45 protein-coding genes, 1 tRNA gene and 1 riboswitch are annotated in these 47,983 nt (G+C 64.9%); of the genes, 26 read left to right on the top strand and 20 right to left on the bottom strand.

Features of this window, described 5'->3' with window-relative positions; genetic code table 11:
- Positions 1–385 precede the first annotated feature (385 nt).
- From ABFE16_05560 to rsmI, 10 genes are all read left to right on the top strand, one after another.
- A complete protein-coding gene (locus tag ABFE16_05560; protein ID MEN6344752.1) occupies positions 386–1,291 on the top strand; it encodes a DNA methyltransferase in 906 nt (301 codons plus the stop codon).
- Between the two features lie 35 nt (positions 1,292–1,326).
- Positions 1,327–1,956 carry a methyltransferase domain-containing protein gene (locus ABFE16_05555; protein MEN6344751.1) on the top strand — a complete coding sequence of 210 codons (630 nt, stop codon included), beginning with the start codon at positions 1,327–1,329 and terminating at the stop codon, positions 1,954–1,956.
- A gap of 72 nt (positions 1,957–2,028) precedes the next feature.
- A complete protein-coding gene (gene rimO, locus ABFE16_05550; GenBank protein MEN6344750.1) occupies positions 2,029–3,396 on the top strand; it encodes a 30S ribosomal protein S12 methylthiotransferase RimO in 1,368 nt (455 codons plus the stop codon).
- A gap of 36 nt (positions 3,397–3,432) precedes the next feature.
- Positions 3,433–4,500: a hypothetical protein gene (locus tag ABFE16_05545; GenBank protein MEN6344749.1), complete on the top strand. Its 1,068-nt coding sequence runs from the start codon at positions 3,433–3,435 to the stop codon at positions 4,498–4,500.
- Positions 4,501–4,616: 116 nt separating this feature from the next.
- Positions 4,617–6,116: a glutamate--tRNA ligase gene (gene gltX, locus ABFE16_05540; GenBank protein MEN6344748.1), complete on the top strand. Its 1,500-nt coding sequence runs from the start codon at positions 4,617–4,619 to the stop codon at positions 6,114–6,116.
- A gap of 188 nt (positions 6,117–6,304) precedes the next feature.
- A riboswitch (TPP riboswitch) is annotated at positions 6,305–6,442 on the top strand.
- Between the two features lie 79 nt (positions 6,443–6,521).
- On the top strand, positions 6,522–7,862 hold the full coding sequence (gene thiC / locus ABFE16_05535; protein ID MEN6344747.1) for a phosphomethylpyrimidine synthase ThiC: 1,341 nt from the start codon (positions 6,522–6,524) through the stop codon (positions 7,860–7,862).
- Between the two features lie 102 nt (positions 7,863–7,964).
- Positions 7,965–9,632: a peptidylprolyl isomerase gene (locus tag ABFE16_05530; protein MEN6344746.1), complete on the top strand. Its 1,668-nt coding sequence runs from the start codon at positions 7,965–7,967 to the stop codon at positions 9,630–9,632.
- Positions 9,633–9,766: 134 nt separating this feature from the next.
- Positions 9,767–10,624, top strand: a complete 858-nt coding sequence (locus tag ABFE16_05525) for a nitrilase-related carbon-nitrogen hydrolase (GenBank protein MEN6344745.1) — start codon at positions 9,767–9,769, stop codon at positions 10,622–10,624.
- Complete coding sequence (locus ABFE16_05520; GenBank protein ID MEN6344744.1) at positions 10,611–11,432, top strand: NAD+ synthase; 822 nt, start codon at positions 10,611–10,613, stop codon at positions 11,430–11,432. The genes ABFE16_05525 and ABFE16_05520 overlap by 14 nt, the downstream gene beginning before the upstream one ends.
- Positions 11,433–11,491: 59 nt before the next feature.
- Positions 11,492–12,397: a 16S rRNA (cytidine(1402)-2'-O)-methyltransferase gene (rsmI, locus tag ABFE16_05515; protein MEN6344743.1), complete on the top strand. Its 906-nt coding sequence runs from the start codon at positions 11,492–11,494 to the stop codon at positions 12,395–12,397.
- A gap of 7 nt (positions 12,398–12,404) precedes the next feature.
- On the opposite strand, the gene ABFE16_05510 is transcribed toward rsmI, so the two are convergent.
- Both ABFE16_05510 and ABFE16_05505 read right to left on the bottom strand, forming a co-directional pair.
- Positions 12,405–12,956: an EamA family transporter gene (locus tag ABFE16_05510; protein MEN6344742.1), complete on the bottom strand. Its 552-nt coding sequence runs from the start codon at positions 12,954–12,956 to the stop codon at positions 12,405–12,407.
- Between the two features lie 28 nt (positions 12,957–12,984).
- Positions 12,985–13,461 carry a GNAT family N-acetyltransferase gene (locus ABFE16_05505; protein ID MEN6344741.1) on the bottom strand — a complete coding sequence of 159 codons (477 nt, stop codon included), beginning with the start codon at positions 13,459–13,461 and terminating at the stop codon, positions 12,985–12,987.
- 238 nt (positions 13,462–13,699) lie between these two features.
- On the opposite strand from ABFE16_05505, the gene ABFE16_05500 reads away from it, so the two are divergent.
- Together ABFE16_05500 and ABFE16_05495 are read left to right on the top strand one after the other, a co-directional pair.
- Positions 13,700–14,374: a DUF1559 domain-containing protein gene (locus ABFE16_05500; protein MEN6344740.1), complete on the top strand. Its 675-nt coding sequence runs from the start codon at positions 13,700–13,702 to the stop codon at positions 14,372–14,374.
- A 198-nt stretch (positions 14,375–14,572) separates the two neighbouring features.
- Positions 14,573–17,374, top strand: a complete 2,802-nt coding sequence (locus tag ABFE16_05495) for a discoidin domain-containing protein (GenBank protein ID MEN6344739.1) — start codon at positions 14,573–14,575, stop codon at positions 17,372–17,374.
- A 59-nt stretch (positions 17,375–17,433) separates the two neighbouring features.
- On the opposite strand, the gene ABFE16_05490 is transcribed toward ABFE16_05495, so the two are convergent.
- Together ABFE16_05490 and ABFE16_05485 are read right to left on the bottom strand one after the other, a co-directional pair.
- Positions 17,434–18,258 (bottom strand): universal stress protein, encoded by an 825-nt coding sequence (locus ABFE16_05490; protein ID MEN6344738.1) that lies wholly within the window; start codon positions 18,256–18,258, stop codon positions 17,434–17,436.
- A 55-nt stretch (positions 18,259–18,313) separates the two neighbouring features.
- Positions 18,314–19,081 (bottom strand): GntR family transcriptional regulator, encoded by a 768-nt coding sequence (locus ABFE16_05485; GenBank protein MEN6344737.1) that lies wholly within the window; start codon positions 19,079–19,081, stop codon positions 18,314–18,316.
- 176 nt (positions 19,082–19,257) lie between these two features.
- On the opposite strand from ABFE16_05485, the gene ABFE16_05480 reads away from it, so the two are divergent.
- From ABFE16_05480 to ABFE16_05425, 12 genes are all read left to right on the top strand, one after another.
- Complete coding sequence (locus ABFE16_05480) at positions 19,258–19,464, top strand: AtpZ/AtpI family protein (GenBank protein MEN6344736.1); 207 nt, start codon at positions 19,258–19,260, stop codon at positions 19,462–19,464.
- A gap of 8 nt (positions 19,465–19,472) precedes the next feature.
- Positions 19,473–19,865, top strand: a complete 393-nt coding sequence (locus ABFE16_05475; protein MEN6344735.1) for an ATP synthase subunit I — start codon at positions 19,473–19,475, stop codon at positions 19,863–19,865.
- 93 nt (positions 19,866–19,958) lie between these two features.
- Positions 19,959–20,723, top strand: coding sequence for a F0F1 ATP synthase subunit A (gene atpB / locus ABFE16_05470; GenBank protein MEN6344734.1), 765 nt, complete (start codon positions 19,959–19,961; stop codon positions 20,721–20,723).
- Between the two features lie 60 nt (positions 20,724–20,783).
- Positions 20,784–21,053 carry an ATP synthase F0 subunit C gene (gene atpE, locus ABFE16_05465; protein ID MEN6344733.1) on the top strand — a complete coding sequence of 90 codons (270 nt, stop codon included), beginning with the start codon at positions 20,784–20,786 and terminating at the stop codon, positions 21,051–21,053.
- A 102-nt stretch (positions 21,054–21,155) separates the two neighbouring features.
- Complete coding sequence (gene atpF / locus ABFE16_05460) at positions 21,156–21,686, top strand: F0F1 ATP synthase subunit B (protein ID MEN6344732.1); 531 nt, start codon at positions 21,156–21,158, stop codon at positions 21,684–21,686.
- Between the two features lie 51 nt (positions 21,687–21,737).
- Positions 21,738–22,286, top strand: a complete 549-nt coding sequence (atpH, locus tag ABFE16_05455; GenBank protein MEN6344731.1) for an ATP synthase F1 subunit delta — start codon at positions 21,738–21,740, stop codon at positions 22,284–22,286.
- Positions 22,287–22,403: 117 nt separating this feature from the next.
- Positions 22,404–23,909 (top strand): F0F1 ATP synthase subunit alpha, encoded by a 1,506-nt coding sequence (gene atpA, locus ABFE16_05450; protein ID MEN6344730.1) that lies wholly within the window; start codon positions 22,404–22,406, stop codon positions 23,907–23,909.
- Between the two features lie 75 nt (positions 23,910–23,984).
- Positions 23,985–24,848, top strand: coding sequence for an ATP synthase F1 subunit gamma (gene atpG / locus ABFE16_05445; protein ID MEN6344729.1), 864 nt, complete (start codon positions 23,985–23,987; stop codon positions 24,846–24,848).
- Between the two features lie 100 nt (positions 24,849–24,948).
- Complete coding sequence (atpD, locus tag ABFE16_05440) at positions 24,949–26,349, top strand: F0F1 ATP synthase subunit beta (protein MEN6344728.1); 1,401 nt, start codon at positions 24,949–24,951, stop codon at positions 26,347–26,349.
- 74 nt (positions 26,350–26,423) lie between these two features.
- A complete protein-coding gene (gene atpC / locus ABFE16_05435; protein ID MEN6344727.1) occupies positions 26,424–26,840 on the top strand; it encodes an ATP synthase F1 subunit epsilon in 417 nt (138 codons plus the stop codon).
- A 376-nt stretch (positions 26,841–27,216) separates the two neighbouring features.
- Positions 27,217–28,509, top strand: a complete 1,293-nt coding sequence (gene murA, locus ABFE16_05430) for a UDP-N-acetylglucosamine 1-carboxyvinyltransferase (GenBank protein ID MEN6344726.1) — start codon at positions 27,217–27,219, stop codon at positions 28,507–28,509.
- A complete protein-coding gene (locus ABFE16_05425) occupies positions 28,497–29,519 on the top strand; it encodes a rod shape-determining protein (protein ID MEN6344725.1) in 1,023 nt (340 codons plus the stop codon). Before murA ends, ABFE16_05425 begins: the two co-directional genes overlap by 13 nt.
- Positions 29,520–29,651: 132 nt before the next feature.
- On the opposite strand, the gene ABFE16_05420 is transcribed toward ABFE16_05425, so the two are convergent.
- The 16 genes from ABFE16_05420 to ABFE16_05345 all read right to left on the bottom strand — a co-directional run bounded on the left by ABFE16_05420 (position 29,652) and on the right by ABFE16_05345 (position 45,171).
- Complete coding sequence (locus tag ABFE16_05420) at positions 29,652–30,095, bottom strand: Hsp20/alpha crystallin family protein (protein MEN6344724.1); 444 nt, start codon at positions 30,093–30,095, stop codon at positions 29,652–29,654.
- Positions 30,096–30,262: 167 nt separating this feature from the next.
- Positions 30,263–30,338: transfer RNA gene (locus ABFE16_05415), tRNA-Ala, on the bottom strand.
- 161 nt (positions 30,339–30,499) lie between these two features.
- Positions 30,500–30,682 carry a hypothetical protein gene (locus tag ABFE16_05410; protein MEN6344723.1) on the bottom strand — a complete coding sequence of 61 codons (183 nt, stop codon included), beginning with the start codon at positions 30,680–30,682 and terminating at the stop codon, positions 30,500–30,502.
- 115 nt (positions 30,683–30,797) lie between these two features.
- Positions 30,798–31,349, bottom strand: a complete 552-nt coding sequence (locus ABFE16_05405) for a ubiquitin-conjugating enzyme E2 (GenBank protein ID MEN6344722.1) — start codon at positions 31,347–31,349, stop codon at positions 30,798–30,800.
- 76 nt (positions 31,350–31,425) lie between these two features.
- Positions 31,426–32,142, bottom strand: a complete 717-nt coding sequence (locus tag ABFE16_05400; GenBank protein ID MEN6344721.1) for a Mov34/MPN/PAD-1 family protein — start codon at positions 32,140–32,142, stop codon at positions 31,426–31,428.
- Positions 32,132–33,145, bottom strand: coding sequence for a LysM peptidoglycan-binding domain-containing protein (locus ABFE16_05395; GenBank protein MEN6344720.1), 1,014 nt, complete (start codon positions 33,143–33,145; stop codon positions 32,132–32,134). The genes ABFE16_05400 and ABFE16_05395 overlap by 11 nt, the downstream gene beginning before the upstream one ends.
- A 12-nt stretch (positions 33,146–33,157) precedes the next feature.
- Positions 33,158–34,360: a ThiF family adenylyltransferase gene (locus ABFE16_05390; protein MEN6344719.1), complete on the bottom strand. Its 1,203-nt coding sequence runs from the start codon at positions 34,358–34,360 to the stop codon at positions 33,158–33,160.
- 58 nt (positions 34,361–34,418) lie between these two features.
- Positions 34,419–34,688: an EsaB/YukD family protein gene (locus ABFE16_05385; protein ID MEN6344718.1), complete on the bottom strand. Its 270-nt coding sequence runs from the start codon at positions 34,686–34,688 to the stop codon at positions 34,419–34,421.
- A 20-nt stretch (positions 34,689–34,708) separates the two neighbouring features.
- Positions 34,709–35,644 (bottom strand): trypsin-like peptidase domain-containing protein, encoded by a 936-nt coding sequence (locus tag ABFE16_05380; protein ID MEN6344717.1) that lies wholly within the window; start codon positions 35,642–35,644, stop codon positions 34,709–34,711.
- Positions 35,645–35,839: 195 nt separating this feature from the next.
- Positions 35,840–36,595, bottom strand: a complete 756-nt coding sequence (locus tag ABFE16_05375) for an amidohydrolase family protein (GenBank protein MEN6344716.1) — start codon at positions 36,593–36,595, stop codon at positions 35,840–35,842.
- Positions 36,596–36,756: 161 nt separating this feature from the next.
- Complete coding sequence (locus ABFE16_05370; GenBank protein ID MEN6344715.1) at positions 36,757–39,810, bottom strand: glycoside hydrolase domain-containing protein; 3,054 nt, start codon at positions 39,808–39,810, stop codon at positions 36,757–36,759.
- A gap of 120 nt (positions 39,811–39,930) precedes the next feature.
- Positions 39,931–40,824, bottom strand: coding sequence for a hypothetical protein (locus tag ABFE16_05365; GenBank protein ID MEN6344714.1), 894 nt, complete (start codon positions 40,822–40,824; stop codon positions 39,931–39,933).
- Positions 40,770–42,224, bottom strand: coding sequence for a hypothetical protein (locus ABFE16_05360; GenBank protein MEN6344713.1), 1,455 nt, complete (start codon positions 42,222–42,224; stop codon positions 40,770–40,772). The genes ABFE16_05365 and ABFE16_05360 overlap by 55 nt, the downstream gene beginning before the upstream one ends.
- 119 nt (positions 42,225–42,343) lie before the next feature.
- Complete coding sequence (gene proB / locus ABFE16_05355; GenBank protein MEN6344712.1) at positions 42,344–43,471, bottom strand: glutamate 5-kinase; 1,128 nt, start codon at positions 43,469–43,471, stop codon at positions 42,344–42,346.
- Positions 43,472–43,519: 48 nt separating this feature from the next.
- Complete coding sequence (locus tag ABFE16_05350; GenBank protein MEN6344711.1) at positions 43,520–44,812, bottom strand: glutamate-5-semialdehyde dehydrogenase; 1,293 nt, start codon at positions 44,810–44,812, stop codon at positions 43,520–43,522.
- 29 nt (positions 44,813–44,841) lie between these two features.
- Positions 44,842–45,171: a hypothetical protein gene (locus ABFE16_05345; GenBank protein ID MEN6344710.1), complete on the bottom strand. Its 330-nt coding sequence runs from the start codon at positions 45,169–45,171 to the stop codon at positions 44,842–44,844.
- 259 nt (positions 45,172–45,430) lie between these two features.
- Here ABFE16_05345 and ABFE16_05340 point away from each other — a divergent pair, with 259 nt between their 5' ends.
- Positions 45,431–46,336, top strand: a complete 906-nt coding sequence (locus ABFE16_05340) for a diacylglycerol kinase family protein (protein ID MEN6344709.1) — start codon at positions 45,431–45,433, stop codon at positions 46,334–46,336.
- Positions 46,336–47,706 carry a sulfatase gene (locus ABFE16_05335; protein ID MEN6344708.1) on the top strand — a complete coding sequence of 457 codons (1,371 nt, stop codon included), beginning with the start codon at positions 46,336–46,338 and terminating at the stop codon, positions 47,704–47,706. Before ABFE16_05340 ends, ABFE16_05335 begins: the two co-directional genes overlap by 1 nt.
- Positions 47,707–47,983: the final 277 nt, after the last annotated feature.

Below are 47,983 nucleotides of genomic sequence, written 5' to 3'. Positions count from 1 at the left end.
GCCGCCAAAGGCGTAACCGCAAATCCGTGGCCATGTATACACATGGCCAACGGCGATGGACGCACGTCTCACGGCTAGGGACACACCCGCTCGCCCCGCCCTCTTGACAGGCCATTTCATTGAGGGGAGGCCGAAGGCCGGGGTGAGGTGCCGTTGCCCTTGCCGTTTCGCCTCTCTGCCGTGAGGAGCGCAGGCAAGGGTGAGGTGACGTTGGGCCGCCCCTTGCCACAACTGCCTGCTGCGTCTACAATCCCGAGAGCCGAGGTGTACTCACCGTCTCCAGTCGCTCGCCGAGGTCCTGACGCTCCCGATGCCCAAACCGACCACTCCAAAACCACAACCTGCAGAGTTAGTCCCGTCGCCGCCCGGCGCCCTGGCTCTTCCCATGTTTGAGCCGACCACCCCAAAACCACAGCCCGCAGAGTCGGCCCCGTCGCCGCCGAATCGTGGCGACCTCAACGACCTCACCGGCAGAGAGTGGATCAAAGCCACCAAGTCCTGGTTCGTATGTGACTCGCGACGCTACCGCCGCAACCGGGACACCGAGTTCCATCCCGCGCGTTTCCCGGAAGAGATGGTCGCGCAGTTCCTGGAGTTCTTCACCCAGCATGACGGCTGGGTGCTCGACCCCTTCTGCGGGAGCGGTGCGACGCTCGTCAGTTGCCTGGAGACGGGTCGCCGCGGTGTCGGCGTCGAGTTGTCGCCCAAGTATGCCCGGGTCACTGCTGCACGCCTCCAGGCCCTGAGCCCTGATCACCGAGTGCGCGTCATCGAGGGCGACTCCCGGCAGATCGCGACCCCGGACTTCTGGCATCAGGGCTCCGGTCCCGAGAACCACTCGCACGGCCTGCCGCGATTTGACTTCGTTATCACCTCGCCGCCCTACTGGAACATGCTGCACACCAGTCGCGGCGGAGTCTTGTCAGCCCAGAAGCGGCGAGCCCGACGCGGACTCGACACGCACTATAGCAACGCCGAGGAGGACCTGGGGAACGTGGAGTCCTACGAGGACTTCATCGAGTCTCTGGGCCGCGTCTTCGACTCCTGCGCCCGACTTCTGAAGCCCCGCAAGTACCTCGTCTGCGTGGTTCAGAACTGCCGCGCGCCCGAGGGCGAAGTGAAGCCCCTGGCCTGGGACCTGGCCCGGCGCATCAGCCAGACCCTCAGCTTCCAGGGCGAGCGCATCTGGTGTCAGGACAGCAAGCCGCTCGGAATCTGGGGTTTCCCGAAGGTCTTCGTGCCCAACTACCACCACCACTACTGCCTGATCTTCCAGAACACCAGGCCCTGACCGACCGAGGCTGCGCTGAGGAGGCCGACCACTGGATGGGCGAGTCAAAACGCTGGGATTTCGACACCTACGACTGGGTCGACGAGTACGACACTCGGATTCGGCACAAGGCACGGCTGTGCTATGACGCGGCGATAGGGAGCCTCGCCAGGCTGTCCCAAGCGCGTCCCGGCGAGACGGTTGTCGACATCGGCACGGGAACCGGCAACTCCGCCCTCCCGTTTCTGGAAGTGGGCTGTCGTGTCCTCGGTTTTGATCCTTCGCGCCGGATGCTCGCCCAGGCGAAGGAGAAGGTTGTGCGCTGGCCGGGCAAGTACACCGTGAGCCTGGTCGACGATCCCTTCCTCTCGCTGCCGGTCGCGAGCGAGTCTGCGGATATCGTCGTCGCCGCCTACGCCATCCACCATCTGGATGACGAGGCCAAGCAGGCGGCCGTCCGTGAGATGACTCGCGTCCTGGCCCCCGGCGGTCGCATCCTGGTCGCGGACACGATGTTTCAGGATGCCGCCCACAGACAGCAGGTCATCCAGCGTATCCCTGAGGTGGAGGAGGAGTACCACCCGCTGCTCTCCTCCTTCCCGCGCATGTTCGGTCAACAAGGTCTTGCCGTAACGCTCTACCAGATCGGTGAACTGGTGTGGACCCTGGTTGCTTCCCGCCCCTGAGGCCTCACCACGATCACCCGCAGTCCCATCAATCAGTCGGCCCATTCCTGCCCCAACCTGGATACCCCACTCATGCCCGCCAAGGCCACTGTCGCTCTCGTCTCTCTCGGATGCCCCAAGAACCTCGTCGATTCCCAGGCCATGCTCGGACTGCTGCAGCAGGCAGGCTATGAGATCGTCGAAGAGGTAGAGCAGGCCGAGGTCATCATCGTCAACACCTGCGCCTTCATCGAGCCCGCGCAGGAGGAGGCCATCGATGCTCTCCTCGACCTCGCGGAGTTGAAGAGGGACAAGTGCCGTGCCCTGATCTGCGCCGGATGTCTTGCCGAGCGCCACAAGGAGACGCTCCTTGACGAGCTGCCCGAGGTCGACGCCTTTGTCGGAGTTGGGGCGGTGCCGTCGATCGTGGAGGCCGTCGAGGGCGCCCTGGCCGGACGCCGCGCCTTTGTTGACGCGCCCCTCAGTTACGTCTATGATGGTTCGTCCCCGCGAGTCCTGACAGGGCCCTCCTGGCTGGCCTATCTGAAGATAGCAGATGGCTGCAATCACCGCTGCGCCTTCTGCACGATCCCTCAGCTTCGAGGCCGCTATCGCAGCGTTGCTGTCCCGGCCCTGCGTAGCCAGTTTGAGCACCTCGTCGACTCCGGGGCGCGTGAGGTCTGCCTGATCGCCCAGGATACCAGCGCCTACGGCAAGGACCTGGAGCCGCGCCTCAGGCTGGCCTACCTGCTATCAGACCTGCAGCAAGTGCCCTACGACGGCTGGCTGCGAATGCTCTACCTGCACCCTGACAGTCTGGATGAGGATACGATCGCCGCGATGTGTGGAGCCGGGCCGGTCCTCCCCTACTTCGACATCCCCTTGCAGCACGCTTCACAGTCCGTGCTGCGAGCCATGGGCCGCAAGGGCGATGCCGAGACCTACCTGAAGCTGGTGGAGAGCCTGCGTCGCCACAACCCCCAGGCGACTGTACGCACCACCTTCATCGTTGGCTTCCCCGGTGAGACCGACCGCGACTTCGAGTTGCTCCTGGACTTCATCACCCAGGCGCGACTGGACCGGCTCTCCGTGTTCCGCTACTGGCCGGAAACCGGCACCCGTGCGGCGACGCTGCCCGACCAGGTTCCGCTGGAGGTTGCCGACGAGCGCCTTGATGAGCTGATGCGAGTGCAGGAAACTCTCTCGCTGGAGATCAACCAGCGCTTTGTCGGCCGCACTATGAAGGTGCTGCTTGAGGAGCCCCTGGAGAGAACCATCTGGCGTGGCCGCACCTACCGTGACGCACCAGAGATTGACGGGGAAGTCAAGGTGACTCTGCCGGCGGCAGACCTCGTTCTCGAACCCGGTGAGTTCGCCGACGTCCAGATCACTGCGGCGGAGGTCCATGATCTCCGAGGGAGAATAGACCTTCCCCGCAATGACCTGCGGCGGGACCCCTGACCGCCCGAGATCCTTATGAGCCGCGAGGAAACACCCGTGACCTTGACACCAGCTGACTACGCACGTCGCACCCTTGGCGACGCTTTGTTCGAAGTGATGCTGCGCAGGCCGGGACCGACACCCGGCTGCATTGTGCTCCGGGCTCTTCCCGAATCCTTGCACGTCGCTCCGCAGGCCGCTCGTGGTGTGCTGGAACAGGACCCACGCTTCTCAGTGCAGCAGGGCAAGTTCGACCTCCTGGCCCGGGGCATCCTCACCGGCAGCAACTTCAACCGCTCCGTGGAAACGCTCATCGCCGACCTGGGACGCCCGATCCCGATCCCTGAGGTCGCCGACTTCATGGCTAGCCTTGGCGGCCGTGACAGCGCCTACTACACCGAGCTCCTCAGCCGCCTCGTCCGCAAGGCCGAGGTGTTTTGCGAGGTCGACGGCAGGCTGGTTCCGCGCTCCTGGCTGCTGTTCCCTGAGGGCGATAACGAGGACGACGTGCTCTTCTACTGCGACCTCGACGGCAACGAGGAGATCGCTGCCTTGCGGTCCGGCTGCACCGCCGAAGGTCTGCGTGGAGCCGACTGCCTCGAGACCGCGGTCAACCTGGTCCGGGCCGCCCGCCGGCCCATCAGCAACAAGATCCTGGGCTTCTTCGTCTACCGCCTGCATCCGGCCGACTTCGACCCGCTGGAACTGCTGCGAGAGATGCTCGCCGAGGAGCGCCTCTACGCCGAGCCGGGGCTGTACTGGATCCCCGGCGATGTCCGGGCCGGCATCAAGGCCGCGCTGGAGTTGCTGAACAAGCAGGCCACAACTACGGAGAAGGCAGCGGGACCCAATCTTGACGAGTTACTCGCCGAGGAGCTGCCGCCGGATCACCCGGGGTACTTCATCGACGACGACAACCTGGCCCTCGTCTACGAGATCATGAACGTCAGTACGCAGCCGGTGACCGTCCTTGAGCTGGTCACCGAGGTCCTTGGCCTCGCACCCGACAGCCCGCGCTTCCTTCCCGCAGCCCATTCGGTACGGGCGTTGCTGCGCGACGATCCCAACATCCTGGAGGTGGGACCGACGACCTTCGCCGGGGCAGGGGCGACCGGCGGCGAATAGCCGCTTTGCCCTGATTCCGCCGCTCCTTGCGGTCTGCGAGTCGCCTTTCCCATCCTTTACGTCCGTCCATACCAGCCTCACTACTTCCACCCGTTCCTACACTCGGAGCCTCCCTCATGTCTGACATCATTCGCACTCGCTTCGCCCCGTCCCCGACGGGTTTCATGCACGTGGGCAACGTCCACACTGCGCTTTTCTCCTGGCTGACTGCTCGCCACTTCGGCGGCCAGTTCCTCCTGCGCATCGAGGATACCGACGAGGTACGCTCGACGCCCGAGGCCCTCGACGTCATCTACGGCGGCCTGCGCTGGTTGGGCCTCAACTGGGATGAAGGTCCGGATATCGGCGGCCCGCATGCACCCTACGTGCAGTCCGAGCGCCTCGACATCTACCACAGCTACCTCGACAAGCTGCTGGAGGAGGGCCGTGCGTACAAGTGCTACTGCACGCCCGAAGAGCTGGAGCAGGAGCGGCAGATCATGCGGGCTCGGGGCCAGGCTCCGCGCTACAGCGGCCGGTGTGCGAAACTCACCGATGCCCAGCGTCGCGCCTACGAGGAGGAGGGACGACCGGCTTGCCTCCGGTTCCGGGTCAAGGAGACCGGCGCCACCGTCATCCCCGACCTCATTCAGGGCGACGTGACCTACGAGAACGCGCTCATCGCCGACACGGTCATCTTCAAGACCTCCGGCTATCCCACTTTCCACTTCGCGGTGGTCGTCGATGATTACCTGATGCAGGTCAGCCACATCATCCGTGGCGTCGAACACCTGCCGAACACGCAGATCCACCTGCAGCTTCAGGAGGCGCTGGGCTTCACCACGCCCAAGTACGCGCACCTGCCGATCATCCTCGGCGAGGACCGCACGAAGCTGTCCAAGCGCCATGGCTCCGTGGCCGTCACCGACTACGAGGCCCAGGGCTACCTGCCCGAGGCCATGTTCAACTTCCTGACGCTCCTCGGCTGGGCACCGGGCGATGAGAACGAGGTCCTCAGCCGCGAGGACATCATCTCCCGCTTCAGCCTCGAGGCCTGCAACAAGGCCCCGGCCGTCTTCGACCTCAAGAAGGCAGAGTGGCTCAACGGCGAGTACGTCAAGCGGGGCGACCTGCACACTCTCACCGCAAAGGTCCTCCCGCGCCTGCAGACAGCGGGGCTCTTCGAGCAGGACCCCTCTGCCGAGCGCGTCGAGTGGCTTAGCAAGGTCATCGACCTGATGCGTGAGCGCGCCAGGCTCCTCAGCGTCTTTGAGGGCTGGGCACGCTACTTCTTCACCGACGAGTACGACTACGACGCCCGGGCACGCGAGCAGTGGCTGTCCAAGCCCGAGACGGCGCCGGTCCTCGCCAAGCTCGCTGACCGCTTGGAGGCCCTGGACCCCTGGACCTGCGAGACCATCGAGGCCGCGGTCCGCGGCCTGGCAACCGAGTTGGGCCTCAAGGCCGCCGGTGTCATCCACCCGTGCCGCGCCGCCGTGACGGGAACCACCATCGGCCCGAGCCTGTTCCACCTGCTGGAGCTCCTGCCCAAGGAGACCGTCCTGCGTCGCCTGCGTGCGACGGAGGCCAGGGTCGCTGCCGGGGAGCTGCAGGCCCTGCCGGAGCCGACTGAGTAGCCGTCGTCCGTCCTGTCTGGCTCCGGCGGCGAGACAGACCCGAAGATCCGTCTCCCTGGCGGCCGTCTGAGGCTCCTGCGCCGGCGGTCCTTGACGCAACTGAGGGCCCCGCGCCGTCTCCCTTGCCTTGGCGAGCCTTCCGGGCCTATAATGCCAACGGTTGGTAACCAAAGAAGCTGGTGCCACACCCTTGTCGCTGGGGGAGCTAGCCCTCTGCTGAGAGTGCGGCCCCGGTGCGTGATCGGACGTCGACCGTCCGCACCGGGCTGCTGACCCCAGGACCTGAACCGGATAATACCGGCGCAGGGAAGCGACCGACGGTTCCGTGTCCCTCACGGCCGCCGACCGCCTTCTTGCCCGGGTCGGCGGTTTGCGCTTGCCGCCGACCGCGGAGGCGCATTGCACATGACACAGCCGTCACCATCCAGTACGAACCTGCCAGGGGGGCAGCAGGCACCAACCGGCACCGTCGAACTCAAGGACTGGGACAAGGTCCTCGAGTCGCTGGTCGCCGCTGTCGCCCGTGACGAGAACGTATCCGAAGACACACTGCGCGACGGTCTCCGCCGCGGCACCATCGTCCTGATGGGAAGCCCCGAGGGGCCCGCAAAGCCCTTCGGACTCGGCACCGGACTGCGCACCAAAGTCAACGCGAACCTTGGCACCTCGGAAGACTACCCTGAGCTCGATGTGGAGCTCAAGAAGCTCGAAGTCGCGGTCGCGGCCGGCGCCGATGCCGTAATGGACCTGAGCACCGGCGGCGATCTCGATCACATCCGCCAGACGATCCGCCGCGAGTGTCCCGTGGCTCTGGGCACCGTGCCGATCTACCAGGCTTTCGGTGAGGCCGAGAAGCGCTTCGGCTCCTTCATGGCCTTGACGCCTGAGCTGCTTTTTGAGACCCTTGAACGCCATGCGGCAGATGGGGTAGACTTCCAGACCCTGCATTGCGGCGTTACCCGCGCCTCCGTGGCAGCTTTGGAGACGCAGCCGCGAGTCTGTGGAATCGTGAGCCGTGGCGGAAGTCTCCTCGCCCGCTGGATGAAGGTCAATGGGCAGGAGAACCCGCTGTACGAGCGCTACGACGAGCTTCTGGCCCTGCTGAAGCGCTACAACGTCGCCATCAGTCTGGGCGACGGTCTGCGCCCCGGAGCCCTCGCCGACGCCTCAGATCGCGGCCAGATCGCCGAGACGGTCATCCTTGGCGAGCTTGTGGCGCGTGCCCGCGAAGCGGGTGTGCAGGCCTTTGTCGAGGGGCCCGGTCACATGCCCCTGGACCAGATCGCCGGCACCGTCATGACCCAGAAGCGCCTCTGCCAGGGCGCTCCCTTCTACGTCCTGGGGCCGCTGGTCACCGATGTCGCTGCCGGTTACGACCATATCACCGGCGCGATCGGCGGGACGCTGTGCGCTGCTGCGGGGGCCGACTTCCTGTGCTATGTCACACCGGCCGAGCACCTCGGCCTGCCGACGGCGCAGGATGTCTGGGACGGGGTGATGGCCTCGCGAATCGCCGCTCATGCCGCGGACATCGTCAAAGGTGTCCCCGGTGCCCGTGAGTGGGACGACCGGCTCTCGCGAGCCCGACATGAGTTCGACTGGGAGAAGGTCACGGAGCTCGCTCTCGATCCGGGACGCGTCCGCAAGGTCCGCGGCGATCGGGCCTCGAGAGACCCGCAGGCGTGCTCCATGTGCGGCAAGTTCTGCTCGATGAAGGTAGAAGCGACCCTCGCCAAGGAGTCCTGACGGGGTCCGCTTGGCCGTCCCTTGCTCTACCCGTCGCAAGCCGGAGGGCGTCGCGGTCCACCGGCCGCCTACCCATCACATCTCATCGTCTGCGAGAACACCATGTCTATTGTAAGGCTGCGCAAGGTATTCCGCAAAAAGCTCCAGGTCGGAGTCGGAAAGAAGAAGTTCAGCGTCGGTAGCCCGATGGAGATCCTCTTCTGGCTCATCATTGTCATCTTTGTCGTCGGCGCTTTCTACACCTTCGGAGGACCAAGCTCCGGCGGCCGGGGCCAGGCAGGCAAGGAAGGCCAGCGGAAGGTTAGCACTGTGGTCGCCGTCGTCGATGACCAGAAGATTGAGCGCGCCGAGTACGAGGCCGCCCTTGAGATGTCGCGTCGCTCAATGCCGCCGGGGCAGGCCCTCACCAGCGACCGCTACCTCAAGGTGAACGTCCTTGATGGCATGGTCGACCGCATCCTCAAGACCGCGGCCGCCAAGAAGGAAGACATCAAGGTCAGCGGTGCCGACGTCAACAAGAAGCTCGATGAGATGGTCCAGCAGACCATCGAGCGCTCCTATCCGAGCCGCCGGGCTCTGGCCAAGTACCTCGCCAAGAGCCGCATGACCCAGGACCAGTACAAGGCCAAGATCCGCTCCGACTACACACAGAACCGCGAGCAGGTCCTTGAGACTGTGATGTTCGATAAGCTCGAGCAGAAGGTCAAGGACGCTGTCAAGGTGTCCGACAAGGACCTCGAAGACAGCTACGCCAAGGCCAAGGCCCGCCATATCCTCATCATGCCCGACAAGCTGCGCGAGGCCGACCAGCAGGCCCAGGGCAACAAGAACCAGGCCCAGCCGGCTAAGGACTACAAGGCCCTCGCGAAGAAGAAGGCCGAAGACCTCCTCGCGCGCATCCAGAAGGGTGAGGACTTCGCCAAGCTCGCCCAGGAGAACAGCGACGACCCGGGCAGCGCCAAGGACGGCGGCCTCCTGGTCACCCAGAAGCCGCCTACACCCGGCCAGACCGAACCGGAGAAGTCCGAATACTTCGGTCGCGGCGAAATGGTCCCCGAGTTCGACAAGGCCTGTTTCGCCCTCAATCCCGGCCAGGTCAGCAACGTCATCGAGACCAGCTACGGCTTCCACATCCTCCAGCTCCTCGACAAGAAGGTCGAGTTGCCGGCTGACTTCGCCCAGAAGAAGGAAGACTACCGCAAGCAGCTCACCGAGCAGCGCAAGACCGAGGCCTGGACCGAGTACACCCAGAACCTCAAGAAGGCCGCCAAGATCCAGATCCAGGACCCGGAGCTGGCCGCCTACAAGGCCCTCGACGAGAACGACAAGGCCAACGCGGTTCAGCTACTCAACAAGGCCAAGAACGACGACCCGACCAACATGGGCGCCCGCTACCAGCTCGCCGTCCTCCTCCGCGAGAGTGGCGACAAGGACGGGGCCTTGGCCCTGTTCAAGGAGCTCACCGAGGACCAGAGCGCTGTCTCTACGCCGGACGTACACATGTCCCTGGCATCGCTCTACGAGGAAAAGAACATGAAGCAGCAGGCCATCGACTCCTACAAGGCCGCCTCCGACTGGGCCCTGGCCTACGAGTGGCAGAACTTCATGATCCACCAGCAGGTCAAGTCCAAGCTCGAAGCTCTCGGTGCCAAGGACCTCGCCGCCGAAGAGCAGAAGTGGATCGACGAGTTCCAGAAGGAGTCCCAGAACAACCCGATGGGCGGTGGCATGCCGATGATGCCCAACATGCCCATCCAGGGCGGCCAATAGCATAACAGGCCGGCACCGCCGGCTCTTGAGGTGAACCGAGGAACAAGCCGCCCGGCGGCGTGGCGACGAACGCTAACGCAGACCGGGCGGCACCACCTTCGCCCGTCGGTGCGAAGGAATCGGAACCTATCACTATGCGACCCACAACGCCCTTCCGCGTGCGTCTCGCTCAGATCGGGCCCCGTCTCGGCGACCTGGACACCAACCTCGCCCTTCACCTGCAGATCGCCGAGCAGGCTGTCGCCGACGGGATCGACCTCCTGATCTTCCCGGAGCTCTCCCTCACCGGCTACTACCTGCGCGACCTCACCTCCGACATCGCGCTCAACCTCGAGGCCGAGCGGCTGGCTCCGCTCTTCGAGGCGAGTCAGAAGCTCGATATCGTGTGCGGTCTGGTCGAGGAGACCGACGCCTGCAGCGTCTTCGCCTCCGCTGTGTATTTGTCCGGCGGCGAAGTCGTGCACTGCCACCGCAAGGTCTACCTGCCCACCTACGGGATGTTCGACGAGGGTCGCTACCTGTCACCCGGCCGCTCGGTCCGCGCCTTCGACACCCGCTTCGGGCGCATGGGTCTGCTGGTGTGCGAGGACCTCTGGCATCCGGTCCTGCCCTACCTGATGGCGCAGGACGGGATGCAGTACCTCCTCGTGGTCTCGAACTCCCCGAGCCGCGGTGCCGATCCCGAGGGCCTCGCCATCGCCCACACCTACGAGGCCATGCTGAGCACCTACGCGAACCTGTTCCAATCCTACGTTCTCTTCTGCAACCGGATCGGCTACGAGGATGGCGTCAACTTCTGGGGTCAGAGCCGTGCGGTCGGCCCGAACGGCAAGACGGTCGCCTGCGGTCCTCTGCTTGAGCCCGCGCTAGTGGATGCCCGGATCGACCCGGCCGAGATTCGCCGCGCGAGAGTTGCCGCCCCACTCGTTGAAGAGGAAAACGTGGACCTGGCTCTGCGTGAACTGCGGAGGATCGCCGATGAGCGTGCTTGATATCGACTGCGCCCTGGTCACCGATATCCTGACCGGATTCCTGCGCGATGAGATCACCAAGTTCGGTTTCCACCGAGGCGTTCTGGGGATGTCCGGCGGGATCGACTCGACGCTCTCCGCCTTCCTGGCTGCTCGTGCCCTGGGCCCGGAGAACACTCTGGGCATCATCATGCCCTATGCCTCCAGCAGCCCCGAGAGCGAAGGCCATGCCCGTCTGGCCGCCGAGCAGTTGGGCATCGAGACCCGCGTGATCGAGATCACGCCGCAGATCGACGCCTACTTCGAGCGCTATCCCGATGCTACCCGCCTGCGTCGTGCGAACAAGATGGCCCGCGAGCGCATGACGATTCTCTATGACCACTCAGTCCTTGAGACCGCCATGGTGATTGGCACCAGCAACAAGACCGAGGCGCTGCTGGGCTACACTACCCTCTGGGGTGACATGGCCTCGGCCGTGAACCCGATCGGCGACCTGTACAAAACACAGGTCCGGGCGCTGTCCACTTACCTGGGGGTCCCGCAGGAGATCATCGCCAAGGCCCCGACCGCCGACCTGTGGACCGGGCAGACCGACGAGGGCGAGCTCGGCTTCACCTACGAGGAGGCCGACCGGCTCCTGTACCACATGGTCGATCTCCGCTGGTCGCGCGAGGAACTGGCGAACCTGGGCTTCACGCTCGACCTGATCGACCGCGTCCTGCGGATGGTGCGCAACTCGCAGTACAAGCGCCGCATCCCGCTCATCGCCAAGATCTCGCCGCGCTCCATTGACCGCGACTTCCGTTACTCCCGCGACTGGGGCCGCTAGCTTCGCCTCGCGTCGCCGGACACGCCGTCCCACACCAGCGCCTCAGGGGGTGAGACACTATGCAGGATACGCCCGGGCCTGGGACTGAGCCCGCTGCCGATTCGGTCTCCTCCTCGCGGGGCTGCCTGTACATCGTCGCTACCCCCATCGGCAATCTGTCCGACCTCTCCGATCGCGCCCGGCAGACCCTGGCCGACGTCGACCTCATCGCTGCCGAGGACACCCGTCGCACCCAGACCCTTCTGTCGCACCTTGGCCTGCATCGCCCCTTGCAGAGCTGCCACGAGCACAACGAGCGCGAGAAGTCCAATCAGCTTGTCGAGGCTCTCTCAAGCGGCAAGTCCATCGCGCTGGTGACCGACGCCGGGGTGCCCGTCATCTCCGATCCCGGTTCCCACCTGGTCGCGACCGCCTGGGAACGCGGCTTTCGCGTGATCCCCATCCCCGGTCCCAGTGCCGTGCTCAGCGCCCTGTCAGTGTCGGGCTTCAACTCCGACCGTTTCCTCTTCGCCGGGTATGCTCCGCGCAAGTCGAGCGAGCGCCGTCGCTTCTATCGCGAGAACGCCACAGCGCCCTTCCCCGTGGTGGTCTACGAAGTGCCGCACCGCCTGCGCCAATCCCTGGAGGATGCTGCCGCCGAACTGGGGGACGACCGTCTCGTGTGTATGGCCCGCGAGATGACCAAGCAGTTCGAGGAAGTCCGTCGTGAGCCTCTGGGGGAGTTGCGGCAGCACTGCGCGAGCGTTGAGCCCCTGGGAGAGTACACCCTCGTCTTTGGCCCCACGCAGACCTCTGCCGAGGAAGCTGTGCCCGCTGTGGGAGATCTGCAGCAGGCAGCGCGCCTGGCCCTCGAAGCCGGCCTGCGCACTGGGCAAGCGGCCGACCTACTCGCCGCCGCCAGTGGTGTCTCACGCAAGCAGGCCTACAGTCTACTTCTCCGCCTCCGCGACAGCCTGGAGCGCTGAGGCCCCGCTAACCTTCTCCAGAGTCCTCGGCGCCGTCGCTGTCTGCCGCCGGCAGTTCCTCGGTAGCATACTCCACCGCTGCTGTGCGCCCGGCCAGCTTCGCAGCCTGAGCAGCCTGCGCCTTGTCGGGTCCCGGATTCGCAACCAGCATCAGCCCCACAACCACCAGCAGCACTCCCACGAACCGACCGGGCGTGCAGCTCTCCCGCAGGAAGAAGGCCGCCAGCAGAAACGCGACGACCGGATAGGTGGCCGTGATCGGCACGACCTGACTCACCGGCGCCGTCTTCATCGCGAAGTAGTAGGCAGTCTGTGCGAGCACGCTTCCCAGCAGCCCACTGAGCGCGAGGAAGAAGTACGCCCTTGGCTCAAGGTGAGTCACTTCCTTCAGTCGGCCTGTCGCCGCGCAGAGGCCGGCGATCACCGCTGTCGAGAAGGCATTGCGTATCAGGACGGCATGCAGGGGGTCGATCCCCTTCACGCCAAGTTTGTCGAATAGCCCGTTGGCTCCCCACGCGAGGACCGCAACCAGGCACGCCAAAAGCGCCGTCGGACTCATCTTTTGCTCCTTGTGGGGCGAAGGGGCCTTAGCCCTCCTCGGTGCCCAGTTCCATTTCATACACCAGGTACCCGGAGTTCTTCATCCCGAACCGCTCATAGAAGGCTCGGGCCGACTCATTGCTCTCCAGCACATCCAATGACAGCGACCAGTAGCCGCGACGTCGGGCCTCACCGTGCAGAAACTCGAACAGTGCCGTAGCTGCCCCTGAACGCCGCGCCTCCTCCACCACATACACATCCTCGATGGTCCCGCGAAGACGGCCGTGCCAGGAGGTGTAGCTGCGGTGCAGCGCCGCCATGCCGATGATCTGGCGGTCTCGCTCCGCAAAGGCGAATCGGTACTCCTCCGGATTGCGCAGGGCGAACTCGAAGGCCTCGCGCAGTGTGTCGAGGTCGGTGCTGACTTCGTGCTGGTCTGCCAGGGCTGCCATCAGTTGAATGGCCGGCTCCCGATCCCAGCGTGTCGCCCACCGAACCAGCAGTGCTGTGCCTTGTGCAGTCATGTCTCGGGCCTCGCTAGTCGTTGATGAAGAGCCTACCTTCGCTGGTCTCGCGACTCTGACCTTCGCAGACGCTCGCGACCGGCGAAGGGCACCTGTCAAGCAATGTAAAGCCGTTACACTACTCCTTGCACTATTTGTCAACACCAGCTATGATCTTCGTGCAAAAGCCGCTGTGGGGGGGGTAACCGTGAAGTCCCCCTGGCGGCCTTGACAACCAGCATCAGGAGGTCGATCCCACATGCGCCGTGGCTTCACGCTGATTGAACTGCTGGTCGTGATCGCCATCATCGCCATCCTTGCAGCCATCCTCTTCCCGGTCTTTGCGCGCGCACGAGAAAAGGCGCGGCAGTCTTCCTGTTCTTCCAACGTCAAGCAGCTCGCCCTCGCTCACATGATGTACCTGCAGGACTACGACGAGAAGTTCGCCAGTTGCTACGACGATGGCAACACCTACCCGGCCGGACGCATCATCTGGGCTGACAAGATCCTCCCCTACGTGAAGAACCGCCAGATCTTCGCGTGTCCCTCACAGAACATCGACATCACGTCCCAGCTTGCCGGCAAGTGGCCGGGAAGCCTGCAGAACACCCGCTATCAGATGCCGATGACGCACGTCTTCCAGGAAGGCTGGAGCGGCGGCACGATGTTGGCCAGCTTCACGGCACCGGCAGAGACCGTGATCTTGGCGGAGTCCAACAACGCCTGGTACCAGCACTACTGTGCTCGCCATGCCGTCGGCTCGGTCATGACCAACGCCAATGGTATCACCTACATCAACGGTAGTGCCAACGAGACCACGTGGCCCTGGCACAACGGCGGGTTGAACTGCGCGTATGCCGACGGGCACGTCAAGTGGGAGACCGTCACAGCCCTCTCCGACGTCAACCGCACTTACCTGTGGGACCGGCAGTAAGCGCGACGAGGCCGCCGCTCTCGGTGGCCCTTCGCCAAGTGCCATCCTAGCTTGCCCGAACACGCCCGCCCTCACCGGCGGGCGTGTTGCTGTCTGCCTGCAGCGCTTCCCCCGCGAGAAGGAATGTCACCTCTCGGGAAGAAGGTCTCTCCAGCACCCTTCCGCGGAGTCCAGGCGTCTCGGGCTGGAGGACTGACGATGTGGCGCCACCTGTGGGTCCCGTGTCTGCTCGCCTTGTGCTGCACTGTCCGTGCCAACCCCGCGGTGCCGATCGCCGAGTCACTCCGCGCCGAGTTGCATGCCGAGTGGGACCGCGACGCCGGCCTCAGTCTGCTCCCTCCCAATCCTTCCGGCGAGATCCAGGGCGCGGCGACCTACGACGACGCAGCCGGAGCCGTGGACGGCAAGAAGACGGGCTCCTACGGCTTCCACACCACCAACTCGGAGAAGCCCTGGTGGCAGGTCGACCTTGGCCAGGCCTTCGTCCTCGACCATCTCCTCCTCTACAACCGCAACGAATCCCAGGGGCTGATGGACCGCTCCAAGGGCATGCTGGTCCTCGTCTCCACCGACAGCATCACCTGGAAGCCGATCTTCGAGCACACCGGGCCCGCCTTCGGAGGTGCCAGGGATGGCAAGCCCCTGCTCCTTGACCTGCGCGGTAAGCAGGTCGAGGCCCGTTGGGTGCGCTGCCAACTCCCCGGCAAGAACTCCTTCCACCTGGACGAAGTCGAAGTCTACCCGACCAACGATCCCGCACGCAACATCGCCCTGAAACGACCTGCCGACCAGAGCAGCGCGGGTCGATCCTCCGTCTCCCACGGCATCGGCAAGGCCGACAGCGGAGCCCGGTATACCATCGACCTCAGCCGCCAGGTTCTCACCCGTGCGCAGAAGCTACTGGCCCTCTTCCGCGAGCGGGATCCCAACCCTCGCACGGCCCTGACAGCGCGGCTGCAGGAGTTGGAGACCGCCGCACAGTCCCTCGATCGCCAGGGCAAGGCCTCCAGCGAGTCGCAGCGTGACCTGTACTACTCGGCCCGCGAAGTCCTGCGGCAGGTCGCCTTCTCCAATCCGCTGCTGACCTTCCGCGACCTTCTCTTCGTCAAGCGCGAGCCAGGCGTGCTGGCCCACATGTGCGACCAGTACTTCGGCAGTCTCCAGCGACCCGGCGGTGGGCTGTTCGCGTTGGAGGACGCCTTCGGTGAGCCACGCCTGCGAGACGTGATCGGCGACGCGCTGCCTCCCGGCAACTTCCTCACGCCGTCGCTGTCTCCGGAGGGTCGCACTGTGCTCTTTGCCTACGCCCAGGGCGAGGCCAACCGCAAACTCAGCTTCACCCGCGAAGCCAGGTTCCGCTTCCACCTGTTCCGCGTGAACCTCGACGGCACCGACCTGCGGCAGCTCACCGAGGGCCCCTACGACGACCTCCACCCTTGCTGGCTGCCCGACGGTGACCTCGTCTTCATGTCCACGCGGCGTGGGGGAGAGACCCGCTGCAGCGGGCGACCGGTGCCCACCTACACCCTGCATCGCATGCGCGCCGACGGCTCAGGACTCCAGCGACTCTCCGATCACGAGACCCACGAGTGGCTCCCGGCCGTCGGCCACGACGGCTCGATTCTCTACACCCGCTGGGACTACGTCGACCGCCACACAAACCTCTCGCACAGCCTCTGGCAATGCCGCCCGGACGGTTCCGGCGCGATGGCAATCTACGGGCAGTACAACCACGAGCGCAAGCCCTGGGGCCTGTGGCATGTACGGCCGGTGCCGGATTCCCCGCGATTGATGGCCGTCGCCGGAGCGCACCATGGCTATGCCTACGGTTCGCTGGCTCTCCTCAATCCGCTTCTGGGCTTCGATGGTTCTGCACCCCTGGAGCGCCTGACTCCTGAGGTCGCCTTTCCCGAGGCCGAGGGCTATCCCTCGTCGGCCTACACAACTCCCTGGCCTCTGAGCGACGACTTCTGGCTGACCTCCTACAGTCCACGGTGGTCGACGCAGTCCGCAGCACACTCGGTGACCCTGGGCGTCTACCTCCAGGACCGCTTCGGCAACCGCGAGCTGATCTACCGTGATCCCACGATCAGCATCGAGAGCGCGGCTCCCGTGCAGACTTCGCCGACGGGCTTCCGCTACCCGGCGCCACGCGACGACCAGCCCTCCTGGGGCCGGATGATGCTGCTGAATGTCTACGACAGCGTGGCCGCACTGCCTGCCGTCCGGGTGAAGTGGCTGCGCCTGGTGCAGATCCTGCCGAAGACAACCTACGCCGCGGACGACCCGAAGATGAGTGTGGCCCGGCAGATCAGCGCCCGTGCGGTGATCGGAACGGTGCCCGTCGAGGAGGATGGCTCTGCCAACTTCGTCGCGCCGGCTCGTGTGCCGCTCTACTTCCAGGCCCTAGACGAGAAGGGCATGGCGGTCCAGACGATGCGCAGTCTTGCCTACCTGCAACCCGGCGAAGTGCGCTCCTGCATCGGCTGCCATGAGCCGCGTCAGACCGCGCCTGCGAACCGCCGTGCCCAGGCCACTTTGCGCGAACCGTCCCAGCCTGTCGCCGGTCCTGAGGGCACCCGTCCCTTCTCCTACCAGCGCCTGGTGCAGCCGGTCCTCGACCGCCACTGCGTGACCTGTCACCAGCCGGGAGGCAGCGGGCAGAAGCTCCCGCTCACCGGGGACTTCGCAAGCGACAAGGATCCCTTCACACGCTCCTACCGGAGCCTCGCGCAGAAGAAGTACGTTCCGTGGTTCGACAGCGTAAATGGGGGAGAGTGGATTCCGGAGACGACGCCCGGGCAATTCGGTGCACGCAGCAGCGGCCTTGTGCGCATGCTCCTAACGGGCCACCATGACGTGAAGCTGCCGCCCGAGGACCTGCAGCGCCTGTGCCTGTGGATCGACCTCAACGTCCCCTTCTATGGCTGCTACGAGCCTGCCCACGTGGCGATGCAACGCAAAGGCGAAGTCGTGCCCTTCGAGCAGTTGCTGCAGTAGCGCCGCAGCGCAACCTCACGGCGCTTCCCACCAGCCCTCTAGTCGGGGCGATTCCTGCCTCAAGGGACCACCAGTGCCAGCGCAGTGGGGAACTCGATGGCGGCGCGAACCGCTTCAGCGCGTGACCAGGGCCACGGGCAGGTCCGGCCCTGCGGAACGATAACGACGGAGCTTTGCAGTTGCAGCGCGGCGCTCTGGAGAGCCTCCACGATGCGACCTTCGTGGTGGATGAACTCCCCCTCAACGTGGTAGGCACGCAGCGCCATCTTTGCCTGCTCTCCGACCCGTCTGCCGCGCTCGCGGTCGCTGTCGGCAATCACCACGTCCAGCCCCAGGTTAAGCTCGGAGGCCAAGGTCCCGGCGACCTTGACGGCCCGGCCACCCGTCACCGAGTTCTCGAACACTAACAGCAGGCGGCGCCAGGCCACCTGTTCATCGCGACAAAGCAAGGTCGGGACGATGGGCCTGGAGATCACGCTCGAGGCTGTGCTTCCCACAAGTCTCCGGCCGACTGTGCCGCGTCGACCCAGCACCACCAGGTCCATTGCCGGCGAGTACTCGCGCAGCACTCGCACTGCCAGCCCGCTCTGCCGGTGCTGGACACAGTGGACACCGGCCTCCTCACACATCCGGGCCGCAGCCGACAGGTCCTCATCGTGCAGCGAAGGCGTATCGTCCTCCGTCATCATCGCGTCCATGCGGTCCATGTAGCTCAGCGGGTCCTCGCTGGGAGCCACGTCGGCCACTTCGGCCGCAGGTCCTGCCGGCTCCACCGCCTGCAGAAGATGCAGGCGTGCATGTAGCCCGCTGGCAAGGCCAATAGCCTGCTCCAGCGCAACCAGCGCCCACCGGGAATTGTCGTAACCAACCAGGATGTTCTTCATAGTAAAGTCCGGGACTCCACCTTGTGGTCGGGAGCCTGACCCTTGTCTGCCTACCCTACTGTCGGCGCAGCCAAACGACAAAGTTGAACTTCGGCAGCCGCCGGTCGATCACGAACTCAACCGGCTGGTTGTTGCTAAGATAGGAGGTACGTTCGACAAGCAGCAAGGGCTCACCTACCTTGACCGGAAGCCACTTCGTGTCATGTGCGGTCGCCGCGGTTGCCGAGATCTTCTGCCGCGACACCGCCACGGTGATTCCATACTCGGCCCGCAGCACCTCTGTGAGGGATTCCTGCTCGCCGAGTCCGCGCTCGATCAGACCCGGCACCATGTGCTCGGCGAAGTAGCCGGTCTGGAGGCACAGGGCCTCCTCATCCGCCAGTCGCACGCGCTCGATGCGAAGTAGCTTGGCTCCGGCGCCTTCGTGCAATTCCGCGGCCACCTCGGGGCAGGCCTCAGCATCGACCAGCTCCATGCTCAGCAGGTTCGAGCTCGGAACCCCGCCGCGCTCCCGGATGTCGCGGCTGAAATGCGGAATCCGGTTGGCGTCGATGACTTCCTCACTCAAGGGCGTGGCGTCAAGAACATAGGTCCCGCGTCCCTGACGAGTTGCGATGATGCCACGGTCCTCCAGTTCCCGCAGCGCCTGCTTGATCGGTGCGAGGCTCACACCGAAGTGCTCTGCCAGCGCCTCCTGAGTCGGCAACTGGTCACCAGGCTCTAGACGACCCGAACGTATCCCGCGTTCAAGCACGCTCATGATCTGCGTGTACAGCGGTCGGCTGTCCTGTGGTGAGAGCTTCGGCATACGGTACTGTGTCATCTGTGCCCACAACTCCAATGGCTGTACGGGCCTCCGGCACCCGGGATTCTCGACGAGGCCGGAGCGTCTTGAGGTTCTACTCAGACCACTCCGCATATTCAGTATAGTCAATCTACTCTTCTCTTGACAACCCTCCCTTGCCTGAGTAAACTTACCGGGACCAGTGGGTGGTTACCTTGCCGGATCCATCGAGCTCCTATCGCGACGCCCTGAGGCTCAGCACGGTCGGGATTACCCTGGCCCTCTGTGTCGGCATCGGCGCAGGGGCCGGCGCATGGTTGGACAAGCATCTGAACACCGAGCCGGCCTTCACCATCGTCGGCTTTATCCTCGGCACGGTTGCGGGCTTTGTTGAGCTGTTCCGCGCCATGAAGGGGCATTGAGGACAAGCGTGCCGGGCGGGAGCATCGGCTTCTTTCGGAGAACCTGCGCAACGACGTCGGTCACGGCCCTCCTTATAGCCTGTGGCCTGTGGGTAGATAGAGGGGCGGACGTCGCCCTCGGTTTCCTGGGGGGCGTTGTTGCAGGGTTGTTGACGCTGTCGGTTACGGTGTTGGTCGTTGAGCGCCTGGCACGCGTCCCCGAAGAGATCCCACCGCTGCGCTGGCCCTACGGCTTGGCCTTCGTCGCCAAGTTTGTCCTCGCCGGGATCGCCATCTATCTCGTGGTCACATGGACGCCGAACCTGATCATACCTGCTGCCGCCGGGTACTTGCTGCCGATCGCAGTGATCGTGCTCAAGACCCTCGGTGCGCGTGTCAATAACAGAACTGCAGTAAGCTAACCGACGTCGTATCCCTTGCGACGCACTGCACCGGCGAGTTCTCTCCCGGAAGTCAGAGCGCCGAAGCCTCTTTATCGCAGACGCGGGATTGCCATGGAAGAGCATCTGGCCACTTGGGTCAACTTTCTCGTGAACCTGGAGCCGGCCCAGCTACGGCCCTACCTCACCGTCAATGTGCTGTCGGCCTGGATCGTCATCGGTCTGATCCTGCTGATGGTCCGTGCCGGCACGCGGCGCATGGACCTTCGGGCAACCAATGGCTGGCAGGTCGTCTGGGAGTGGGCCTTTGAGAGCTTCGAGAACTTCTGCAGGTCCACCATGGGACCGGGGGGAGAGAGGTTCGCACCCTTCCTGGGTACGATCTTCATCTACGTCGCGGGGCTGAACCTGTTCGGCGTGGTCCCTGGCTTCATCTCGCCCACAGCTTCGCTCACGATGACCTTCGCCCTGTCAATCCCGACGATCCTCTACGTGCAGTACCTTGGCTTCCGCACCCAGGGCCTGCACTACCTGATGCACTTCGTGGGAGAGCCCTGGTGGCTGTTCCCGCTGAACATCCCCATCCACGTGATCGGGGAATTTGCACGCGTCCTCTCCCTGGCCATCCGTTTGTTCGGCAACATCTTCGGTGAGGACACGGTCATTGCCCAGCTCGTGGTGCTGGCGAGCGGGATCTTCGCAGCCATTCACGTCCCGATCCCGATCCAGTTCCCGATGGTCCTGTTCCACATCTTTGTGAGCTTCGTCCAGGCCCTGGTCTTCATGATGCTGGCAGCCTCCTACATCTCGGGCGCTCTGCCCGAGGAGCACGGCTCAGCCCATGGACACGAGCCCGAGACGCAGTCCGCAGACGCCTGACCTGTACAACTCGACACTTGAATACGACGGGTTACTCGTTTCACCAGAAGGAGGCCGCAAATGCTCTACGGAGCTGCACTCGCTCTTGCTGTGGGACTTGGTCTGCCGATCGCTGTTGTCGGCGCCGCTCTTGGCCAGGGCCGCGCGGCAGCCGCGGCAATGGAGGGCATCGCCCGCCAACCGGATGCTGCCGGTGACATTCGTTTCGCTCTGATCCTGTCTCTGGCTCTGATCGAATCGCTGGTCATCTACGCGCTGCTGATCTTCTTCATGCTCTACAGCAAGCTCCCGGCTGTCGTCGATGTGCTGAGCAAAGCCGCCGGCGGCTAGAACCCAGTCACGCGTGACCGGTGGCTGCATGCCTCTTCTGCAGCCACAAAGCGCGCCGCGACTTCATCGGCGCCATCGAGCAGCGATAGGTAGAATGTGACCATGCAAGAGTTTCAGAACATCATCAAGGAACTCGGGATCCAACCGTCGGCGCTGCTGATCAACACCATCAGCTTCGTGCTGCTGGTGTGGCTGATGAAGCGCTTCATGTTCAAGCCCGTCGGCTTGTTCATCGAGCAGCGCCGCCAGCGCATCCACGAGCAGTTGGATGCCGCAGAGTCCGACCGTGCCGGTGCCGCCGCCGAACGGGCCGAGATCGCTGCGCGTCGCGAGGAACTCCTCGCCGCCGCCCAGGATGAGGCCCAGGACGTCAAGCACACTGCGACACAGGATGCCGAACAGACGCGCAAGACGGCCCGTGACCATGCCCGGGACATCGAGAAGCTGGCCCGTGCGCAGACCGTGAAAGAGGCCGAGGAGGCTTCCCAGCAGTTGCGTGAGGAAGCCAACGATACGGCCGCAGCCATGGCCCGCAGGCTGCTCCAGGCAACTCTCACCGACGAGCGCCACCGGGCACTCATGGACCAGTTCATCGCCGACGTAGAGAAACTGGCTGGGCAGCAGGGGTCCTAGCTCCGCCTTGCACCCGGGACCGTTACCAGTCCGCCACTGTGAGATAGACTCATGATCGACCGCACTCTCATCCGAAGATACGTCGCTGCCGTCTACCGCCTGGCCGCTGACGCTGGACAGGTGGAGCCGGTGCGTGAAGAGTTGGCCCGGCTGCAGGAGGCCGTCACTCGCGACCCGAGGACCCTTGAAGTCCTTCAGCACCCGGGGATCACAGTGGCCGAGAAGCGCGATCTCCTGCGGAAGGTCGCCGGTGAGGCGCCTTCAACAACCGTGGCCGGCCTTCTCGACGTGCTCCTGGAGAAGCACCGAGCCGAGGTTCTCCTCGGTGCCTCGGACGTCTTCACGGACTTCGCGGATGAGGATGCGGGACGGGTCCGAGCCTTCGTCGAGGTCGCCTGGGAGCCGGATGCCGAGCAGCAGCAGCGCCTACAAAGCGCACTTGCCAGGCTCGTCGGCAGGCCCGTGGTGGCTGAGTTCAAGCTCGTACCCGAGATCCTGGGTGGCGCGCGGGTCCATCTCCTCGGCCGGGTGATGGACGGGTCGTTGCAGGGCTGGCTGCAGGAAATGGTCGGCCGGATAGCCACCGCGCCATCTAGTTAGTGTTGCGGTCCAACCCCTGGGGTTGTTGGAGCGGTCTGTGGGTAACCGCGACGGGGGAGAAGGACCCAGGTCTGTCCCACTCCCTTACACATATGGTTTCTAACGAGGTGACATGCCTTGCCTCTGCGAGCTGAGGAAGTCTCCAAGGTCTTGCGCCAGGAGATTGAGCGTTTCGAGTCAAAGCTGAAGATGGAGGATGTGGGCGTCGTCCTGCAGGTCGGCGACGGTATCGCCCATGTCTACGGCCTTGAGAACGTCATGTCCTCCGAGTTGGTCGAGTTCCCCGGCGGCGTTCAGGGCATCGCGCTGAACCTCGAGGAAGACAACGTCGGCTGCATTCTCATGGGCCCCGACACCGGCATCGAGGAGGGCGACACGGTCCGCGCAACCGGCCGCATCGCCGAGACCAAGGTCGGTGACGCCCTGTTTGGCCGCGTCGTCTCTCCCCTGGGTGAGCCACTGGACGGCAAGGGCCCGGTGGACAGTGACGAGACGCGCCTCATCGAGGTCAAGGCTCCCGGCGTCGTCGAGCGCCAGCCGGTGAGTGAGCCCCTGGAGACCGGCCTCAAGGCCGTCGACTCCATGACCCCGATCGGCCGTGGCCAGCGCGAGCTCATCATTGGCGACCGCCAGATCGGCAAGAGCGCAATCGCCATCGACACCATCATCAACCAGCGCAACAGCGGCGTGAAGTGCATCTACGTCGCCATCGGTCAGAAGTTGTCCACCGTTCGACGTGTGGCCGCGACCCTCGCCGAATACGGCGCGCTGGAGTACACCTGCATCGTTGCCGCTACCGCCAGTGACCCCGCAGCGCTGCAGTACATCGCCCCTTACGCCGGGTGCACCATCGGCGAGCAGGTCCGCGACAACGGCGGCCATGCCCTTATCGTCTATGATGACCTGTCCAAGCACGCCGTTGCATACCGCCAGGTCTCTCTGCTGCTCCGTCGTCCGCCGGGCCGCGAAGCCTATCCCGGCGACATCTTCAACCTGCACTCGCGGCTTCTGGAGCGCGCCTGCAAGCTCAACGACGAGCTGGGTGGCGGATCGCTCACCGCTCTGCCGATCGTTGAGACCCAGGAAGGCGACTTCTCTGCCTACATCCCGACCAACGTGATCTCGATCACCGATGGCCAGATCTACCTGGAGCCCGACCTGTTCTACCAGGGCATCCGACCCGCCATCGACGTTGGCCGCTCGGTGTCCCGTGTCGGTTCCGCCGCTCAGACCAAGATGATGAAGAGCGTGGCCGGCCGCCTGAAGCTGGATCTGGCTTCCTTCCGCGAGTACGAGGCCTTCGCTCAGTTCTCCTCTGACCTCGACGAGCAGACGCGCGCCATCCTCGCTCGCGGTCAGCGCATGGTCGAGGTGCTCAAGCAGGACCAGTACAGCCCGCTCGCCACCGAGGATCAGACCATCGCCATCTTCGCCGGCACCCGCGGCTTCTATGAAGACGTCGAGACCAACCAGATCCGCGAGCTGGAGCCCAAGATCATCAAGCACGTGCACGACAAGTACCCGCAACTGATCGCCGAGATGCGCGCCAGTAAAGCCCTCTCCGACGAGAACGTAGAGCTGCTGGGCAAGGCGATTGCAGAGGCCAAGAAGGCCGCCGGCTAACTGTCCGTTCTGGTACCACGATCCCGGGCCGACTTCTGAGGAAGCGTTAGGGACCGAGAGTCCCGCGAGCAACACATGCCACAGAACCTACGCGCGATACGACGCAAAACCCATACCGTCCAGAGCATCTGGAAGATCACGCGAGCCATGAAGATGGTCGCGGCTGCCAAGCTGCGCCGCGTGCAGGGCGCCGTGGAGAACGGCCGCGTCTACTGGGACCGCCTCGACCAAATCTTGCGTGATGTCGCCGGCCGCGTTGGCGAGATCAGCCACCCCTTCCTGGAGCCGCGCGACGTTGAGCCCGTAGGGGTCGTGGTCATCGCCGGATCTCGCGGCCTATGCGGCAGCTTCAACGTTACCCTCTTGCGCGAAGCGGCCGGCTTCCTTAGTGGCCTGGATCGTCCCGTCAAGCTCATCACCATCGGCCCGAAGGCCGCCCAATCCTTCGCGAAGGGCCCCTGGGATGTGGTGCAGTCCTATCCCTCTCCCGATGACGCCGGGCGAGCCACCATGGCCAGGCAGCTATCCCGTCAGCTCCAGACCATGCTCCTGACCAACCAGGTCGGCGAGGTCCACGTCCTGTACAGCCGCTTCTACTCCGCCATGCGGCATGTGCCGACGGCAAGGCAACTGCTCCCCATCGCGCCTCCTGAGGCTGCCAAGAACGGCGACGCGGCCCGCTCGATCCTCTTCGAGCCCCCGGCGGAGCAACTGCTGGCTTCGCTTCTCCCTCGTGCAACGGACGCCGCGGTCTACGAAATGTTGCTCAATGCTGCCGCCTCCGAAGAGGGCGCGCGGATGACCGCCATGACCACCGCGACGGACAACGCCGAGGAAATGATCGTCACCCTGACGCGTGACTTCAACCGTGCTCGACAGACGCAGATCACCAACGAACTCCTGGAGGTCATCGCGGGCGCCGACGCCTTGGCGGAGTAGCTCTCCTGCATAGCCGGAGCTCCGCTTCAAGCCAGGTCCGGTCGCAAGACCGCAGGCCGCCCAAGACACCCACCAGCTCGTTTCAGCTAGGATGACTAACATGGCACAGGGCAAGGTAACTGCCGTACGGGGTCCTGTCGTTGATATCCGCTTCCCTGCAGATTCGCTTCCTCCCTTGCTGCAGGCCCTGCGAATCAAAGACGAGGCCAAGAACACCGAGCTGATTGTGGAGGTCGCCCAGCACCTCGGCGACGACGTTGTCCGCTGCGTTGCGATGGACACCACGGACGGCCTCGTCCGCGGTATGCCGGTCGAGGATACTGGCGGCCAGATCACCGTCCCCGTGGGCAAAGCAACCCTGGGACGCCTCTTCGACCTGCTCGGCAACCCCATCGACAACCTCGGGCCGGTCGAGGCAGAGCAGCGATGGCCCATCCACCGACCTGCACCGACCTTCGACCAGCAGAGCGTGGCCGAAGAGCAGTTCGAGACCGGTATCAAGGTCATTGACCTCCTGTGCCCCTTCCCCCGAGGCGGCAAGATCGGCCTCTTCGGTGGTGCCGGCGTCGGCAAGACCGTTCTGATCATGGAGCTCATCCACAACGTCGCCACCAAGCACGAGGGTGTCTCGGTCTTCGCTGGCGTTGGGGAGCGCACCCGTGAGGGCAACAGCACCTGGCTCGAAATGCAGGAGGCCGGCGTCCTTGGCCAGACCATCCTGGTCTTTGGCCAGATGAACGAGCCACCGGGAGCCCGCCTGCGAGTCGCTCTCTCCGCCCTCACCATGGCCGAGTACTTCCGCGACGAAGAGGGCCAGGACGTACTGCTCTTCGTGGACAACATCTTCCGCTTCACCCAGGCCGGGTCGGAAGTCTCGGCTCTTCTGGGCCGAATGCCTTCCGCAGTCGGTTACCAGCCCACGCTGTCGACGGAGATGGGCGACCTCCAGGAGCGCATCACCTCCACGGTCAAGGGCTCCATCACTTCCGTGCAGGCCATCTACGTTCCCGCCGACGACTACACCGACCCTGCGCCGGCAACGACCTTCAGCCACTTGGACGCCAACGTTTCCCTGTCCCGTGAGCTCTTCGCCCAGGCAGTCTACCCGGCCGTCGACCCGCTGGACTCCGCCTCACGACTTCTCGATCCGCGTGTGGTTGGCGAGCGCCATTACCGGGTCGCCCGTGGTGTCCAGCAGATACTGCAGCGCTACAAGGACCTGCGCGACATCATCGCCATCCTGGGCATCGATGAGCTCTCCGACGAGGACAAACTGACCGTAGCCCGGGCACGACGTATCCAGCAGTTCCTGACCCAGCCCATGTTCGTCGCCGAGGTCTTCACCGGCATTCCTGGCGCCTACGTCCCGGTCGAAGAGACAGTCCGCGCCTTCGAGGAGATCCTCGAGGGACGCCACGATGACCTGCCCGAAGACGCCTTCCGCATGGTTGCGACGATTGACGATGCCGTCGCCGCAGCCCACAAGACCGCCAAGGCGTAACCCTGGCCCAGATCGACAGGCCGGTACGGCGCTGCCTTCTCGGGCTGCGGAAGCCGGTCGGTGAGTGAGTCGCTATGGCAGCAGCCACCTTTCAACTGCAGATTGTGACCCAGGAGGGCGTGGTCCTTCAGTGCCCCGTGGAGTCCTTGCGAGCGCCGGGCGCCGATGGCTACTTCGGCGTCAAGCGGGGCCATGCACCCCTGGTTGCTGAGCTTACCGTCGGCACGCTCCTCGTCCGGGAGCCCAGCAAGAAGGTCGCGCGTTGCTTCGCCTGCTCCGGCGGAATCTGCGAAGTCATGCCCTCCCAGGTCGTGATCCTCGCCGACGCCGTCGAGGAGAACCACAAGATCGACGTGTCCCGAGCCCAGGCGGCCGAGACGCGTGCCCGCGACCGACTGAACAGCCGGACGCCCGACACGGACCTGCGCCGGGCAGAGATCGCGCTCCGCCGGGCCCTCAACCGCCTCAAGGTAGCAGGGCGCTCGGCCTGACCTAGCAGTCCCTCCACCCGAGAGTTCAGCCTTCCGATGGCCTGTGTGCGAGCACGCGGGCCATCTTCCTTTTCCGGCACCGGCTGCGCGAACAGCCCCGGGCGCAACGTACCACCCAACTCTGAGGGTACCTCACCTCCGCCTTGCTGCGCTTGCCTGTACGCAGAGGCGATACCGAAGGAAGGGCTGAGGCGCCGAGCAGATGCCGGCGAGGCCCTGGCTGGAAGGTCATTCTCAACGTGACGAAGAAGTGGTATAGTGGGGAACGTGGCGGCCCATTGCAGATCAGGTCAGCGTGGAGGGAACCGCCCCGGTGGGCGGGCGACGCTGACGAACTTCGCTCTCACGCCACAAGCCGCTAAGGGGGCCTTTATCCGTGGATGAGATTCTAGTGACCGGTGGGAAGCCGCTGGCAGGCCGTGTTCGAGCCAGTGGCTCCAAGAACGGTGCCTTACCCCTTCTGGCCGCGTCGCTCTTGGTCGAAGGCGAGACCGTCGTCGACAACATCCCCGATATCGAGGATGTTGGTACGATGATCGAGATGCTTCGCGCCCTCGGTGCCAAGTGCGAGTTCGTGGCCCCGAGGAAGCTCAGGATCGATGCACGCAACATCACCGCCCTCGCGGCGCCCTACGAACTGGTCCGCAAGATGCGGGCCTCCTTCTACGTGGCGGGACCACTGCTGGCCCGTTTCGGCTCCTGTGAGGTGCCTCTCCCGGGTGGATGCGTCATCGGTCATCGCCCCGTCGACTTCCACGTTCAGGGCTTCAAGGCCCTTGGTGCGCGCGTCGAGGAGCGCAACGGCGTCGTACGGGCCAAAGCTTCCCGTCTCCGCGGCACCCGAATCTTCATGGACCCCCGGATGCGAAGTGTCGGCGCAACCGTCAACATCATGCTCGCCTCCGCCCTGGCCGAGGGCACCACGATCATCGAGAATGCCTCGCGTGAGCCTGAAGTGGTCAGTTGCCAGGAGTTCCTCATCAAGTGCGGGGCCGACATCACCGGCGTAGGCTCTGCCACCGTCATCATCCGTGGCGTCGACAGACTCCACGAGGCCGAGACCCGCGCCATTCCCGACCGCATGGAGGCTGGCACCTTCATGTACGCGGTGGCTGCCGCAACCGGCGACGTCACCATCGAAGACTGTGCTCCGGACCACATGGAGATCGTCCTCGATGTCCTGCGCCGTGCCGGTGCCTCCGTCACGACCGGGCCGAACTGGGTCCGCGTCCGCGCTTCCGGCCGGCCGCTTCCCGTCGACATCGTGACGGCGCCCTATCCCGGCTATCCCACCGACCTGCAGCCCTGCCACGGTGTCCTCGCCGCCATTGCCAAGGGCACCTCGATCATCGAAGAGACCATCTTCGATGCCCGCTACAACTACACCGATGAGCTCGCACGCATGGGGGCACACGTACGCATCGTTGACAGCGCAGCCATCATCAAGGGCCAGCCGCGTCTCTATGCGGCACCTGTTGAGGCCACCGACATCCGGGCGGGCGCCGCTCTGGTGATCGCGGGCCTCGTGGCAGAGGGACAGACCGGAATCAGCGGCGCCGGATTCCTGGATCGCGGTTACGACAACCTCGAGGGCAAGCTGCGCTCGATTGGTGCCGACATCGTGCGCTGCAGTGACCTGCAAAGCAGGAAGGCACTATGTTTGGCCTAGGCGACCGCCTGGGCATTGACCTGGGTACCGCAAACATCGTCGTCTTTGCCCGGAAACGCGGCATTGTCATCCGCGAACCCTCCGTGGTCGCCGTCGAGCGACGGCTTCGACGTGTCTTGGCGGTTGGCGAGGCAGCCCGTGAGATGCTCGGCCGCACCCCCGGCAACATCGTGGCCATTCGGCCACTCCGCGACGGCGTCATCGCCGACTACACCATCACCCGCGACATGCTCGCCCACCTGATCCGCAGGGCCTGTGGCAAGCGTGCCCGATTCTCCAAGCCGCTCGTTGTGATCTGCATTCCCTCCGCCGCCACCAGCGTCGAACGTCGTGCCGCACTCGATGCTGCCCGGTCCGCCGGTGCACGCGAAGCCATTCCCATCGAGGAACCCATGGCCGCCGCCATCGGCGCGGGCCTGCCCATCGCCACGCCTGGCGGCAACATGGTCGTCGATGTAGGCGGCGGTACCACCGACATCGCGGTCATCTCCCTGGGTGGAATCGTCGTCAGCGACTCCCTGCGCATTGGCGGGAACCACCTCGACGAGTCCATCGTCCGGCACATCAAGCGCGTCTACAGTCTGGATATCGGTGAGCCCACGGCGGAACGCATCAAGATGGACATCGGCTCCGCCTTCGAGATGGCCGAGGAGCTCGACACCGAGGTCCGCGGTCGCGATATCATCTCCGGCCTCCCCAAGACCGTGAGCGTCAGCTCGGTGGAGGTGCGCTACTCCATCTCCGAGGGCGTCTCACAGATCGTCGGCCGGGTCAAGGCCATCCTCGAGCATACGCCCCCGGAGCTCGCCGCCGATATCATCGAGCGCGGCATCACCCTGACCGGTGGCGGCGCGCTGCTCCGCGGTATCGACCAACTGCTTGAGATCGAGACCGGCATCCCGGTTCGCATCGCCGACGACCCCATCAGTTGCGTCGCCATCGGGACCGGCAAGGTCCTCGACGAGATCGATACCTTGCCCCTCGGCGTACGGTCGCTGGCAGCCCACTGAGAGGCGCCTTCGCCCTCTCCTTCCCTGATCCGCCCCTGCGAAACTATCCCCACACGAAAAAGGCCGGGCCACGATTCCTCGCGACCCGGCCTCCGTTGACGCTTCCCAGGCGCCCTCGGGCGCCGGTGCAGACTACTTCACTTCGATCTTCTTGCCCTTGTCCTCGGAAGCCTTCGGCCCCCGGACGGTCAGGACCCCGTTGTCGAAGGTCGCGGTCATCTCCTCGGCCTTGACGGGTGCCGGCAGCGAGATGAAGCGCCGGAACTGCCCCCGGCGGATCTCCTTGCGGTAGTACCCCTCTTCGGTCGTTTCCTCCTCATGCGAGGTAGACCCGGCGAGCACCAGGCCACCCTCTTCCAGCGTCAGGGTGATGTCCTCGCGCTTGGCTCCCGGCAGCTCCGCCTTCACTACGACCTCGTCCTCTGTCTGGTACACATCCACGGCCGGGCCGAACTCCACAGCATCGTGGTATACGGCGCGGCGCAGAGGGTACCGCAGGAAATCGTCAACGGCCCTGTCGATCTCATCGAAGACAGTGGGCAAGCTTTCTGGACGACGCCATCGGATAATCGACATAGTAAGCACCTCCCCGTGCTCGGTTCAATAGTTCCTGCTTGCGACGGTATACCCTTAGTGTAATGCTATCACACATGCTTAGGGTTCCCGAGATAACCTGCCGCCGCCCCTGACCCCAGATACACAAAAGCCGCCAACCATTTTCGGTCGGCGGCTGAGTGGCCACATGGTGGACGAGAAGAGATTCGAACTCTCGACCTCCTCCGTGCGAGGGAGGCGCTCTCCCAGCTGAGCTACTCGCCCAAGGGTGTGAGTTGCCATTATGCCGCGATCCGCCCCGCCTGTCAACCCTCTCGCAAGCGAACCGTCACGCCGGCACGAGCCCGAGCTCACCCCGTGCCGGCTCCCCGGATCCCTGACACGTCGGTTACCGCAGGTGAACTGCAACCGGCTGCAACTCGCCCCTAGCGGGTCGCCGCACAACGGTCGATACAATCCCCTGTGTTCGTGACTGTCCTCATAGTGCTCTTGGCCAGGCTCGGGAAGCCGAAGATGCACGTGACTGCGAAGAAAAACAGCATCAGCGCGTACTCAACCGTTGTGAGGCCCTTCCGCCGCTTGCGCCTTATGCGCAGTCTACCAAGCATGGCGGCCATCTCCTGGCCTTGCTGCCCCGGCAGGGCAGTAGCGTTACGGTATACTGTAGCAAATAAGCAAGAAAAAGTCAAGATGGGCGCAAGAAAAGGCGACGCGGCGGTAAACCTACTTCAACTGAATGTCCACCTGATCACCCTCACTGTGACCTCGCGGTCCCTGCTTGTCAGTCGGCGTGCCCAGCAGATCAATCTCTATCTCCGGCTGGTACAGGTCCACGTCCCCTACCGGGAGCAGGTGGCGGTTCTGCTCAGCCCATCGTGCGGCCACGGCGTTCAGGGGACTCTTGGTGTTGTAGTTCCGGTACTGGATCATCTCACCGATCTGAATGATCACATCCGCAATGCTCTCGCCCGCAGCCCAGTAGTCGTCGATGCAGATGTAGGGACCAATGTTCGGATGGAAGATGTCCGTGTCCATCACGCACTTCGGCTTCTCGCGCGGGTAGTTCTGGTGCAGGTGGATCCGTGCCCGATGCTCACGAATCCGCACGGGCCGGTTGGTTGCCCGGTCCAGCCGCAGCCCCGTGACATGGTACGTGATTTGGTAGGCTTCCGGCGGGTCTCCCAGAAGCGGCACCACCTCGATGTGCGGGTGGCCTGTGAACTCATCCTGGATCTTCTGGGAGTCGGCGTAAAGCCGGCGTAGTCGAGCGTTCATGGTGGGGGTCTACCTACTAGTCTTTGGTTGTGATTGGCACCCGAAAGAGCCGCGAGGCCCCGCCTTGGGTGCATCTTCAGCGGCGTCGAAACCGACCCAGCATCCGCTGCAGGAATCCGGGCGTGGCGTTGCGACTCGTACGGTACGAGAGCATCTTGGCGAGCCGTCGCGCCTTCTCCTCCTTGCCTTCCTCTTCGCTGATCCAAAACCCCGGGGCGGGGCAGACCCGCCCTTCCTCCCACCTGAAGACTCCGGCCTGATGCCGGAGCGGGTCGATCACCAGCGCGATGTGTCCCTGGCTGTCGAAGAAGTTCTCCTGGATGAAGACATCCTGGCGGCTCAGGAAGATGCCGAAGTTCGGATGGCTATGGTACCACCCGACGATCGATCGGCCCGGCTCCGGGTCGACCGACTGGAAGATTGCGGCCCAGGTATCATGCGAGAAGGTCACATGCGCCTGCCCGGCCCGAGTCAGGGGAGCCCGAACGGCGCCACGCACATCGGTTACACGCCGGTCGTGGCTCAGGTAGAAGCTGCCCAGCAATACCCCGCCAACTTCGCGCGAGGTCTCTCCACGGGTATGCTCGAGAATCCGGCTCAGCACCTCGGCGTGCAGGTAGACCCGTGGCTCACCTTGCGGGTGGCCACAGGCGGCGACGACCATCCCCGGGTCTTCTGAGGGCGTGAGCGCCTCCGTCAGGCGCTCTTCCCACACCCCCGGCGTCTCGATCTCCACATCCGAGAGGTCGTCCGGCTCCTCTGCCTCTTCCTTGCCCGGTTCCTCATCCGGCATCCGGGGCTTCACCCTTTGGCACCTGTGGCTTCGGGATCTTCAGCACCATGCCGGGCTCGAGGTCGTTCCCCTTGAGACCGTTCGCCAGCGCGATGGCTCCCCACAGGTTCCCATCCCCGTAGACACGCCGCGCAATCCGCCACAGACTATCCCCACGCTGCACCGTGTACTTCTGCTCCGCTTCGCCGGCAGGTGCGGGCTTCCCACGGGTCACCTCAGTCTGCAGCGAGGCGACCTGCTCCTTGAGTGCCCTGACCTCCGCCGCTAGCTCAGGTGACTCGGTGTGCACTGGTGCCGGCGCACTGGCTACCACCGCCGTAGGCTCCGGCGGCTTGATCCGCGACGAGTACAACTGGAAGCCTTGCAGCCCCAGCACCACCACGAGCAGCGCCGACACACACCATTGCCACACTCGCGAAGCACCGCGCGGGGTCGGCGTCGGTGCGGCGGCTATCTGGGGCATGGTAGGCATAGGCATCTCCGCACCCGTCTGGGCCACAAGCCGCGGATCGAGCGGACCGGCCAGTTGCCCGTTGCGCCAGACGAAGACCCCGGACTCCTCTGCCCGCGGGTCGACAACCAGCGCCACCTGCCAGGGCAGACTGAAGAAGTTGGTGTGGATGAACTTGTCGTAGTCAGACAGAAACAGCCCGAACCCCGGGTGCGTGTGGTACCAGCCGACGATGCGCAGGTCCGGGTAGTCGCGGTCCTTGCAGGCGTTGATCTGCGTCCAGGTCTCGTGCGTGAAGGTCACGCTGCCGCGATGTGCCTCGGTGTGCAGCGCCGGAATCATCGCCTCGACGGACACCAGCGTGCCTTCGGAGGAGGCTGCCGCCGATCCAACGAGGATCCCTGCACGCTCCTTGCTGGTGTCCTCGGCCGCATGGGCCCGCATCTCGCGCAGGGCCTGGTCGGTCACAAACACGACCGGCGTCGCCGCGGTTCGTGTCCCCGCTGCGCTGCCGGTGATCTCAACCTCAAGCTCGTCGCTGGGCTCGTTCATGTTGGTTGCCGTTCAGGCCAGTACGCCGAGAGTCTCTTGCCGGTCTCCGGCAAGCAGGAAGTGCCGTGCCTTCATGCCCTCGCGACCTCTCACAAGATCGTAGGGCGGGATACCCATCTGCGCAAGCGTCCGGTCCAGGTAGGGCTCGGTCCCGCAGACCGCGTGCGTCATCTCCGGCTCCCGTGCCTCGCCACATTCGGGGCAGACGGCATCGCCGGCCGTGAGTGTGCCCAGTAGCGCGAACACCGGCTCCCGGCTGTTGCAGTGGTGGCAGACGAAGGCGGTGCAGATCTCGCGGTCGAACTCCAGAATCGCCTGCGGGGAGACCTGCTCCCGCACGTGCTCCAGCATCTCGCCGAGGGTCACCGTCGAGGCCCGCAGGTCCAGCGGCACAATCTCGCCGACCTCGTCATGAGCCGGGCAGTCCTCGCGGCGCTGGTACTCGACGACATAAGAGTCATGGGTCAGGCCGTTGAAGACGAACCCCTTACCGGCCAGCAGTGGCAGGCCACGGTCCCGGTGCAGCCACTTGATGGCCTCCTGCACCTGAATCCCTGCGATCACCGAGGCCGTCGTCGGGGTCGTCGGGATCTTCCCTTGCAGCACTTCCTCCCGGGTCAGCAGTGCGCAGGAGCGCCGCATCGACATCAGCCGGTAGTCGAGGGCCGACATGGTGCACTCATAGCACGGACCCTCGGGTGGCACGAACATCCGAGCAACGCCCTGCACGACTTCAATGGCCCCGTCAATCCAGGGCTTGCCCAGTCTCCAGCAGGTGGCATTGATGTGTACCCGTGCCTCGCGGTTGTCCAGGGCGCCCAAAACAAGGTCCATCTCGCCGAACACGCCGGCGCCCAGATCGTGCAGCACATTGCCGACCACGGGTTCCACTCGCACGTCCGGGTTGAGGTCCCGCATGGCTTCCGCCACGACCTCAGCCTTCGGTCGCCCCTGATCGCGGTGCCGAAACAGGACGCTGCGGGTCAGGTTGGTGTCCTCGATGCTGTCCAGGTCGATGACCATGACGCGACCCACGCCGAGCAGCGCGAGATTCTTGCAGATCTCGTTGCCCAGCGCACCGGCGCCCACGACCAGGACTCGGGCCGCTGCCAGGCGTTCCTGACTCCACCACGGAATCAGGCGGAGGCGCGAATAGCGGTCCTCCTCCAGCGTGACGTCGAGCACTTCCGATTGCGATGCGGGTTCCTGAGCCATGATGCTCCCGATGGACGCCGGCCGGGTCGCCAAAGTGGTGCTCAGAGAGGGCGCCGGCCTAGCCGGCCGTGATCTCAGGCTGCAGGCGCAGGACGTCGCCGTCCTGAACACCGGCCTCGGAGAGGGTCTGCTCGTCGGAGAGCTGCTTGCCGGAGGCCTTGTGGTGGAACTTGTAGCTCATCGGCTGGCCGTCGGGGCCGACCGTCGGCAGGCTCATCATCTGCACCAGCTTGGCGATGATGCGACGCACCGGCGCATCGTCGGGCAGGCTGGCCTGCTGCTCCTTGTTGCCGGTGGTATCCATGACAGTTACGCTGACTTTGCCCACGATTCTCGGGCCTCCCCAGATCAGTGAAGCGTGATATCGACGTCGGACAAGTCCTCCTGCACCGGCGGGTTGATCGACAAGGGCGTGTTCGCTGCCAGGCGTTGCGTGGCCCTGTGCAGCGTCAGGCGCAGGACAAGCAGGCTCGTGACGACCGAGCACAGGATGGCGACCCCGGCAGCCACCGTGATCACCAGCAGCAGGTTCGTCGGCGCCTCCTCCCCAAAGGGTGTAGGAGAGGACGGAGTGCCCTGAGTCGGTGCAGCGGGTGCCGGTGCGGGTGCCGGTGCCTGCAGCGTATCGCCGGAGATCACGTGATACGCAATCTTGTGCTGGTCCAGAAAAGCGGCCAGAACGTCCGACGGAACCGCAAAGCCGACGTTCTCCGCACGTCGGGCCACGATGGTGCTAACCCCGACCACGGCGCCACGACCGTCAATCACAGGGCCACCGGAGTTGCCCGGATTCAGCGCCGCGTCAATCTGCAGGTAGTCGTTGCCGTCGATCCGCCGCGGTTTCGAGCTGATAACACCCTTGGTGACGGAGTTCTCCAGGCCCAGCGGCGCGCCCAGGGCAGCTACCTCGGCACCCGGCTTGAGGTTCGCCGTGGCTCCCAGTTCGGCATAGGCCTTCGCGTTCTCCGCCAGTTTCAGGACGGCCAGGTCCTTCTTGTCGTCGCTGGCGACAACCTGGGCCTTCTGGACCTTCCCGTCGGTGAAGCGAACGTCCACCTCGCGGGCGCCACCGACCACGTGCGCATTGGTGACCAGGTTCCCCGCCTCATTCACGACGAAACCTGCGCCTTCCCGATCCTCCGCCTTGAGGGTCACCACCGCCGGGTCGACGCGCTCAACGGCCGCACTGATGTCCTGCGCGCTAGCAAGGCCCAAGCTGCCGGTGAGCGCCACCAGCGTAAGCAGGGCTCCGGTCAGCCTCAAGCTCCCCATGGAGCGTATCATACGAATTCCCCTCGGCGCCGAATAGTGTAGCACAGCGCCTCGCAAGTGTGAAAGATGCGGCCCTCGCGGGGCCCGACCTTTCCCTTCGGACTCAGGCCTCGCATGTCTCGCTATTCACAACACCTTCGCGCGGCAGTCCTGTTCCAGCGTCCGAAAAACGCCCCAAGGCCTCCGGTGATCGCCCGAAGGCGCGGCCTACCTGGAGGACTGGCAAGCCAGACCGAAGACCTCCGCGGCATTCCTGCCCAGCACTGCCTGTTGCCCAGATGCGTCGAGCCCACAGGACCGGACCTTTGCAATCTCCGTCGCGGCGTTGTCCGCGTGATCCGAGCCGAGCATCACTCGGTCCTCGCCAAGGGTTCGCACCCACTCGCGGATCAGGAAGCCGGCTGTCCAACTGGCCTCGAGATAGACCTTGTCATGAGCGCCGGCAAGCTGCCCGGCCTCGCCCGCCAGCACCATCATCCCGCAGTGGGCGATGACGATCGGCAGGTCCGGGTACTCCCCGGCGATCGGCCCCAGCAAGGACGGCGCCGACCAGGGGATGCCCGCTCCCGTATGAACCATCACCGGCACGCCCAGACTGTGGGCCATCGCGAAGACCCGGCGTCCGTGCTTACCCACCGGGTTCACCGCGTGAGCCGTCGGATGCATCTTGATCCCGACGAACCCCAGGTCCTCGACGCAGCGGCGAACCTCCACCTCATAGTCGTCCCCGGGCAGGTGCGGGTTCGGATTCGCGATACCCCGGAAGTGCCCCGGATGCTCTCGTGCCAGCTCCGCGATGGCATCATGGTAGCGCTGCACGGTTGCCAGGTCATGCGCCGTGCCGGGCTGCACCAGCGTCACGTCGATGCCGTTCGCTTCCTGGCTGTCGAGCAGCGCCTGCGCCGTGAAGTCCTCGTCAAAGATGAAGTCGTATCCCAAATGTGCGTGTGCATCGACGATCATGAGACAACCTCGCCGTCCGGCCCTGAATCAGGCGTTGCTCTGCATCCTCCAGCGACACAACCGGGCCGCCAGGGATGACTCAGCCTTCTGCCGAGATTCCCGACGGCCCAGGGTAACGCGAGACGACCGTGCGCTGCCGTCCTGGCAGCCCGGTTCCCAGACTACCGCTCCGCGATCCTCGTGAGCTGCTCCAGGTAGTTGCCGACCTTCTGGCGCTGCTCCTCGAGCAGGCGTGGGTTCTCGGTGTACTCGGTCCACGACTTCGTCAGTTGCGGGAACTTCAGGTACGCGTCGGCGTTTCCGCGATAGCCCTTGGCCTTCGCCGCAGCCAGCGTATCTCGCAGCATCGCGAGCATGTCATAGTCTTCCGTACCATCGCGGCACAGCTCCCAGCGCAGCGAATCCACCGGGCCGTCCTGCGCCGGGTAGATCAGCGAGCCGTCACCGTTGCCACCGGGGTAGGTGAGCGTGTCGGTCCACGGGTCGGCCTTCCAGTAGTTGATCTGCCAGTACAGGAACCCGGTGATATCGTGGTCGAAGAGCTGCCAGAACAGCAGCCGGTGGTCAAGCCCCGGGTAGTCCACGCCCCAACAGTTCAGGTATGGCCGCTGAGCCGAGATGCACACGTAGGCCCAGATCTCGTCACCGGCTTGCTGTCGCTTCTGCAGGTAGATCGGCTCGAAGCAGTCCGAGTGCGGCACATGGATGTCGACGAACCCCGACAGGTCGGCATACTTGGGAGCGCCCGGTTCGATCGGCTTGCTTGCCCCGTAGCCGTAGGTGAGGAGCGTCTTGAGCTTCGGTGCCGTCGAGTGCGCCAGCTCGAAGGCCTGCTTCACCTGCGGGAAGGCCTTCGCGCCCGGCTCGTCGATGGTGTAGATGTAGGCCAGGTGCGTCCAGCCCTTCTCCTCCAGGTGTGCCTGGGTCTGCTGCAGCAATTGCCGCGCCTGATCGATCCGCTTCTGGTCCTCCACCGTCTCCACCGTTCCCCAGCCGCTCGGGAGCCGGCACCAGTACACATTGAAGGCCGACAGACCCGCGGCGATGTACCGCGCCATCTTCGCGTCGAACTCCGTCCAGTCCATGCTGACCCGGTTGTCCGCGTCGATGGTGATCTTCGGCGCCACCAGACTGGTCGGGCTGCAGCGGTGCTCCAGGGCGTTGAGGTAGTACGCCTCCTGCAGCCGGTCGCGGGCAGTCTCGTCGCCGCCCTCGAAGTCCGGGTTCGGCAGCAGGTTCACTTCAGCCCCGGCGCCCTTCGGTGCGAGACGAGCGTTATCGAACCACACCGTACCCACCGTCTCGGTCTTCAGGTAGACTCGCAGCTTGATCAGGTCCTTGGTGTTGAAGCTGTACACGCCCTGCTTCCACTGTCCCTCGGTGGCAGGCAGTCCCATCGCACCGGCGCCACCTAGATAGAAGGACGCTCCGCTCTTTTCCCCCGGGGCCGTCCGGTACCACACCGAGACCTCGTACTCCGTGTTCGGCTTCACGTCCAGTTCGTTGGTGTGATACGCAAAGCGCGGAGACTCCACCGTGCCCTTCTCGAGACTGGCGATGTGAACCCGGCACGACCGCTTCCCCTTGTACTTCACGTCATAGTCGAAGGCCAGGTCGTAGTCCATCTTGCCGAAGTAGTTGGCCCGTCCCTGGGTATCCGCGCCGACCCAGGCACCGGCATTCCAGCCTGTCGGCTGTCCCGGTCCGGGGGCGATGTCATAGCGGCTGTACACCATCGCCATGTTGATCCCGTAGGAACTCCGCAGTCGCGAAGTGGTCGGCAGCGTGAAGTTCCAGACCCGTACCTGCAGCGGGATCTTGGTTTCCGGCGCGTTGTGCGGATGCACAACAATCGTGCCCCGGTAGATTCCGGCGGGCTGGTCCTTGGGAGCATGTACCGTGACCCACCAGGACTGCACTCGCGTCCGGTCCACATCCGTTGGTGCGTTTGGCAGGAGTGGATCGGGCATCAGACCGGGGTCCATCGGCGCTCTGCCAGACTTCTGCTTCACGTCAACATACCCGACGACCCTCACGCTGACGTTCTCCGCCGCAAGCTTGACGCGCTTCGGACCGGTCAACTCGCCCGCGGTCACAGTCACCTTGCGCAAGGTGTCGCTGAGCGGGATGAGCACCAGTTGCGCAGCCTCGTACTCGTTGCGTGCCAGACTGACGCTGACCTGCCCGGCCGGATTCGCGGCATAGGGCTTGTCAGGACGCACCTTCACCATCGTGCTCTCCTGGCAGACCACGTAGCCGGTACGACCTGCCTTGGCCACCAGCGGCAGCCGCCCCACGCGTGCCCTGATCTCCGCGGTCGCCTGCGCGACGTCGGCAAGACCCCTGCCGAGTTCCTGTGCCTTGACCACGTCGAAGCGGCGGCTGAGGGCGTTGCGCATGCCCTCCAGTTCCGACAGCCGGCGGTCCGTGGCACCGAGAACGATGCGCCCGGCTTCGAGAGTACCATAGGGACGGGCCTCTCGCTGAAGCTGTGTCAGCTCCTCGGTGTAGGCCCCGATCCGCTGCCGCAGTGAGGCCGTCATGAGCGGCGCGAAGTTGACCGACAGCCCCGTAAGGGTGCCGAAGGCTGCGGGCTCGTGGAACCCGGAGGAGCACGGCGACCAGCAGCTCAGCTCGCCCGTGGGCCGCTCCTCACGGCAGAAGTTCACAGCCCAGGTGCCCGTCGTGGTCTCGTCGATCCCCAGCGAGGCCAGCGGAACTGCCAGCTCGACGCTCCAGAGCTCCTTGCCCTTCTTGGCCGCTGCCCGGGCTCCCGTGTTGTACTTCCCCTCCTGGCGCAGTTCATCCAGCACCACGCCCAGGGGGTTCACCACAAAGTGGTAATACACGGTGCGGTCGGCCGTGGGCGCCAGGAAGACCTCGACGCTGTCGTCGTTATACACCGGTCCGTCCGCCGTCGTGACACCGGACACGACCTTATCCATCTGCGCTTCGCGGCAGACGAAGGCGATGTAGAGGTTGCGCTCATCAAACAGCACCTTCACCTCAGTGGTCTGCGTCGCAGCAACCCCCGGCTTGCCCAGGAGCGTGAAGCCCGAGGCGGCCGGTGCCGCAGTCCAGGCGGCGTCCGACAACACTTCGCCATCCAGAACCGGCAGACGCGCCCCAACACGAGTGGCCAGCAAGGACGGAGCACTCCAGCCCAGCGAACAAACCGTCAGGGCCACCAGGCACAGAAGCCATGTCTTGCCCACAGCGATCACCCTCCACGTATCAGGAGCAATGGTGACAGTACACACCGCGCATATTGCCCGAGACAGGCACTTTCACCTGCCTCCGAACCCGAACCCACACTGCAACTCCCAGGCCCAGAGCTACTCCCAGAAGACCTTCCGCAGCGGCACTTGGCCCAGGCCCGTCACATAGACCGGCGAGCCCGTCAAGCTCAGGGTCACCTGACCGCCCTCGGGCTGCAGCGTCCGGGTCCTGCCCATGACATCAGTCACCGTCACCCTTCCGGCTGCCGGGAGCGTTACCGTCACAGGCGCCTTCCAGCGCTCCACCCAGGGCTCAGAGGCCACGCGAGCGACGTCCGCGTACTTCTCCGGCGGCCAGCCCGCCACATCCGTCTCGTGCTTCTCCCGGTACGACCAAAGCACATCCACGGGCTGACCCGCACGGTCAAAGCGCACCCCGTACAGGTCCTCGGCACCAAGGTCCAGCCGCCCCTGGCAGGTCGCACCCTCCAGTTGCTCGGTCATGACTCCGTAGGCAACATAGGCCGGCTTGGGCGTCAGGTCGGTGTAGACGATGCCGAAGTTGTGCTCGATATCGTCCGGTCGCGGGCGCTGCGAGAACCACGTCCCATCCTGGAAGGTGTACCACTCAATCACGCGGACGCCCAGCGCCAGCGAGCACGCATAGGTCCGGACAAGGTAGTCCGCCGAGGTCCGTAGGTCCACGTACTTGCGTCCCGGCGACGTCGGCGCATAGGCCTCCGTGACCCAGACTTCCTTGTTCCCATGCTCGGCAGCAGTCCGCATCGCCTCCAGCATCTGCGGCCGGAACACCCAGCCCGTGAAGCCTTCCCAGAACTCCGGCGCACGCGGATGACAACCCGGATGCACCGACAGCACGTCGCAGGCCTCCAGCCCACCGGCCTTGACGAAGTCCGGGAACCAGGGCTTGTGCACTCCGCCCAGCCCGGCGCACATCACCTTGCCCTGCGGGAACGCCTCTCGCGTGACCTCATAGATCGGTCGCAGCATCCGGTTGACGTAGTCCGGGGCCGAAGCGACGCCCAGGTTGTACTCATTGCCCAGCTCCCAGTAGGGCCCCGTCCAACTGAAACGCTGCAACGCCGCCTTGAAGGTCTTGCGGAAGGTCTCCTCCTCGCCTTCCTTCGGCATGCTCGCGCTCGGATGCACATGCGGCAGGATCCCTCGTGAGGCCAGCAGGTCAATGCGCTGGTGAGCCCGCTGATCGTCATCCGGAGTGTAGGTCTCCTTGAGCGTGAAGGGGCTTGTCCGGAGCCAGCGCACGCCAATCCGCTCCTGAGAGCCGAGACCGTGGCGAAGTCATACTGATCCGGGTAGCGCTCCGGCGTGGCAATGAGCGAGGACATACCAAAGGGCGAGGAGGCCAGCGTGCCCGTAGCCTTGCGATCCGGCAGGATGCCCACCGTCGTCCGGCCGGCGTACTCGCCACCTTCCCAGGACAGGCGGTAGTCGACGAAGAGCACTCCCCGGGGCTGTCCCGGCAGACTAACTGCGAGTTCCGTCCTCGCCAGCGGCCCGAGCGCCACGGGGTAGCTGGTGTCGAGGAGCTGGTTGCCCTGGTAGTCGTGTACCGTCACTGCGAGCTTGCCCGTCCGACTCTCTGTGCTGACGTTGTCGACGGTCGCCTTGAGACTGATGGGCTCCTGCGGAGCGAACAGGTTGCCTGTCCGTCCCGTGCTGAGCGCGACTGTGAGAGGCCGTCCGGCAGCCTCAGCCGCAACACGCACCGGGTCCAACTCAGCAGTGGGCAAGATGAGGAAAGCCGTCGAGTTGTGGATCTCGAAGGGCGGCTCAGAGGGCAAGGCGCGGCGAGAGGATCCCACACGACGCAGGTCGCCCTGATAGAACCAGTCGGGGTTGTACTCGGAGTCGGCGATCACCAGCGCGGTATCGCCAAAGATCACCTGGCGGAGCTGCCACTCCAGGTCGGGGTAGAGGGCGTCGCCGGGCACTTCCCAGGACTTGGCACCCGTGGGCCTGACCCACCGAGTCACCGGACAGCTCTTCGCTCCCGAGTTCTCCCGGGCGAAGCTGTAGCGGAACCCGCTGGCCCAGCCATCCCACTTGCGCTTAGCGCCGGTGTAGACAATGGACCAGTCGAGGCGAAACCCATGAAGCAGCGGGGAGAGACGAGCCGTGACCTTCGCCTCGGCAGCAGCCGGGCCTTCCAGCGAGAACGCAACCTCGCCCGTCGGCTCAAGCCGGGCGTCCGTGGTCTTGAATACCAGACCGGCGTCGTCCACGGCCTGGTAGGAGACACCCGTAAGGAGAGCCTCGAGGTGCCCGGGCGCTCCCGCCGCAAGTGAGACACCACCGGCTCCGGCACGGACCTCGACTTCCGCTTGCACGGCGGCCGCCGTCAGTGCTGCCACGAGGACCAGAGCAGTCATCAGGCACCACCTCCGGGAGGCGAGGGTGGATTGCGGACGGTGGGGGAGACCACTCGGATGGGTCATGCGCAGCGCCCTCCTTTCGGGTTCACTTCGGCGCCCGTCAGGCGATGCGATGACTAACTCACGAGCGCCATGTTGTCACGGTGGATGACCTCGGCGTGTCCGACGTGGCCGAGAAGGTCGATGATCTCGCTGGACTGATGCCCGCGGATCTTGAGGATCTCATCGGAGGAGTAGTTCACCAGTCCGCGACCCACTTCCGCACCTTCCGGACCGAGAACCCGCACCAGGTCACCGGCCTGAAACTCACCACGCACCTCCACCACACCGATGGGGAGCAAGCTGCTGCCTCGCGCACTGGTCAGTGCCCGGCAGGCGCCCGCATCCACCACGATCTCTCCCCGGGCACGCGCGGCGGTGGCGATCCAGCGCTTCCGAGCCGGAATCACATGACCGCCCACGAAGATCGTCCCAATCTCCTCGCCGTCGAGGACTCGCAGCACGATGTTGTGCTCCAGCCCGTTGACCATGACCGCCGGGATCCCCGCTGCCGCAGCCATCCGGGCCGCCTCGCACTTCTTCTCCATGCCACCACGACTCTCCGGGCCGCCGGCGCCGTCGGCGAAGCGGCTCACATCATCGCCCGGCTGCACCACCGGAATCAGGCACGCGTCGGCGTTGGTCTTGGGGTTGCCGGTGAACAGGCCGTCGGAGTCCGACAGGAAGATGAGCACATCGGCGCGGGTCTTCGCAGCGACCAGCGCGGCCAGGACGTCATTCTCGACGAAGGTGACGCCCTCGACCGATACGCTGTCATTCTCGTTGATGATCGGCACCACGTGGCGCTTGAGAAGTGTCGCGAGGGTGTTGCTCAGGTGCAGGTAGCGGTGCCGGTCCTGCACATCGTCACGGGTCAGCAGAAGCTGCGCCGTGATCAGCCCATGGGCGGCGAAGGCCTCCATGTAGTTGCGCATCAGCTCGGGCTGACCAACCGCCGCTGCAGCCTGACGCAGGCTGATGTCCTCCGACTTCGCCTTCAGCCCCAGGGCCCTGCGCCCAAGATGCACAGCGCCGGAAGTGACCAGGACGGCCTGACAGCCACGCTCGCTGAGCCGCGCAACCTGGCGTGCAAGACCGTCCAGGAACTCGGCGTCGAGTCCTGGACCCTTCCCCGTGACGATGCGGGTGCCGATCTTGATGACGACGCGTTCCGCAGACTTGAGGGGAGAGCGTAAATCCTTCATCGAGAGAGAGTTCGTGTCACTCCGTGGCGGTATGTGCTGCGTCGACCCCTAGGACCACTTCCGCACCGTCTGCATGGCGGCGTCAGCGGCGTCACGGCACTGGCCGTTGCCCCTGACGACATACTTGTAGGTGGTCAGCTCGCGTACACCCACCGGGCCGCGAGCATGGATCTTGTCGGTCGAGATCCCGATCTCGGCGCCGAGGCCGAATTGCCCGCCATCGGTGAAACGCGTCGCAACGTTATGATACACAGCGGCGGAGTCGACCTCGCGCAGGAACCGGTCGGCGTTCTCCTGGTTGTCGGTGAGGATGCACTCCGTGAGCCCGCTGGAGTGGAGCCCGATTTCGGCAATGGCCTCCTCCAGGGAGTCGACCAGCTTGACGGACAGCACCAGGTCCAGGTACTCGGTGTCGAAGTCCTCGTCACTGGCCCGGCTGATGCCCTCGACCAGCGAGCAGGTGCGCAGGCAGCCTCGGAGCTCCACGCCCGCTTCCTTGAGGTCCTTCAGGATCGCCCCGGCGGCTTCCGTATTCCCACTGTGGATGAACAGGTTCTCCACCGCATTGCATACACCCGGCCGCTGCACCTTGGAGTTGTGGACCACCTTGACCGCCATGTCCACGTCACAGGTCTCGTCCACGTAGATCTGGGTCATCCCGCGGTCGTGCTTCAGCGTCGGCACCGTCGCGTTCTCCGTCACGGCACGGATCAGGTCATGCCCGCCCCGGGGGATGATGAGGCTCAGGAACTGGTCGCAGCGCGACATCTCCCGCACGGCCTCGCGGTCGGTGATGTTCATGATCTCCACGCAGCTTGCGGGGAGGCCGACCTGCTCGCAGGCATCCTGCAGGATCTCGGCCAGTGCGACGTTGGAGTTGATGGCCTCCGAGCCGCCACGCAGCAGCACCGTGTTCCCGGCCTTCAGGCACAGGGCCACCGAGTCCACCGTCACATTCGGCCGGGACTCGTAGATGATCCCGATGACACCCATCGGCACGGCGACCTTCTGAATCCTCATCCCATTCGGCCGTTCCCACTCGTCGAGCACGTGGCCGACCGGGTCCTCGAGGCTGGCGATCTCCTCGCAGGCAATCGCCATGTCCTCGATCCGCTTCTCGTCCAGCCGCAGTCGGTCCAGCATCGCCGAGGACAGGCCCTTGGTCTGCCCGTTCTCCATGTCAATGGCATTGGCGCGAGTGATCTTGGCGTGCTTGGCTCGGAGCAGCTCCGCCATGCGCCGGAGCGCCTTGTTCTTGGTGTCGGTCGAGGCACTGCGCAGGGCGGCACTGGCCTCTTTCGCGCGGCGTGCGCGCTCAACAACCGCATCGTGAACGCTCATGTCGAAACCTCCTGAAGGGCCCGGCCTGATCAGGGCTGGGGCGCTGCCTTGTGTACGAACCTTGAGACCGCCGGGACCGCCACTAACAGGGCACAGACCCCTGCAACTCCCAGCGTCTCCAGCGAAGTGACGCCGGCGAGAGCCAGGGTCAGCACGCCGAATCCGGCGACGGCCAGCGCGAACAGCAACACTTCATAGCCTCTGCGAACACCCGCATCAAGCCTCACACCTACCCACGTGGTCGCCAGGGCGCAGGTGCAGGCACCCGCCACAGGGAACAAAAGTAGACGCGGGTCGCCCAGGCGCAAGCTCTCGGAACAGAGGGCAAGGGTCGCGCCCAGGAGCCCGCCGATCAGCACGCCACACATCCCGAATCCGAACGGGGTGAGGTAGCCGGTCGAGGAAGGCTGGCTGTCCGATCGCGTGAACTCCGCCCCGCAGTACGGGCACCGGAGCCCACGTAGGTGCTGCGGAACCGGTATGCCGCAATGGCAGCACAAATCGTCTGGCTGTGGCCGACTGCTCATGATGTTACACGACCCCACAGGACGGCGCAAGGACTGCTGGCACACTTCGGCGGACCGCCGCTGAATCCTTCTCGAACAGGAGCAACACGTCGTGCACGTCGCCGTAATCGCCAATCCACGCTCGGGTCGTCAACGGGGGCCTCGGGCGGCAGTCGCTGCTGAGGAGGTCCTTCGCGAGGCTGGCTGGGAGGTCGAGATCCACCTCACTACCGCCCATGACGACGCCATGCATATGGCCGGCGAGTGCGCTGAAGCCGGGGTCGACGCCGTTTTCGCCGCCGGTGGCGACGGCACCCTCTCCCAGGTCCTCACGGGATTGCTCGACACCGGAGTCCCCGCCGGTGTCATCCCCGCAGGCACCGGCAATGATATGGCTCGAACGCTCGGCCTGTCCCTGGAGCCTGCTCTCGCGGCCGCGCAGTTGGTCCAGGGAGCTCCGGAGCCGGTGGACCTCCTGGAGATCGACGGCGGCCGATGGTGGGCGGTGAACGTCCTGGGAATCGGCTTCGACTCCCGGGTGGCCGGACGGATGGCACGCAAGTCGCGCGCTGTCGGCGGTCTCCTGGCTTACCTTCTCGCGGTGGCCGGGGAGTTCCGCACCTTCCGCAGCACTCGCATGAAGCTCACCGTCGATGACCAGCACTGGGAAGGCCCGGCCCTGCTAACGGCAATTGCCAACGCTCGCTCCTACGGTGCCGGGATGAAGATTGCGCCTCAGGCCGAGATCGACGACGGATGGCTCGATGTCGTCGTCGTGGGCGCGATGAGCCGCCTCGAGTTCCTGCGCAGCTTCCCTCGGGTGATGCACGGCACTCACCTCAGCCATCCCGCAGTGCATACCTGGCGGGGCAAGGACATCCACCTCGAAGCCGAGGAGCCGGTGCCGATCAACGTCGATGGCGACCTACGAGGCGAGACGCCTCTGTCGGTGCGTGTAGCGCCCGGTCGCGCGCTTCTCTGGCGACCGGGGCCTGTGACCGCCAAGGGAGGACGCTGATGAATGCGATTGTGATCGTGGCCGATAGCCTGCGCCTGGACCACCTGGGCTGCTACGGCAATGAGTGGATCAGCACACCCAATCTGGACGCCTTCGCGCGCGAATCGCTGGTCTTCGACCAGGCCTTCAGCGAGGGCCTGCCGACCTTGCCCACTCGCACGGCCATGTGGACGGGTCGCCACACCCTTCCCTTCCGGGGTTGGCAGGCTTTGGAGCCCCGAGACATCGTCCTGGCCGAGTGGCTCTGGGACAAGGGTTTCACCACCGGCCTCATCACCGACGTCTACCACATGCACAAGCCCACCATGGGCTATTCGCGCGGCTTCGACACCGCCGAGTTCATCCGCGGCCAGGAGTACGATCCCTGGGTCGTCGATGACACCCTCGATGTCTCCGCGGGCATGGCCCGGCACTTCAAGCCCAATCCGCAGGAGGAGCGCAGCTCCTGGTTCGAGGACGGCTTCCGCCAGTACCTGCGCAACCTCTCCCGCCGCCGCACGGAGGAGGACTACTTCGTCGCCCAGGTCTGCCGCAGGGCCGCCGAGTGGCTGGAGCGCATGAAGGGCCGCGACAACCTCCTCCTCTGGGTCGACTGCTTCGATCCTCATGAGCCCTGGGACCCGCCGGAAGACCTCTATCGCCGCTACGCCGACAGCAGCTACCGGGGCAAGCAGATCCTGGACCCGGTGCCCTCCGTGGTGAAGGGCTACATGAGCGAGGAGGAGCTGCGCAACACGAAGGCCCTTTACGCCGGCGAGGTCAGTTTCGTCGACCGCTGGGTCGGCTATCTACTCCAGGAGGCCCGGCGCCTCGGCTACTTCGACAACTCGCTGATCCTCTTCACGACCGACCACGGTGAGCCCTTCGGCGACCACGGTATCGTCCGCAAATGCCGGCCCTGGAACTACGAGGAGCTCGTCCATGTGCCCTTCCTGCTTCGCCTTCCCGATGGCACGGGCGCGGGCACTCGGACAGACGGTATCCTCCAGCTCTGCGATGTGGCGCCGACGCTCTACGACTTCCTCGGCGTCGCCCCTCCGGACGGGCAGACCGGGCGCTCTATCCTGCCTCTCGTACGAGGCGAGACCGAGAGCGTGCGCGACTTCGCCTGCATCGGACACCACGGCAAATCCTGGACCTGGCGCGACCACGACTGGAGCCTGCACCTGTTCCTCGGCGGCGCGAAGGGCTTCGATGCCGCCAAAGACCCGGCTGTGCCGGTGCAGATCCCGGTGGCGTCGGGCCGCGAGCTGTACAACCTGCGCACTGACCCTCGCGAGCAGGTGAACGTCGTCGAGCGCGAGCAGGAGCGTGCCGATGCCCTGGAGCTGCAGCTCCGGCGGTTCATGTCGAGCCTCAAGTGGCTCTAGCCCGCACACAGCTTAGTCCACGTCCCTGGGGGTGGGGCTCCGTCCCACGCCGAGACCGCAAGGCGTCCTCTTGTCGTGATGAGAGTCAACAGCACGGGCGAGATGCCGTTGCCTTTGCCTTCCGCCGTCGCCTTTCCCCCTCGCCACCGCGTGGAGAGTAACTGTGATGTTTGTCAAGCCGTTTCGGGCGTGGGGTGGTGGTAAGGTACGCCTTGCGCCAGGATCGCGTTGAGCATGGTCAGCAGCTTGCGCATGCAAGCTACGATGGTTACTTTCC

Source organism: Armatimonadia bacterium (genome assembly GCA_039679385.1).
Taxonomy (GTDB): Bacteria; Armatimonadota; Zipacnadia; order Zipacnadales; family JABUFB01; genus JAJFTQ01.
The sequence above is the reverse complement of the archived record's forward strand: the minus strand, read 5'-3'. Positions and strand labels throughout refer to the sequence as shown.

What these genes read in the sequence shown, in the direction of transcription:
- ABFE16_05560 (MEN6344752.1), top strand. Translation starts at nt 386, where the DNA reads ATGTTTGAGCCGACCACCCCAAAACCACAGCCCGCAGAGTCGGCCCCG.
- ABFE16_05555 (MEN6344751.1), top strand. Translation starts at nt 1,327, where the DNA reads ATGGGCGAGTCAAAACGCTGGGATTTCGACACCTACGACTGGGTCGAC.
- rimO (MEN6344750.1), top strand. Translation starts at nt 2,029, where the DNA reads ATGCCCGCCAAGGCCACTGTCGCTCTCGTCTCTCTCGGATGCCCCAAG.
- gltX (MEN6344748.1), top strand. Translation starts at nt 4,617, where the DNA reads ATGTCTGACATCATTCGCACTCGCTTCGCCCCGTCCCCGACGGGTTTC.
- thiC (MEN6344747.1), top strand. Translation starts at nt 6,522, where the DNA reads ATGACACAGCCGTCACCATCCAGTACGAACCTGCCAGGGGGGCAGCAG.
- ABFE16_05530 (MEN6344746.1), top strand. Translation starts at nt 7,965, where the DNA reads ATGTCTATTGTAAGGCTGCGCAAGGTATTCCGCAAAAAGCTCCAGGTC.
- ABFE16_05525 (MEN6344745.1), top strand. Translation starts at nt 9,767, where the DNA reads ATGCGACCCACAACGCCCTTCCGCGTGCGTCTCGCTCAGATCGGGCCC.
- ABFE16_05520 (MEN6344744.1), top strand. Translation starts at nt 10,611, where the DNA reads ATGAGCGTGCTTGATATCGACTGCGCCCTGGTCACCGATATCCTGACC.
- rsmI (MEN6344743.1), top strand. Translation starts at nt 11,492, where the DNA reads ATGCAGGATACGCCCGGGCCTGGGACTGAGCCCGCTGCCGATTCGGTC.
- ABFE16_05510 (MEN6344742.1), bottom strand. Translation starts at nt 12,956, where the DNA reads ATGAGTCCGACGGCGCTTTTGGCGTGCCTGGTTGCGGTCCTCGCGTGG.
- ABFE16_05505 (MEN6344741.1), bottom strand. Translation starts at nt 13,461, where the DNA reads ATGACTGCACAAGGCACAGCACTGCTGGTTCGGTGGGCGACACGCTGG.
- ABFE16_05500 (MEN6344740.1), top strand. Translation starts at nt 13,700, where the DNA reads ATGCGCCGTGGCTTCACGCTGATTGAACTGCTGGTCGTGATCGCCATC.
- ABFE16_05495 (MEN6344739.1), top strand. Translation starts at nt 14,573, where the DNA reads ATGTGGCGCCACCTGTGGGTCCCGTGTCTGCTCGCCTTGTGCTGCACT.
- ABFE16_05490 (MEN6344738.1), bottom strand. Translation starts at nt 18,258, where the DNA reads ATGAAGAACATCCTGGTTGGTTACGACAATTCCCGGTGGGCGCTGGTT.
- ABFE16_05485 (MEN6344737.1), bottom strand. Translation starts at nt 19,081, where the DNA reads ATGACACAGTACCGTATGCCGAAGCTCTCACCACAGGACAGCCGACCG.
- atpB (MEN6344734.1), top strand. Translation starts at nt 19,959, where the DNA reads ATGGAAGAGCATCTGGCCACTTGGGTCAACTTTCTCGTGAACCTGGAG.
- atpE (MEN6344733.1), top strand. Translation starts at nt 20,784, where the DNA reads ATGCTCTACGGAGCTGCACTCGCTCTTGCTGTGGGACTTGGTCTGCCG.
- atpF (MEN6344732.1), top strand. Translation starts at nt 21,156, where the DNA reads ATGCAAGAGTTTCAGAACATCATCAAGGAACTCGGGATCCAACCGTCG.
- atpH (MEN6344731.1), top strand. Translation starts at nt 21,738, where the DNA reads ATGATCGACCGCACTCTCATCCGAAGATACGTCGCTGCCGTCTACCGC.
- atpG (MEN6344729.1), top strand. Translation starts at nt 23,985, where the DNA reads ATGCCACAGAACCTACGCGCGATACGACGCAAAACCCATACCGTCCAG.
- atpD (MEN6344728.1), top strand. Translation starts at nt 24,949, where the DNA reads ATGGCACAGGGCAAGGTAACTGCCGTACGGGGTCCTGTCGTTGATATC.
- atpC (MEN6344727.1), top strand. Translation starts at nt 26,424, where the DNA reads ATGGCAGCAGCCACCTTTCAACTGCAGATTGTGACCCAGGAGGGCGTG.
- ABFE16_05425 (MEN6344725.1), top strand. Translation starts at nt 28,497, where the DNA reads ATGTTTGGCCTAGGCGACCGCCTGGGCATTGACCTGGGTACCGCAAAC.
- ABFE16_05420 (MEN6344724.1), bottom strand. Translation starts at nt 30,095, where the DNA reads ATGTCGATTATCCGATGGCGTCGTCCAGAAAGCTTGCCCACTGTCTTC.
- ABFE16_05410 (MEN6344723.1), bottom strand. Translation starts at nt 30,682, where the DNA reads ATGCTTGGTAGACTGCGCATAAGGCGCAAGCGGCGGAAGGGCCTCACA.
- ABFE16_05405 (MEN6344722.1), bottom strand. Translation starts at nt 31,349, where the DNA reads ATGAACGCTCGACTACGCCGGCTTTACGCCGACTCCCAGAAGATCCAG.
- ABFE16_05400 (MEN6344721.1), bottom strand. Translation starts at nt 32,142, where the DNA reads ATGCCGGATGAGGAACCGGGCAAGGAAGAGGCAGAGGAGCCGGACGAC.
- ABFE16_05395 (MEN6344720.1), bottom strand. Translation starts at nt 33,145, where the DNA reads ATGAACGAGCCCAGCGACGAGCTTGAGGTTGAGATCACCGGCAGCGCA.
- ABFE16_05390 (MEN6344719.1), bottom strand. Translation starts at nt 34,360, where the DNA reads ATGGCTCAGGAACCCGCATCGCAATCGGAAGTGCTCGACGTCACGCTG.
- ABFE16_05380 (MEN6344717.1), bottom strand. Translation starts at nt 35,644, where the DNA reads ATGATACGCTCCATGGGGAGCTTGAGGCTGACCGGAGCCCTGCTTACG.
- ABFE16_05375 (MEN6344716.1), bottom strand. Translation starts at nt 36,595, where the DNA reads ATGATCGTCGATGCACACGCACATTTGGGATACGACTTCATCTTTGAC.
- ABFE16_05365 (MEN6344714.1), bottom strand. Translation starts at nt 40,824, where the DNA reads ATGCTGCGACCGATCTATGAGGTCACGCGAGAGGCGTTCCCGCAGGGC.
- ABFE16_05360 (MEN6344713.1), bottom strand. Translation starts at nt 42,224, where the DNA reads ATGACTGCTCTGGTCCTCGTGGCAGCACTGACGGCGGCCGCCGTGCAA.
- proB (MEN6344712.1), bottom strand. Translation starts at nt 43,471, where the DNA reads ATGAAGGATTTACGCTCTCCCCTCAAGTCTGCGGAACGCGTCGTCATC.
- ABFE16_05350 (MEN6344711.1), bottom strand. Translation starts at nt 44,812, where the DNA reads ATGAGCGTTCACGATGCGGTTGTTGAGCGCGCACGCCGCGCGAAAGAG.
- ABFE16_05335 (MEN6344708.1), top strand. Translation starts at nt 46,336, where the DNA reads ATGAATGCGATTGTGATCGTGGCCGATAGCCTGCGCCTGGACCACCTG.